Consider the following 57,671-nt stretch of genomic DNA (forward strand, 5'->3'; position numbering starts at 1 on the left):
CCTGCTCGGGCTCGGCAACACCGCTCGCGACCTGGTCGGACTGCTGCGGCCGTTCGATGCCGAGGTCATCGCCTACGACCCCTACTGCCCGCAGGAGACGGCCCGGGAACTCGGCGTACGTCTCGCCGACGCCGACACCGTGATGGCCGAGGCGGACGCGGTGATCGTGATGTGCGTGCTGACCGAGGAGACCCACCACCTGGTGGATGCCCGGCGGCTGTCCCTGATGAAGCCCTCCGGCGTGCTCCTCAACGTCGCCCGCGGGCCGATCGTGGACGAGGCGGCGCTGATCGACGCGCTGCGGGCGGGCCGCATCAGGGGCGCCGGACTGGACGTCTTCGAGAGCGAGCCGCCCGATCCGCGCAACCCGCTGCTGAGCATGGACAACGTCGTCCTCAGTCCGCACAGCCTGGCGTGGACCGACGAGATGTCCGCCGGGAACGGCGGGAGCGCGGTGCGGGCCGTTCTGGACGTGGCGAGCGGCCGACTGCCGCGCTTCGTCGTCAACCGGGACGTGTTCGGTCACGCGTACCTCTCCGAGCGGCTGGGCGCCCTCGCGGCGGACAGGGGCCGGCAGACGCCCACGGGGGTCCGCCCGTGAACTCCCCTCCGCCCCGGTCCGAGCCGGTCGGCTTCGTCGGGCTCGGCGCGATGGGCCTTCCGATGGCGGCCAACCTCGCCAAGGCGGGCTTCCGCGTCCTGGCCTGGAACCGGGGCAGCGCGCCACTGGACGCGGCGATCGCCACGGGCTGCCGTGCCGCGGCCAGTCCGGCCGAGGTGGCGGCCGGCGCCCGCACCGTCGTCACCATGCTCCCGGACCTGCCCCAGGTCCGGGACGTGTGGGCCGCCCCGGACGGACTGCTCGCGGGCCTGGAGTCGGCCGCGGCGGACCGGGCGATGGACACCCTCGTGGTGATGGGCACCGTCTCCCCCGTCGCCGTACGCGCCCTCGCCGAGGAGCTGCTTCCCCACGGCGTCCGGCTGGTCGACGCTCCCGTGAGCGGTGGAGTGACCGGCGCCCGCGACGCCACCTTGTCGATCATGGCCGGCGGAAGGGAGGACGTCGTGGAACGCGTCCGCCCGTATCTGGCCGCCATGGGCTCGACCGTACGCCGGATGGGCGACATCGGAGCCGGATCGCTCGCCAAGGCGTGCAACCAACTCGTCGTCGCCGGGACGCTGGTGGCCCTCGCCGAGGCCGTCGTGCTCGGCGAGCGCGGCGGACTCGACCCGGCGGCCCTCCTGGAGGTGCTGGCCGGCGGCCTCGCCTCCTCGGAGGTGCTCGCGCAGAAGCGCCACCACCTCGCCGACAGCGACTTCACGCCGTCCGGCCCCGCCCGCTACCTCCACAAGGACCTCGGCTTCGTCCTGGACAGCGCCACCGACGCGGGCGTCGAACTGCCGCTGTCCTCCACCGTCGCCCACCTGTACGCGGCCATCGACGACCGGGGGCTCGGCGGCCTGGACAACAGCGTTGTTGTCCGGCTCCTGCGTGAGGACAACGGCCCCTCCCACCCGCACCACACCTCGAAGGACTGAACAATGCAGACAGGAATCGTCGGCCTCGGACGCATGGGCGGCAACATGGCGGCGCGCTGGCGCGACCGCGGCCACGAGGTGATCGGCTACAGCCGCACCTCGCCGGACCGTGACGTGAACTCCCTGGAGGAACTGGTCGGCCGGCTCGCCGCCCCCCGCGTGGTCTGGCTGATGCTCCCGGCCGGTGACCCCACCCGCCGGGCGCTCCGGCAGCTGGCCGACCTGTTGTCCCCGGGCGATGTGGTCGTCGAGGGGGGCAACTCGCGCTTCAGCGACGACACCGAGCACGCCCGGATGCTCGCCGAGCACGGCGTCGGATACGTCGACTGCGGCGTCAGCGGCGGTATCTGGGGCCGAGAGAACGGCTACGCGGTGATGTGCGGTGGCGCGGACGAGCACGTCCGCCGCGTGTGGCCCCTGCTGGAATCGCTCGCCCCGGAGGAGGACGGCATCTGCCACGCCGGGCCGGTGGGCGCCGGCCACTACGCCAAGATGGTCCACAACGGCATCGAGTACGGCATGATGCAGGCCCTCGCCGAGGGCTACGAACTGCTGGAGGCCAGCGAGTACGTGCCCGACGTGCCGAAGGTGCTGGCGTCCTGGCGGCACGGCACCGTCGTCCGGTCCTGGCTGCTCGACCTCCTCGTCCGCGCTCTGGAGCAGGACTCGGGCCTGGGCGGTCTCTCCGGCCGGGTCGACGACTCGGGCGAGGGCCGCTGGACGGTCGAGGAAGCGGTACGGCTGGCGGTGTCCGCCCCCGCCATGACCGCCGCGCTCTTCGCCCGCTTCGCCTCCCGCAAGCCGGACGCCGCCCAGCTCAAGGCACTCGCCGCGATGCGGCAGCAGTTCGGCGGCCACGCCGTGCACGCCGTGCCGGCCGTTTCCGCGAGTTCGGCCTGACCCCGGGAAGGGCATCAGCGTTGTTCCCCCCTACGGCATTCGGTTCAGGAGGTCAGGTGTCAGTGGATACGGAGGTGGGCGTCGCCGGGCTCGGAGTCATGGGCTCCGCCATCGCTCGCCGATTGCTCGGGTGCGCACACGCGGTACGCGTCTACGACGTCCGGCCGGAGGCCGTCGCGGAACTCGCCCGGGACGGGGCCGCGACAGCACCGTCACCCGCCGTGCTCTCCGCATCGGGCGTGGTGATCCTCTCCCTCAACACCGCGGAGATCGTGGAGCAGGTCGTCTTCGGGCCGGACGGCGTCCTGAGCACCGCTCCCGACGGGGTGCTGGTGATCGACATGTCGAGCATCGACCCCGGACGCACCCGCGAGTTCGCCGAGCGTGCCGCGAGACTGGGCGCCGGCTGGGTCGACGCCCCACTGTCGGGCGGGGCACCCGGCGCCGAGCGCGGCGGACTGACCCTGATGCTCGGCGGCGAGAAGACCCACGTCGAACGCGCACTGCCCGTTCTCGGCGCCCTGGCCTCCCGTCTGACGCACCTGGGCCCGGCCGGTTCCGGCCAGCTGGTGAAGTCCGTCAACCAGGTGCTGGTCGGCTGCGGATTCGCCGCGCTCGCCGAGGCGGCCGCCCTGGTGCGGGCGGCCGGCCTTCCGCCCCGGCAGGTGCTCGACGCGCTCACCGGAGGCAGGGCCGACTCGGCACTGCTGCAGGAGTTCTTCGTCAAGTTCGCGGAGGCCGACCTCTCCCCCACCGGACGGGTCAGCAACATGGTCAAGGACCTCGACGCCGCCCGCGACCACGCCCGCTCGGCGGGCATACCGCTGCCGGTCACCAACGCCGTCGCCGAACTGCATCGCTGGCTCGGCGCGGCCGGCCACGGCGACGCCGACAACGCCGCGCTGATGCACTACTACGCTCCCCTGGAGGTACGGCCGTGAAGGCTCCCGCCCTGTTCGATCTCACCGGCCGCCGGGCCCTGGTGACCGGCTCCAGCAAAGGCATAGGAGCCGCCCTCGCCACCGGACTGGCCGAGGCGGGCGCCGAACTCGTCCTGAACGGCCGCGATCCCGGGGCACTGGACCGCGCCGGGCGGGAGCTGGCCGAGAGGACCGGGGCCAAGGTGCACACGGCCGCTTTCGACGTCACGGACGAGACGGCCGTACGACGGGCGGTCCGGGAGATCGAGGACGGTGTGGGCCCGCTGGACATCCTCGTCAACAACACCGGCGTGCAGCACCGCGAACCGATGCTGGAGGTCTCGGCGGAGAACTTCGAGCGGGTGCTGCACACCAACCTCACGAGCGCTTTCCTCGTCGGCCGCACGGTGGCCGCCGACATGGTCGCGCGGGGGCACGGAAAGATCGTCAACATCTGCTCCGTACAGACCTGGCTGGCCCGGCCCGGCATCGCCGCGTACGCGGCCTCCAAGGGCGGCCTGGCGATGCTGACTCGCAGCATGTGCGCCGAGTGGGCGGGAGCCGGGCTGACCGTCAACGCCCTCGCCCCCGGCTATGTGGTCACCGAGCTGACCCGGCCGCTGGTGGACGACCCGGACTTCGACTCCTGGATCCGGGGCCGCACCCCGGCCCGCCGCTGGGCCACGGTCGAGGATCTGGTCGGCACGCTGGTGTGGCTCGCGGCACCGGCGTCCGACTTCGTCAACGGTCAGGTGATCGCCGTCGACGGCGGGCTGACCGCGGTCGTCTGACCCACCACCCCCTGCACGCAACCGACGGAAGCAGCCGAAGCGTTCGGCAGAGAGCGGGACGAGAACATGGACTCAGCGACGATGCGGGCCGTGGTGGCGCACGGCGCGGGCGACCTGCGACTGGAGGAGCGCCCGGTACCGGTGCCCGGCCCGGGCGAGGTCGCGGTCGACATCCGGTACGGCGGCATCTGCGGCTCCGACCTGCACTACTGGCGCCACGGCGCGGTCGGGGAGTTCCGGCTTCGCGAACCGCTGGTGCTCGGCCACGAGATCGTGGGCCGGGTGCGCGAGGCGGGCCCCGGCACCCAGGCACCGCCGCCGGGGACACCGGTGGCCGTTCACCCGCTGGCGTCCTGCGGAAAGTGCCGGCGGTGCCTCGTCGGGCGACGCAACACCTGCCTGGACACCGGCTACCTGGGCAGCGCCGCCCGGAACCCCCATGTACAGGGCGGCTTCGCCGACGTCCTCGTCGTACCCGCCGAGCGAGTGCTTCCGCTGCCCGACGGCCTGGACCCGCGGCTGGCCGCGGTGGCCGAGCCGGCCGCGGTCGCCTGGCACGCCGTACGGCAGGCCGGCGAGGTGCGCGGCAAACGGGTGCTGGTCACCGGAGCGGGTCCCATCGGCTGCCTCGTGGTGGCGGCGCTGCGGGCCGCCGGCGCGGCCGAGATCACGGTGACCGATGTGCACGAGGCTCCGCTGGCCGTCGCCAAGCAGGTGGGTGCCACGTCGACCGTACGGGTCGGCGCCGGCGCCGAGGGGCTCGACGAACTCGCCGCGGACCTCGCCATCGAGTCCTCCGGCAGCCCGGCGGGACTGCGCACCTGTGTGTACGGAGTCGACCGGGGCGGCCTCGTCGTGGGCCTCGGCCTCCTGCCGCCCGGAGACACCCCGGTGGCCGCCAACGCGCTGATCACCCGGGAACTGCGGCTCGTCGGCTCCTTCCGCTTCGACGACGAGCTCACCGAGGTGCTCCGCGCGCTGGCCGACGGCCGCCTCCCGGTGGACCCGGTGGTCACCTCCGTACTCGCCGCGGCCGACACGCAGGAGGCGTTCGAGCTCGCGGCCGACCCGGCCCGCTCGTGCAAGGTGCTCCTGGACTTCGGCGAACGGAACACGGCCTGAGGCGGGATCCGGCTCTTGGCGCACTCGCCCCCCGATCCCCTCACCCCCGACGGAGTTCAGCATGTCCGGCTCACCCTCCCGCCACCCCCGCGTGGCGGTCAGTCGCACCGGCCTTCCGGGAGACGGCGTCGAGCACCTCGCCGCCCGCTTCGGCGTCACCGCCTGGCCGGGAACCGCACCGCCGACCCCCGCCGAGCTGGCCGGGCTGGTACGGGGCCGCGAGGGCCTGCTCGTTCTCGGCGGTGACCGTGTCGACGCCGCGCTGCTCGACGCGGCGGGGCCCGGCCTGCGGGTCGTGGCCCTCGCGTCGATGGGCTACGACGGCGTCGACGTGGCAGCCGCCGTGGAGCGGGGTGTCGTCGTCACCCACACTCCCGACGTGCTCGCGGACACCACCGCCGACGTGGCGATGGCGCTGATCCTCATGGCCCGGCGCCGCCTGCCCGCCGGCATGGACGCGCTGCGCCGCGGCGCATGGGGCGCCTTCCGGATGGACGCCTTCCTCGGCCTCGACGTGCACGGGGCCACCCTCGGGCTGATCGGCTACGGCCGGATCGCCCGCGCCGTCGCCCGCAGGGCCGCCGGTTTCGGTATGCGCGTGCGGCACCACCACCCACGGCGGACGGAGGACGACGAACTGTCCCGCTGGGTGCCGTTCGAGGAGTTGCTGCGCACCAGCGACGTGGTGTCCGTGCACACTCCGCTGACGGAGGAGACCAGGGGCATGATCGGCGCCGCCGAGCTCGCCCTGATGAAACCGACCGCGACCCTGGTCAACACCGGACGCGGCGGGGTGGTGGACGAGGACGCCCTGCTGGTGGCGCTGCGGCGCGGGGAGCTGCACTCGGCAGGTCTCGACGTGATGACCGACGAGCCGCGTACGGACCCTGCCGACCCGCTGTTCGCCGAGCCGCACCTGGTGGTACTGCCGCACGTCGGCTCGGCGACGGAGGCGACCCGCGCCGCCATGGTGGACCTCGCCGCCCGCAATGTCGCGGCGATCCTGGACGGCCACTGCGCCCCCACTCCGATCCCGGGGACGCCGGGCCTGCCCGCCCGACACCACGAAGGGGTCCGGCCTCGGGGCTGGTGAGCTCGCGACCCCGGCTGACGGCCCGGGCTGTGCTCCGCGGCCCCCCGCCCGGCCGGGTGTTCCGCGCCGGTGCCTCACCCCAGGTAGGCGGGGGCGACGGCGGACGCCATCAGGCGGCGGGACGTGCCGGTGCCGTCGGCGGGGACGGTCCACAGGTCCGAGCCGTAGTCGCCGGGGAGGGCGTAGACGAGGGTGGAGTCGTCGGCCCACAGCGCCTGGTCGTCGATGTTGCGCTGCTCGGCGGTCGCGGTCTCCTTCATGGTGCGCAGGTCGAGCACGTACAGGCGCCAGGGGGCGTCGGGTGAGGCCCCCTCGACGCGTTTCTTGTAGGCGATCCGGGTTCCGTCGGGAGAGAGGGAGGGGCATTCGACGTTGCGGTGCAGGGTGGTGAGGGTGCGTGCGGTGACGTCGCCCCGGACGAGGTAGGTCCGCCCGCCGGTCGCGAGCGTGGCGTAGAAGCGGGTGTCGTCGGCGAAGGTGACGCCCCAGATGTTGGTGTCCGCGGCGTGGTGAGGGTGGCCGTCCCTGATGATGCGGAAGGTCTCCAGGTTGTCGTCGATCGCCCAGGTGCGGGTGTCGACGATGGCGGTGCGGGTGGAGAATTTCGTGCCGGCGTAGGAGTCTCCGCTGACGAAGACCGTCCAGGCCACCAGGTGGCCGGAGGGCGAGACCCGCGCCCGGGTGGGGATGCCCGCTGCCGGGAAGCGGTGCAGCTCGCGCAGGTGCGCGTCGAGTACCACCGCCCGGTAGCTGTCCTCCAGCGCGCCGTGCACGGCCTGCAGGCAGATGCCGGTCCCGGCCGCCGCGTGGAAGCGCAGGCACTTGACGCCGGACGCGGTGCGCGGGCCCTGCGGGTGGTCGGCGGGCACGGTGGCGATCTCGTCGCGGTGCGGGCCCCAGGCCAGGTTGCGCACGAGCAGCCGGCGGCCGTCCGTCGGGCGCAGCGAGACGGTCCCGGCCCGCACGGTGGGGCCGTCCGCCTGCTGCTCGTCCCGCATGCCCGACCGGTGGGCGGCGTGCAGCACCGCGCCGGTGCCGACGGCCCCCAGCAGCACGACGGCGACCAGCAGGATCACGAGGCGGGTGGTTCTGGTCATGCGGGCACCTCATCGGCGGTACGGAGGACGAACGAGGCCACGACCGTGCCGACGGCCAGCGCGGCGGCGGTGACGGCCAGCGCGGTGTGGCCGCCCCACAGGTTCCAGGCCGCGCCGAAGGCGAGCGAGCAGACGAACCGGGCCAGCGCCTGGCCGGTGCCGACCAGCGCCTGTCCGGCGCCCTGGTGCCGTGCCGGGACGGCGCCCGCGGTGGCGGCGGCGAGGACCCCGTCGGTGGCGGCGTAGAACGTGCCGTGCAGTACGAGGACGGCGATGACGGCCGGGATCCCGTGCCAGGGGCTGAGCACCAGGCCGTAGCCGAGCAGCAGGACGCCGTGGCCGGCCAGGAAGAGCCGTCGCCGGTTGACACGGTCGGCGAGGGCGCCGAGCGGGACGGCGAGGAGCAGGAAGACCGCGGCGGTGCCCAGCGGCAGCAGCGGGAACAGGTGGACGGGCAGGGCTTCCTCGCGCTGGAGGAGCAGATACAGGAAGGAGTCGCTGACGGTGGTGAGCCCGAGCAGAGCGGCGCACAGGGTGAGCCGGCGCAGGTGCGGGCGGCGCAGCAGCGCGAGCGCCTGCCGCAGCGTCGGCCGGTCCGGCTCGGGCGGCCGTACGGCTGTGGTGGGGGCGATGCGGCGGGGTACGAAGAGGACCAGCACCAGGACCCCGAGCGCGGCGACGCAGCCGCTGACCGCGAAGACCGCGTCGTAGCCGTCGACGGTGGCCCGCAGCACGGCGAAGGCGACGAGCGGGCCGAGCAGTGCGCCGGTCGTGTCCATGGCGCGGTGCACCCCGAACGCCCGCCCCCGGTGCTCGGGTTCGGTGGCCAGCGAGATCATCGCGTCCCGGGGGGCCGTACGCAGGCCTTTGCCGGTCCGGTCGGCCGCGAGGACGGCGCCGATCACGGGGAGGGTGTGCGCGAGCAGCAGCATCGGCTTGCACACCGCCGACAGACCGTAGCCGAGGCCGGCGACGACCTTGTGCCGGCGGCCGCCCCGGTCGGCGAGGTGGCCGCCGGCCAGCCGGACCAGGGCTCCGACGCCGTTGTTGATGCCGTCGAGGAGCCCGAACCCGAGGGGTGACAGACCGAGGCCCGCGACCACGTAGAGCGGGAGGACGGCGGTGATCATCTCCGAGGAGACGTCCGTGATCAGGCTGACCGCGCCCAGGGCCAGCACGGTGCCGGGCACGGCGGCCGGCCGCCGCCCCGGACGGGAGTCCGGGACGACGGCGGCCGTGGTGCCGCGGGAGTCCGCGAGATACACCGGCGTCAGTTCCAGATGCCGGTGATGTCGGAGGCCGAGGCGGCGTTGCCCGCGTGGGCGCTCAGACCGGCGAGGTCCTCGAGGGTGCGCAGTACGTTGTAGTGGTTGTAGGTGGTGGAGCTGGAGCTGCCGGGGGCGACGTGCTGCCCGTAGAAGAGGGTGGGGATACGGTTCCCGGAGAGCTTGTTGTCCTCGTCGAAGGTGACGGCGAGGACGCTGTTGTGGGTCTTGGCCCAGGTGGCGTAGGCGCCCAGGTTGTTCTTGATCCAGGTGTCGCCCGTGGAGACCGAGCAGTCGTGCATGTCGCTGCACAGGTTCGGTACGACGAAGGACACCTTCGGCAGGGTCGTGTAGTCGGTCGGGAACTGCGCGAAGGTCTTCGCGGTGCTGGTCGGCACGTTGGAGAAGCCGAACCACGGGTTGTGCTTCTGTGCGTAGTTTCCGCTGCTGCAGGTCGTCGAGCCCTGGCTGGGCAGCGACTCGTTGTAGCTCGCCCAGGTCTTCCCGGCGGCGATCAGCTCCGAGGCGAGGTTCGGCTGGGAGATGGAGCCGACCGAGACGCAACTGTCGTCGGTACGGCCCTGGTTGGAGCCCGAGAACAGCATGTAGTAGTTCGGCTCGCTGGGGTGGGTGAGACCGTAGGACTGCGTGAGGTTGGCGCCACCCGCCTTGAGGGTGTTGTTGAGGTACGGGGCGCTGGAGCTGCCGATCACCTGCGAGTAGGCGTGGTTCTCCATCACCACGACCACCACGTGGTCGGGGGTCGGGAGGGTGGCGGCCTGGGCGGTGGTGGCCGTGGCGGCCCACACGCCGATCGAGGTGGCGGTGAGGGCGACGGCCCCGGCGAGGGCGGCGAGCGGGTGTCGGTTGCGCTTGGGAGCCTTTACGGCGGCCATGACTGTCCTCCGGACAGAAGCGACGGACGTACGGGGAGCGGCGCCGCAACCCTAGGAGTCCCAGGATGGACCTGCGTGAAGGGCAGACGAACGCTGGACCTCGCCGGGCAAAGGTCCCCCCATCCACAGGTCACGCACGGCAAAAGTCGCGCTCGCAGACGTCACACCGTCGCCGGCGCCGTGCTCTCGCGCCGCCGCTACCCCGATCGCGGCGGTGCCGTGCTCTCGCGCACCACCAGCCGCGTCGGCACGAGCGTCGTCCCCCGCTCCGTGTCGTGCTGCCGCATCTTCCGCAGCACGGCCTGTACGCACAGCCGGCCGACCTCGGCGAAGTCCTGGTGGACGGTGGTGAGCGGGGGCATGAAGGAGCTCGCCTCGGGGATGTCGTCGAAGCCGGTCACGCTGACGTCCTCGGGCACGCGCCGGCCGCGTTCATGCAGGGCGCGCAGCAGGCCGAGGGCCATCTGGTCGTTGGCGACGAAGACGGCGGTGCAGTCCTCACGGGCGGCGAGTTCGAGGCCGGCTCGGTAGCCGGACTCCGCGGACCAGTCGCCGCGGATGAGTGGCGGCGGGGTGCGGCCGGCCTCCGTCAGCACCGCCCGCCAGGCGTCGGCGCGGCGCTGTGCGGCGAAGGAGTCCTCGGGGCCGCCCAGATGCCACACCGTCTCGTGGCCGAGTCCGAGCAGGTGCTGGACGGCGGTACGGCTGCCGCCCGCCTGGTCGGTGTCGACGACCGTGTAGTGCTCGCCGGCGTCGGAGTCGACGACCAGGAGCTGGACGTACGGCGGCAGCATGATGGTCGCGGCGTCCAGGAGGTGCACCTCCATGATGACGATCACGGCGTCGACGGCCAGCTCCTCCAGCCGGGAGAACGCGCCGCGCACCTCGGCCTGGGTGGGGACGGCGACCGGCAGCAGGGTGACCGCGTAGCCCTCGGCGGCGGCGGAGTTGGCGATCGCCTCCAGGGTGCGGACGTTGCCCGTGGAGGAGAGCGAGAAGGTGATCACGCCGATGGTGCGGAACTCCCCGCGCTTGAGGGCACGGGCCGCGCTGTTGGGCCGGTAGCCCAGCTCCTTCATGGCCGTGAGCACCTGCTGGCGCGTCTCCTCGTTCACACCGGCGTAACCGTTGGACACCCGGGAGACGGTCTGTGAGGAGACCCCCGCGAGGCGGGCCACATCGGCCATGGAGGCGGTCGTCCGGCGTCTCGGCGTCTTCGCCGGGGTTCTCTCGGCCATGTCCACGGTGTCCCCACCTCTCTGTCTTCGCAGATGTCACGGTCCGTGCCAAAGGACCCTTGACCATCGTAATCAGGGCAGTGTAGACATGCCGCCATCCAATGTTTACGTAAACATAACAGTCCGCCAAGCCCCTTGCGTGGCCGATGTTTGCGTAAACATGATGGGGGCGGTGGGGCGTTCGAAATCTCCGCGCAACACCGGCTGTTCCCAAACTGCACGAGCGAGGAACGACATGACGACGCTGCAACCGCCGGCGGCCGCCGAGCCGCGGCCGGCACCACCTCCGGCGAGACGGGACCGCCGCTCCTGGACGGGGTGGGGTTTCATCGGTCCCTTCGTGGCCGTGTTCGCCCTGGTCTTCCTGGCCCCGATCGGCTACTCGATCTACCTGAGCCTCTTCCGCGACCAGCTCATCGGCGGCACCACCTTCGTCGGTCTGGACAACTACACCCAGGCGCTGAAGGACGACCAGTTCTGGGACTCCGTCGTCCGGGTGGCCCTGTTCCTCGTCGTGCAGGTGCCGATCATGCTGGGCATCGCCCTGCTGGTGGCCCTCGCGCTGGACAGCGGACGGCTCTACGGCAAGAGCTTCTTCCGCATCACGATCTTCCTGCCGTACGCGGTGCCCGCCGTGGTCGCCACCCTGATGTGGGGCTTCATGTACGGCACGAAGTACGGCCTGGTGGGGGACGTCAACGACGCGTTCGGCGTCACCCTGCCCGATCCGCTCTCCCCCGACCTGGTGCTGGCGTCCATCGGCAACATCGTGACGTGGGAGTTCGTCGGCTACAACATGCTGATCTTCTACTCGGCGCTGCGCGTCATCCCCAACTCCCTCTACGAGGCGGCGGAGATCGACGGCGCCGGACAGCTGCGGGTGATCACCGCGATCAAGCTCCCCGCCATCCGGGGCGCCCTGGTCATCGCGACGATCTTCTCCATCATCGGCAGCTTCCAGCTCTTCAACGAGCCGAACATCCTGCGCCCGCTGGCCCGCAACGCCATCACCACGGACTACACCCCGAACTTCTACACGTACTCGCTGTCCTTCAACGGCCAGCAGCACAACTACTCCGCGACGGTGGCCATCATCATGGGCCTCATCACGATGGTGATCGCCTACGTCGTGCAGCTGCGCGGCATGCGCAAGGGAGCGTGACCCGATGAGCACCCCTCTCACCACCACCTCCCCCACCGCTCCCGCCGAGACGGCCGGCGCCGGCAAGGGCGTGCCGCGCCTGCGCAGCTCCCGCAAGTACACCCCGGGACGGCCGAAGCGCAGCGTGCTGCTGACGGTGCTGACCTCCCTGGTCGTCCTCTACACCGTGGTGCCGCTGATCTGGCTGGCCATCAACGCCACCAAGACCCAGGCGGGCCTGGCCGATTCGAGCGGCCTGTGGTTCGCCCACGACTTCGCCCTGTGGGACAACGTCCGCGACACGTTCACCTACGCCGACGGCGTGTTCGGCCGCTGGCTGCTGAACACCCTGCTGTACGTGGTGCTCGGCGCCGGCGGAGCGACCCTGCTGGCGGTCCTGGGCGGTTACGCGCTGGCGAAGTTCGACTTCCCCGGCAAGCGCGCCGTCTTCGCCACGGTCATCGGCGCGGTGGCGGTCCCCGGTACGGCCCTCGCGGTGCCCACGTTCCTGATGTTCAGCAAGATGGGCCTGACCGACACCCCGTGGGCGGTCATCATCCCGTCGCTGGTGTCGCCGTTCGGCCTCTACCTGATGTGGGTCTTCGCCACCGAGGCCATCCCCACCGAGCTGCTGGAAGCCGCCCGGATCGACGGGGCCGGCGAGGCGCGCACCTTCTTCACGGTCGCCCTGCCGCTGCTCGCCCCCGGCATCGTCACCGTGCTGCTGTTCACCACGGTCGCCACCTGGAACAACTACTTCCTGCCGCTGATCATGCTCAAGGACCCGGACTGGTACCCCCTGACCCTGGGCCTGAGCGCGTGGAACTCCCAGGCGGAGACCATCGGCGGCGACGTGATCTTCAACCTGGTGATCACCGGTTCCCTGCTCACCATCCTGCCGCTGATCGCCGCGTTCCTGTTCCTGCAGAAGTACTGGCAGTCGGGTCTCGCCGCCGGAAGCGTCAAGGAGTGACCCAGCGGCCTCCGGCCGCCCCCAAGCCCCACGTTCCACCCAGCGTTTGCGCAACCCCCACCCTCACCTGTCCCACCCACGAAGAAGTGGAAGCACCTTCATGCGCAGAAAGACCGGCCGCCTGCTGCGCGGCCTCGCCCTCCTCTCCACCCTGGCCCTCGGCGCCACCGCCTGCGGCGGCTCGGACGACAGCTCCGACACCAAGGCGGTCTCCGCCGGGGACATCCAGGCGGCCCTGAAGAAGGGCGGCACGGTCACGGTCTGGGCCTGGGAGCCCACCCTGAAGACGGTCGCCGCCGACTTCCAGAAGAAGTACCCCAAGGTCAAGATCAACCTGGTCAGCGAGCGGTCCGGCGACAAGCACTACACCGCGCTGTCGAACGCCATTTCGGCCGGCAAGGGCGTGCCGGACGTCGCCCAGGTCGAGTACTTCGCGCTCGGTCAGTACGCCCTCACCAAGGGCCTCACCGACCTGGCCCCGTACGGCGCCGACAAGCTCGCCTCCAAGTACACGCCGGGTCCGTGGAACGCCGTGAACGACGGTGACAAGGTCTACGGCCTGCCGATGGACTCCGGTCCGATGGCGCTGTTCTACAACAAGAAGGTCTTCGACAAGTACAAGATCGCCGTCCCGACCACCTGGGACGAGTACCTCGAGGCGGCCCGCAAGCTGCACAAGGCCGACCCCAAGGCCTACATCGCCAACGACGCCGGCGACGCGGGCTTCACCACCAGCATGCTGTGGCAGGCCGGTTCGCGCCCCTACAAGGTCGACGGCACCAAGGTGAAGATCGACTTCGCCGACGCGGGCGCCCAGAAGTTCGAGGCCGTCTGGCAGAAGCTGATCGACGAGAAGCTTCTCGCGCCGATCAACGGCTGGACCGACGACTGGTACAAGGGCCTCGGCGACGGCACCATCGCCACCCTGGCCACCGGTGCCTGGATGCCCGCCAACTTCATCACCGGCGTGCCGAACGCCTCCGGTGACTGGCGCGCGGCCGCCCTGCCCGCCTGGGCCAAGGGCGACAAGGCGAGCGCGGAGAACGGCGGCAGCTCCCTGGCGCTGCCGGCGCTGGGCAAGAACAAGGAACTCGCCTACGCCTTCGTCGAGTACGCCAACGCCGGTGACGGTGTGGCCACCCGGGTGAAGGAGGGCGCCTTCCCGGCGACCAACGCGGAGCTGCAGTCCTCCGAGTTCCTCAGCAAGGAGTTCCCGTACTTCGGCGGCCAGAAGGCCAACGAGATCTTCGCCCAGTCCGCGGCCAACGTCGCCGACGACTGGTCGTACCTGCCCTTCCAGCCCTACGCCAACTCGATCTTCAACGACACGGTCGGCAAGGCCTACGTCTCCGGCACCACGCTGGCGGACGGTCTGAAGGCCTGGCAGGAGGCCTCGGTCAAGTACGGCGAGGAGCAGGGCTTCACCATCGAGAAGTAGTCCTCGAAGAAGCAGTAGCTGAAACGCCGGGCGGCGCGGCACCCGGGCCGCGCCGCCCCCGTGCACCACCCTTGGGAAGGACCGCCATGATCTCCACCCTCCAGTCCCGCATGCTGCGCGGGGCGGACGGTGACCCCGCCCCGCGTCTGGCCTACGGCGCCGACTACAACCCCGAGCAGTGGCCCCGGGACGTGTGGGAGGAGGACGTACGGCTGATGCGGGAGGCCGGTGTCACCGTCGTCTCCGTGGGGATCTTCTCCTGGGCGCGGATCCAGCCGGGCCCGGACACCTGGGACTTCGGCTGGCTCGACGAGGTCATGGACCTGCTGCACGCGGGCGGCATCGGCGTCGACCTGGCCACCGCCACCGCCTCGCCGCCGCCGTGGCTGACCGCGGCCCACCCCGAGATCCTGCCGGTCACCGCCAACGGTGAGACCGTGTGGCCGGGCGCCCGCCAGCACTGGCGGCCCACCTCGCCGGTCTTCCGGGAGCACGCCCTGCGCCTGGTCCGCGAGATCGCCGGCCGCTACAAGGACCACCCGGCCCTCGTCGCCTGGCACGTCTCCAACGAGCTGGGCTGCCACAACGTCTACGACTACTCCGACGACGCGGCCCGCGCCTTCCGCGTCTGGCTGCGCGCCCGCTACGGCACGCTCGACGCCCTCAACCACGCCTGGGGCACGGCCTTCTGGTCTCAGCGTTACAGCGACTGGGAGCAGATCCTGCCGCCGCGCCTGGCCGCATCCCACCCCAACCCCACGCAGCAGCTGGACTTCAAGCGCTTCTCGTCGGACGCGCTGAAGGACCATCTGATCGCGGAGCGCGAGATCCTCCGGGAGATCACCCCCGGCGTCCCGGTCACCACCAACTTCATGGTGATGGGCGGCACCAAGGGCATGGACTACCCGGACTGGGCGGACGAGATCGACTTCGTCGCCAACGACCACTACGTGCACCCCGGACCGCAGGACCGCGACGAGCTGTCGTTCTCCGCGAACCTCGTCAGCGGCATCGCGGGCGGCCGGCCGTGGTTCCTGATGGAGCACTCCACCAGCGCCGTGAACTGGCAGGCCGTGAACGTGGCCAAGCGGCCGGGCGACCTGGCCCGTGACTCGCTGCTGCACGTGGCGCACGGCGCGGACGCGGTGTGCTTCTTCCAGTGGCGGCAGTCGGCGGCCGGCGCCGAGAAGTACCACTCGGCGATGGTCCCGCACGCCGGCGCCGACAGTGACGTCTTCCGCGCGGTGGCCGGGCTCGGCGCCACCCTCGAGGCACTGGCGCCGGTGGCCGGTTCGGAGCGGGAGACCGCGGCCGTCGGCATCCTCTACGACTGGCAGTCGTGGTGGGCGAGCGAGCAGGACTCGCACCCCACCTCCCTGCTGGACTACCGGCAGGAGGCGCTCGACTGGTACTCGGCGCTCCTCGCCCTCGGTGTCCGCGCCGACCTCGTCACCACCCGCGCCGACCTCTCCCGCCACCAGGTCCTCATCGCGCCCGTGCTGCACGTCGTACCCGCCGAGCTCGCCAAGGAGCTGACGCGCTACGCCGAGCAGGGCGGCCACCTCATCACCACCTACTTCTCCGGGGTCGTCGACGAGAACGACCACGTCTGGCTCGGCGGCTACCCGGGCGCCCTGCGCGAGCTGCTCGGCATCCGCGTCGAGGAGTTCGGTCCGCTGCTCGCCGGGGAGAGCGTGGAGCTGGACGACGCCTCCACGGGCACTGTGTGGACCGACCGGATCACCGTCACGGACGCCGACACGCAGGTGCTGGCGCACTACCACTCCGGTGTGCACGCCGGCCGTCCGGCGATCACCCGGCGGACCACGGGCGCCGGTTCGGCCGCGTACGTCTCCACCCGTCTCGGCGTCGACGGGCTGCGCGCGCTGCTGCCCAGGCTGCTGGAGCCTGCCGGGGTGAGCAGTGAACTCCCGGAGGACGTACGGGGATCGGTGGAGCTGACCGTCCGGCGCGGGGCCGAGGGACGGTTCCTGTTCCTGGTGAACCGGACCGACGAGACCGTGCCGGTGGCCGGACTGGACGGAGACGTCCTCACCGGCGGTGACCGCACGGACGGCGCCCTGGTCCTCGAACCGCGCGCGGTCGCCGTACTGCGCCAGGCCCTGTAGAAGGACACGACACCCGCACCCCACGACTCCCCGGCACGGCCCTGACCCGTGCCGGGGGCCATCCCCTCCTGCCCATGTGGCGGCAGGGGCCCGATTCAGCGACCACCACCGCAGTTGGGAGCACAGATGGCACGCCGTACCCACAACAGACGGTCCCTCGGGGCCGCCGCGCTCACCGCCCTGGCCACCGGGGCCGCCCTGCTCACCGTTCCGGCGCAGGCGCAGGCCGACGCCGCCGTCACCGTGACGCCGGACCCGTCGTACCAGCAGGAGAAGTTCGAGGGCTGGGGCACCAGCCTGGTCTGGTTCGCCAACGCCACCGGCGACTACCCGCCCGCGATCCGGGAGAAGCTCGCGAAGCTGCTCTTCGGCGACGACGGCCTGGCGCTGAACATCGCCCGGTACAACATCGGCGGCGGCAACGCGCCGGACGTCAAGGACTACCTGCGCGCCGGCGGCGCGGTCGAGGGCTGGTGGAAGGCGCCGGAGGGCACCACCCGTACCGACACCGACTGGTGGAGCGCGGACGACCCGGCGGACTGGAACAAGGACGCCGACGCCACACAGCGGTGGTGGGTGGAGCGCATCAAGAACGACATCGACCACTGGGAGACGTTCAGCAACTCCCCGCCGTGGTTCATGACCGAGAGCGGATACGTCTCCGGCGGCTTCAACGCCAACGCCGACCAGCTGAAGGCCGAATCGGTCGACGACTTCGCCGCCTACCTGGCGGGCGCCACCAAGCGGCTGGAGAAGGCCGAGGGCATCAAGGTCGACACGATCGACCCGTTCAACGAGCCCAACACCGGCTACTGGAGCACGCGCCTGGGCTCGGACGGCCAGCCCGTCGGCGGCCGGCAGGAGGGCGCCCACATCGGTCCGGCGCTCCAGCAGAAGGTCCTCGCCGCGCTGGCGCCCGCGCTGAAGAAGGCGAAGGTCAAGGCGGAGATCTCGGCGATGGACGAAACCAACCCGAGCATCTTCTCGACCAACTGGAACTCCTACTCGCAGGCCTCCAAGGACCTCGTCGGCCAGATGAACGTCCACACCTACGGCACCGGACAGCGCACCACCGTGCGCGACCTCGCCAAGGCGGCCGACAAGCCGCTGTGGATGAGCGAGGTCGAGGGCGACTGGGGCGACGGGCAGAGCTTCACCGACATGCGTCCCGGGCTGGGGCTGGCCCAGCAGATCGTCAACGACCTGCGCGAACTGGAGCCCAAGGCCTGGGTGTTCTGGCAGCCGGTCGAGGACTACGACAACATGAAGCCGGGCGGCGAGTCGGCCAAGGGCGGCAACTGGGGCTCCATCCAGCTCCCGTTCAGCTGCACCTCCACGGACACGCTCCAGTCGTGCCCCATCCACACGAACACCAAGTTCGACACGGCCCGCAACTTCACGCACTTCATCAAGCCCGGCGACAAGCTGATCAAGGTGGACGACACCTCCAGCGCCGCCGCCGTGACCAAGAACGGCAAGGGCGCCTCGCTCGTCCACGTCAACTCCACGACCGCGGCCCGTACGGTCACCATCGACCTGTCGAAGTTCCGCACGATCAAGGGCAACGCGACCGTCACGCCGACCGTCACCAGTGCCGAGGGCAAGCTCCAGGAGCAGGCGCCGGTCAAGGTCGTCGACGGCAGGGCGACCTTCACCGTGCCCGCCCAGTCCGTGACCTCCTTCGCCGTCAAGGGCGTCTCGGGCGTCGCGAAGAACGCGGGACTCTTCAGCAAGGGCCACTCCTACACGCTGACCGGCGTGCAGAGCGGCAAGGCGGTGACCGTCGCGGCCAACGGCACGAACCTGGTCATCGGCTCGGCCAACGGCACCGTCGCCCAGGAGTGGCAGCTGGACGCCCGCTACGGCAGGACCGGCAACCGCCAGCGCTACGTGTTCGCCAACCCGGCCGAGGGCGAGCGGCTCGCCGTCCGCGACAACGTGCCCGTGGTGGAGCCCGACACCGGCGAGCGGGACCCGGCCACCGAGTGGATCATGTCGACCACCGGTGACGGCACGTGGACCCTGGTCAACGTGGCCACCGGGCGCCTCCTCGAAGTCGGCGGCCAGGCGACCAACGAGGGCGCGGCCGTCACGACGTGGCAGGCCAACTCCGGTTCGAACCAGCGCTGGAGGGTCACGGACGTGACCCCGTAGCGCAGCTGGGCCGGTTCCTCGCCCTGCGGCCCGGGAGCGCTCCCTGAGCGTCCCGGGCCGCAGGGCGTCGTCGCGACATCACCAGGGATCACGCGCGGGCGGAGTGCTGTGCGGGCACCGCTGCCGGGACGCGTTCGAGGACACCGCCCGCGAAGACGTCGTACAGCGGCAGGGTCTCGAGGTGGACATAGCCGATGTGACAGTCGCAGACGGCGAGCGGGCAGGGGCGGGGGCGCAGGGCGGCGCGGTAGGAGCCGTCGTAGAGGTTGCCGAGTTCGGCGCGGACGAAGTGGCAGCGGCGGACCGTGCCGTCGCCGTCCACCGAGATCACCGACTCGCCGGTGCGGCAGGGCAGTCCGGCGCTGGTGTGCGGGTGGCGGCTGTACGGGAACAGCGGGTCGAGCGCGGTCCAGTCGTCGGCCTCGGCGTCCGCGTAGGTGTGGCCCTCGGCCGCGTTGATCCACAGGTAGACGTGCTCGGGCAGGTCGGCACGGAGGCGGCGGGCCGCTTCGAGGTGCTCGGGGAGGCCGACGACGCCGACGCTGAAGCGGATGCCGCGGTCGGCCAGGTCGCGGCACTTGGTGAGGAAGCGGTCGTAGGGGGTCTGGCCCGGGTGGTACGTGCACCACAGGGCCAGGGTGTCGGGGTCGGCCTCGGTGAGCCAGTCCGTGCGGCAGCTGAGGTTGGTCTGGATGGCGACCCGGCGGATGTGCGGGAGGTGGGAGAGTTCGGCGAGCGTACGGCGGTACCAGGAGCGGACCAGACCCTCGCCCCAGGGGGTGAAGAGGATCGACAGGCGGTCGTCGGTCCGCTCGGCGGCCCACCGCGCGAAGCGTTCCAGGGCGGTGCGGTCGGCGCGCAGTTGGGCCGTCGAGTCGCGGCGCTTGGCGAACGGGCAGTAGGGGCAGTCGTAGTCGCAGGAGGCGAGCGGGCCCCGGTAGAGGAGGGTCAGGTCCATTGCGGGCCGGTCACTTCCTCTCGTAGGCGGCCATGGCGGCGCGAACGGCCGGGGAGAACAGGTCGGGGCCGATGGCGTCGGAGTGCGCGAGACCCTCGGGGGTGAGCCTGAGCACCGCGGAGTCGTCGCTCAGCCAGCCCCGGTCGGCGAGGCACCCGAGTTCCGGGCCGAAGTCGTCGGCGGGGGCGCTGCCGAACCGGGCCCGGTATTCGTCGACGGGGAGGCCCTCGGCCTGGAGGAGCGACTGGAGGAGATGGCGGCGGCGTGCCTCGTGGGGGTCCATGCGGTAGCCGACCTCCGCTCGGGTGAAGTCCTCCGTGCCGACGTAGTCGTCGACGATGGCGCGGATCTGGTGCATGTCGACGGCGTAGTCGAAGGAGTAGTGCAGGCCGGACGTGTAGGAGCGGGCGCCGCAGCCGAGGCCGATCATGCCGTCGGTCTGGCAGGCGTAGTCGTCGGCGCCCTGCGGCGGGGCGTCGGCGCGGCGGAACATGCGCATCGACTGCTGCGTGTAGCCGTGCGCGAGAAGGTGGTCGCGGCCGGCGCGGTACAGCCGCAGCCGTTGCTCGTCCCAGGCGGGGTCGGGGCCGACGCCGCGTCTGTCCAGGCCGGTCAGGGGGCGGACGTAGAGGGGGTAGAGGTAGAGCTCCTCGGGGCGCCAGGCGAGGGCCGCGTCCAGGGAGTGCCGCCAGGTCTGCTCGGTCTGGCCGTCGATTCCGTAGATCAGGTCGATGTTGAGGACCGGGACGCCTGCCTCCCGGATGCGGGCGAGGGCCGCCTCGACGTCGGCGCGGCGCTGCGGGCGGACGGCGGCGCGGGCCTCGGAGTCGACGAAGCTCTGGATGCCCAGGCTGAGGCGGGTGGTGCCGCGGGCGGCCAGGACGGCGAGCCGGTCGGCGGTGGCCGTGGCGGGTGAGGCCTCGACCGAGAGCGGGACCGCGCGCAGGTCGGCGCCCATGCGGTGCTCGGCGATGTCGCAGAGGCGCTCCAGCTCGGCTGCGGTGAGGAAGGTGGGGGTGCCGCCGCCGAAGGCGGCCGTGGCGAACCGGACCCGGTCCTTGTCCCCCAGCGCCTCGCGTACGGCGGTCGCCTGCCGTTCCAGGGCGTCCAGATAGGCGCCGGTCAGGCCGTCGGGGGCGCCGATGCGGGTGAAGAGGTTGCAGAAGCCGCAGCGGACCTCGCAGAACGGTATGTGCAGGTAGAGGGAGAGGGCGTCCTTGGGTTCGCTCGCCCAGAGGTCCTTCAGGGACGGGCGTCCAGGGAGGGGGCGGTAGGCGGTCTTGTGGGGGTAGGCGTAGACGTAGTGCTGGTAGGGGCTGGTGAGCTGGGCGGTGGTCATCGGGCGGCCTCGGCGGGGTGGTCCAGGAAGAAGTGGGCGTACGGCACGGTCCACACGGACTCGTGGCCGAGGCGGTGGCCGGTGTAGCCGTCGTCGCCGTAGGCGGTGCCGTGGTCGGAGCAGACGATCGCGAAACAGCGGCGTCGGCTGCTCGCGGCGGTGAAGAGCCGGCCGATGTGCCGGTCGACGTACTCCAGGGCGGCGGCGTGCGTCGCGCGGGTGTCCCCGGTCTCACGGGTCGCGCCGGGCAGGTGGAACCAGTTGGGCTGGTGCAGGGCGGAGACGTTCACGAAGAGGAACAGCCGCTGGTCCCGAGGGAGTTGGGCCACCACGTGTTCGGCGCGGGCGATCTGGTCCTCGAAGGAGTGGGGTGAGGTGACGCCGAACTCGGGTGTCCAGTGGGACTCGTGGAAGAGACCGGGCAGGACCGAGCCGAGCGGGCCCTGCTTGTTGAAGAAGCCCACTCCCCCCAAGCAGACGGTGTGGTAGCCGGCCTTCGCGAGGCCGGAGACCAGGTCCGGGGTGTCGTAGACGAAGGTGCCCTCGGCGGTGGTCTCGCTGCCCGCGAAGCTCGCCGCGAACAGGCGCGGGTGCGGTCCCGGGGTGGCCGGGGTCGGCAGGAATCCGGCGAAGATGGCCTGGTGGGAGGCGTAGGTGAAGCTTCCGGGGGCGTGACGCTCCTCCCAGCGGCCGCCGGGCAGGTGACGGGCGAGATTCGGGGTGCGGCCCGCTTGCGCCAGCTCGACGGCCACGTCGTGGCGGAGCGTGTCGAGGGTGACGAGGAGGATGTCGTGGCTGCCGACGACCTCCTTCATGTCGGGCTCAGGCATGGGGGGTTCCTGTTCTGTGCCGGTCGTGCAGTACGGCGCTCACCTGGGCGGCGTAGGTGTCCCGTCCCTCGGCGCCGCTGCCGGGCAGGCCGGTGAGGCGGGGCAGCAGGTCGCCGAAGGCGTTGACCTCGCCGACGGCGGCTCGGCGCCAGCCGACGGCCGGGAGCAGGTCGACGCCGACGCAGAGGGTGCGTGGGAAGCAGGCCGCCGCCCGCTCGCACACGCCGAGGACGTCGACCCAGCGGGCTCCCGCCGTCTCGACCGCCTCCCGTGCGGCTTCGAGGTCGCCGCGGCTGCCGCCGAGGTGGAGGTTGGTCAGGGGTGAGCGGCTGGTGCGGACCACCGCGTGGGTGGCCCGGCCGGCCACGACGACGACCCTCAGGTCGGCGGCGCGGCCCGCCTGGGAGGCCTTGGGCAGCCAGCGTTCGAGGTGCAGGCCGTCCGGGGCGAGCGCGTCGACGACGGCCGCGATGTCCTGCTCGCGGTCGTAGCGGCGCACTCTGAGGGAGTTGTACAGGCGGCCGTCCGAGGCGAGTTCCACCGAGGTGGTGGCCCTGATCCGGCCGCCGCCGTCCGACTCGACGGCGAGGACGCCCGACGCGGACGAACCGTGCGCGGGTTTGACGAACAGCCGGTGCATCCGGTGCTCGCGCATCAGCGCCCGTACGTCGTCCCAGCCGCGCACCGGGGCTGCCTGCGGGCCCGAGGTCGGTGAGGCGGGCACCGGGACCCCGGCGGCGTCGAGGACCGCGTGGCAGCGGCGTTTGTCGAACAGCACGGCGAGGTCGTCCGGGTCGTCGAGCCGGGTGCCGCCGCGCAGGCCGCGCAGGGCGGCGGTGAAGCGGGCGTACCAGCGGGCCGAGCCCTCGACCCGGGTGGGGTCGTCGGTGCCCCGCAGCAGACGGTCGACCTCGTCGTTCTCACCGGGCGAGTCCACGCGGACGATCTCGTCGGCCGCGAAGTCGGCTCCCCCGGCGCGCAGCACGTCCCTCCAGGCGACGATGCGCGGGGCGGGCAGGCCGGCCGCGCGCACCGCGTCGCCGAAGAGGGCGACGCGGCGGTTCTCCGGGTTGCCGACGACCGCGAAGCGCGGCTGAGGCTGCGGCACGGTCGCCGTACTCACTCGCCCACGGCGACGTAGCGCCAGACCGTGCCGTCGTCCTCGGTGTCCTCCTCGGCGTCGTCACGGTCGAGGTCCACCTCGACGCCCGCCGGCTCCAGGGTCTGCCGGATCCGGTCCTCGAGGGGCTTGGTCAGGTAGTGGTGGTGCAGGTCGAGCTTCTTGAGATGGGTGAGCGGCTGGCCGCCGAGCAGGGCGGCGGCACCCTCGTCGGTCAGGACGCCCATGGAGAGGTCCAGCACTTCCAGGCGGGCGACCACGGGGGCGGAGGCGACGGCCGCGGCGACGGCGTCCTGCATCTCGCTGTTGCGCAGGGCCAGGTGGCGCAGGTTCGGCAGCCGGGCGCCGGACAGGATCGGCTCCAGATCGGCGGCCTCGCTGTCGCCGCCGTAGTCGGGGGTGCCGAGCCACAGGTCGAGGTGTTCGAGGGCGGGCAGATCGCTGCCGCCGACCCCGCGCACCACCTCGGCGGGCAGGCCGCCGGTCTCGACGACGAGCCTGCGCAGCGCGCCGTGGCTCACGGCGGGAAAGCCCAGCCCGGATCCCCCGCGCACGCCGAGCTCCTCCAGCTCGGGGAAGGCGGTGAGGAGGGGGGTGACATCGGTCTGGTTGATCCAGGAGATCTCGCACTCCTCCATGACCATGTCGCCGATGAACAGGGCCCGCAGTGCGGGGAACCGGTTCCGGGCGGCCACCAGCGCCTCGACCACGGTGGTGGGCTCGGAGTCGTACGCCTCCTGCCAGGCGCCGACGATCAAGGCCTTGACGCGGGTGGTGTCGACGGCGGCGCAGAAGCGGGCGAAGGCTTCCGTCCAGTCCTCGGCGGCGTCGTACACGTCGCTGGTGACGCGCCAGGCAACCGACTCGGGGTCGGGCAGGCCGTCGGTCCGCGCCTCGGGGCCCGGGAAGGTGTGGGCCGGCAGCCGGTGGAGCGCGTCGAGGTGGTCACCGATGGTCATGCGGCTGCTCCTGAGGAGAAATGGTGTGCGGTCCGTGATGCCCGCAGTTCTACCAACAGGCACTGACAACGCCCTTCGCCGGGGGCCGCGTTCGGGAACCGACGCGCCTCAGGACTCGCCGGCGCGGGCCAGCACGTCCGTGACCTGTTCACGGACGGCCGCCCTGGCGGGGGCGGGCAGGGCGCCCAGGTCCGTGCGCTCCAGGGCGTGCAGGACCTGTTCGGCGTCCGTGTCGCACGGTGTGGACTCGCTGAGCACCTCGTAGCCGTCGCGCACGGCCACGCGCAGGTGCCCGGGGCCGTCGCCCTCGACGTGCACCGCGGCGGCGACGACGAGCGGCGGCGCCCCGCCCGCCTCGCCCTCCAGTTTGCGGTAGCCGCTGACCAGCGGGGTGCGCCAGCGCAGGGCGAGCAGGAGGTGACGCTTCGCCAGCAACTCGGTCAGGTCGGTGTCGTACACGCTGTCGGGCTCCAGGACGGTGGCCCGGGCGTCGAGGACGATGGCCGCGGGGAGCAGACAGCGCAGGGTGCTGCCGACGATGTTCCCGCCGACCGTGGCCGCACGGCGCACCGCTCCCGTTCCCACACCGGAGGCCGCCCGGTGCAGCACCTCGGGCACGGTGGCGTCGACGCGGTGCAGCAGCACGGCCCCGCCCAGTTCCTCGGGGCCGACCACACCCGCCTCCGGCACGTTGCGCAGGGACACCGCCTGCTCGGGGAAGCCGTCCCGTTGCCAGGCGGCCCACACGAGCGTGGCGCCGCCGATCGGTACCGCCCCCTCGGCCAGGCACTGCTGTGCTTCGGATATGGAGGCGGGCAGACGCACATGCACGACAACCGACCTGCCTTCCCGTGAAGTTCGTGGGGAGGACCGTGTCGCTCGCCCGCATGATCAGTGGCAGCACGGATTCTGCCCAGGCGCGCGGGGGCGCATACAGGGCTCATGGCTGCACTGTGCTTCCGGACCGCGGGAGGGAGCAGAGCACCGGCCAGGGCCGCGCCGAGGAAGACCCCTCACTTTTCCCCTGCATTCCCTCCCCCTCCCTCGTCTCCTCCTTCTCCCCTCTTCTCCCCCCCTCCCCCCTCTTCTCCTCGTTCTTCCCCTACTCCTCCTTCTCCTCCTTCTTCTTCTCCATAACGACGCACAAAATCGGCCAACACCGCTACTCTGTACCGGTATTCGCAGGGAGGCGGGGCGGCGCAATTCCTCGTCACTTTCGGGGGGAATCGAACATACTGTGGAACAGAAACGCTTGCCGACGCGTATCGGCCCTTATCAGGTGTCGGCGTTTCTCGGCCAGGGGGGCATGGGATCCGTCTATTTGGCCCGCAGTCGCGGCGGGCGGTCCGTGGCCGTCAAGGTCATCCGTCCCGAACTGGCCAGGGAACCGAGTTTCCGCAGCCGGTTCGCCCGGGAGATCAGCGCCGCCAAGGCCGTCAACGGGGCCTACACCGCCCCGGTCGTGGACGCCGACACCGACTGCGACCAGCCCTGGCTGGCCACCGTCTTCGTACCGGGCCCCTCGCTGTGGGAGGCCGTTCGCGTGGGCGGCGCGTTCACGTTCGACCGGGTGTGTCAGCTCGGCGCCGGTCTGGCCGAGGCGCTCGCGGACATCCACAAGACCGGCATCGTCCACCGGGATCTGAAACCGCAGAATGTGCTGATGAGTGCGGACGGTCCTCGGGTCATCGATTTCGGTATCGCACATGTGACCGACCTTCCACCCCTGACCGATCCGGACGCACTGCTGGGCACCCCGCGTTTCATGTCGCCCGAGCAGATCACGGGCGGTGCCCTGTCCCCTGCGAGTGATGTCTTCTCGCTGGGACTGGTTCTCGCATTCGCCGCGAGCGACCAGGGCCCTTTCGGCTCGGGAAGCAATGCGCAGCTCCTTTATCGCATTGTGCACACGGAGCCCGATGTGAGCGCTCTTCCCCAGGGATTACGGCTCCTTGTCGCCGCCTGTCTGGCCAAGCGGCCGGACCGGCGGCCCACTCCGGCCGAACTGCTCGACGCCCTCGGCACCCGCGAGGAACCCGCCCCGCCGACCGTGCCCCCGGCCCGGCGGTCGTACACGCCGACGGTGTGGGCCCCCCAGGGCCGACTCGGCACGGTGGACTTCGCGAGCAACGCGCAGGCACTCCTGGCGGACGGGCTGACCGACGCCCTGGTGATCGAGGCGGCCGGTCATGGCACCTGAACCCACCGGGTACTCGGCCCACTTCCTCCTCGACACCGACTGGAACGGTCTGGTGAACCGCTGGGCCACCGGAATCGGCGCGCCGGTCCACGACGCGTCCACGCACATCACGCTCAGCGTGCCGCCCCGCCCGGCGGGGGCCGACCACCTCCAGGTCCACCTCACCACGTCCCGCCGTTTCCTGGTGGCGTTCATGACCACCGGCCGCAGCCTGGCGCCGGGCGAGCTGGCACGCGCCGCCGCGGCCGCCAACGCCTGGAACATCCAGCAGTTGATCCCCACCCTCTCCGTCTGGAACGTGCGCGGCAGCGAACCGCACCTGGGCGGTGTCTGCACCCTGCCCCTGTCCTGTCGGATGACCCAGCGGGACTTCGATGCCACCGCATCGGGCTGGGTCGACCAAGCCGCCACCATGTTCGCCCGATGCCGCGAGGTCTTCAGCCTGTGACACCACCGTCGAGCCCGCCGCAGCACGCGCGTCGGGCACCGGCCGCAGCGGCCCGCCGCACCCTCGTCCACCGCGTCCTGCTCGGCACCACCCTGCTCGGCTCGGCCCTGACGCTCGTCGCCGCGATACCCTCCGGACCCCAGCGACCGGACCCCCCGGTGCCCGGCATCCCGGCGTCCACGCGTACCGCGGCGGGCCAGTGCCCCCAGGGCGACTTCACCTCGTCCGTGCTGTGCTGGGGCGAGGCCGTGGGGCGCGGCCGGAACTCCGTCATCGTGACGATCTCGGCACCGCAGAGCCTTCCGGAGAAGGACGGCCTCGCGGCCGTGTCGGCGGCCGTGCCGAAACTGCGCGACAAGCTCATCGTGATCGTGCCGGACGGGGTGCGCACCGGCTCCGGCGGCACGTTCCTGCTGGCGCTGGCCTCCCAGCGCATCGTCGGACAGCACAGTTCGGTCTCCCCGCTGACGGACGACACCCACCGCCAACTCCGCGACCTCGCCGGCTGCCCGCCCGACGGGTTCTGCGACGCCGTGCACGGCCGGCCGAGGAGCGGATATGACCTGGTGGAAGCCGGACTCGCGCAGGACGGCAACACCTCGCTGTTCACCGCCGGCCCCGCCGAGGTCACGACCGGGCCCTCGGCGGGGCAGGGGAGCGACGACAAGACGTCCGGGGCCCTGGGCTCGGAGGACTCTTCGGACAACCTGACACTCCTCCTCTTCGTGTGCGCCGTGCTCGTCTGCCTGCTGACGGCCTTGGTCGTCCTGGTCCGCCGCACCAACCGAACGGCCGGGCCGGCCCAGCCCGCCACCGCCGCGACGTCCGCCGAAGCCAGGACTGAGCCGCCCCCCGGCCCCCGGCACACCGCCGCAACCCGCCCGTCCGCGCAGCAGGCACCGCCCGCCACGCGGGCGGATCCCGGCCACGCGGCACCCGGCGAACCGGACGGCCACACGACAGCGGCTTCACCGGCCGCCACCCGACAGCGACCGGCGGACCGGCGCAGCCATCCCCACCTGTCGGCCACGGTCCGTACCGTGCTGCGACCCCAGGGCTATGTGGACATCAACGGCCTGCTGTACCGGGCGAGTTGGGGCGGCCGGGGCGAACCCCCCGCCCCGGGACAGCAGGTGGAGGTGGTCCAGGGCCGGACAGGTGAACTGACCGTGTTCGGCCTCGGCGCGACCGGCGGCGGTCCGCACGGCGACGACTCCGCACCGCTCGGATGACTTTGCTCGACAACCCCACGACGGCGAATGCACAGAGGTACTTCCATGCGTGACGAGGGTTCGCACAGTGTTCCGCTCTACTACAACGACATCGTTCCCGACGGCAACGCCCAACGGCAGCCCCTCGTGCTGTGCCTGGACACCTCCATGTCCATGGCGGACGCGCCGATCGACATGCTGAACAAGGCGCTGCAGGAATGGGTGGTCCAGCTGCGCTCCGACATCAACCTCACCAACAGCGTCGAGGTCGCCCTCGTCACCTTCGGCGGGCAGCGCGTGTGCACATGGAAGGGCACGACCGTGCTGGCCGATGCCGCGGACCCGAACGCCTTCGTCGCCGCGCACTCCTTCAGCGCCCCGCATCTGCAGGCCAGCGGTGTCACCCTGATGACGGAGGCACTGCGGACCGCCGTCGACCTGGTGACGGCGCGCAAGACGATGCTGCGCGAGGCCGGCCATCTCTACTACCGCCCGCAGATCTGCCTGATCACCGACGGCCAGCCGACGGACGGCCAGGGACACCTCACCGACGACTGGCGCCAGGTCGTGCCGCTCCTCGCCGACCAGCAGCAGAAGAAGAAGTTCCGGCTGTTCGCGATCGGCGTCGGAGGGATCAGCCCGCGCGGCGAGGAGGTCCTGCGGGCGATAGCCCCCAAGTACTACGCCCGCCTCCAGGGATTCCCCTTCCGCCAGGTGCTGCAGATGATGTCCGCGAGCGCCGGGGCGCAGGACAAGGGCGACGGCGAGGAGATCTACGAGAAGATCTTCGCCCGGTTCACCACCCAGCGGTCGGCGTGGAACGGGTGAGGGTACGACGATGACGTCCATCGCCCCTTGGCGGGTGCACGGGCTCAGTGTGACGGGCCATCGGCACCGCAGCGACAACATGCACTGTCAGGACGCCTTCCGCTGTCACGTCCTGGACGCCGACACCTTCCTGCTCGCCGTGGCCGACGGGGCCGGCAGCCGCCCGCTGTCCCGGCAGGGGGCGGAGACGGCGGTGGACCTGGCCGACAGGTTCTTCCTGCCGGCCACCGGCCTGCCCCGCAGACCCGAGGACGTGAAGCCCTTTCTGCGCCGCGGTTTCGCCGCGCTGCGGGCGGAGTTCCGCCACCGCACCCAACCGCACCCGGACGACTACGCCACCACGCTGACCGTCGTCGTCCACACCACGGGCTGGCTCGGATACCTCAGCGTCGGCGACGGATTCGCGGTACTGCGCTCGGGAACCGTCAAGGGCCAGCCCCAGTTCCACCTCCTGCCCCAGCCGGCGCCGGTCAGCGAGTACAGCAACGAGGCGTTCTTCGTCACCTCCACGGAGGCCACGGACCGGCTGGTGACGGAGTGTGTCGTCGACGACGGGGTGACCGGGATCCTGCTGTCCACCGACGGCCTCACCCAGGCTGCCGTGGAGTTCCCCGGCAACCTCAGGAAGTCCGCCAAGAACCACTTCGTGTCCAAGGTGCTCTCGGCGATGGAGCGATCCGACATCCCTCCCGAGCGAGAAGAGGAAGAACTGACCAAGCTGCTGGAATCGCGTCGGCTCGCCGCGGACAACGCCGACGACAAGACGCTCCTCAGGGCGGTCCGAGGCTGATGCGCGAGGTGTACATCGACGGGCACCGCACCCCGCTGGAGGACGAGCCGCTGGCCTCGGGCGGGCAGGCCGCCGTCTACGCGATCTCCGGGGAGCCCCGGCGCGTGGTGAAGATCTACCACGACCCCCCGGGCGAGGACCAGCAGCAGCGGCTGACCAGCATGATCCGGATGTCCCCGCTGCTCGACCGGGCCACCGACGGCCGTCAGGCCGCCGAACTCGCCTGGCCCGGCGCACTCGCCAGGGACGCCGACGGCACCATCGTCGGCTATGCCATGCAGCGGTTCGGCCAGCCCGACCACGTCCCGCTCGCGGCGCTGTTCGACCGGCGGACCCGGGCCACGTGGTTCAGCCCGGAGCTGGACTGGCGGTTCCTCCTGGGCGTCGCCTGGAACCTCGCCTACCTCACCGTCAGGCTGCACAGCGAGGACATCGTGGTGGGGGACTTCTCGGCACGCAACATCGTCGTGGACCGGGACGGCTTCGTGACGTTCCTGGACTGCGACTCCATGGCCTTCGAGGACCCCGACGACTCGAGGTACTTCCCGTCCGAGATGCACACCCCCGCCTACAGCGCCCCGGAACGCTTCACGCGGGGCACGGCCTCGCGGGCCAGCGACAGTTTCGCGCTGGCGGTCTGTGTGTTCCAGCTCCTGACCGGTGGCGTCCACCCCTTCGCCGGTCAGCCGAGGGACGCCCGCTCGGTCAGCGTCTCGATGCGCAGCCGGATCTCCGACGGGACCTCCTACGTCACCCAGCCGCAGCGCATCATCATGCCCAAGGGGACGGTGTCACCCGGAATCCTCCCGCCGGCCCTGTTCGAGCTGACACAACGTGCCTTCACGGCCTCCGCGGCCGATCCCGGGTCCCGGCCCACGGCGGTCGAGTGGTTCGAGGCCCTCGAGGCGACCCGCAGCTCGGTGGCATCCTGCAAGGCCCGTACCCATCACACCTACGCCCCCCACCTGGGATCCTGCCCCTGGTGCGAACGTCTCGCGCGGCAGGAACCGGACCTCTTCGCGTCGGTTCCCGTGCCACCGCCGCGCACGCCTGTCCCCCCGGCCCCGGCGAGGACCGGCCGCCCCGCCGCCCAGACCCGTCCCACTCCCACTCCCGCTCCCGCGACTCCACAGCCGTCGGGCGGAACGGCGGTGCTGCTCTTGCTGGTGGCACTTCTCGTGCTGGGTGTCCTGGTCCTCGCCGTCCTGTGACGCGGCGTACAGGAGGGTTCCCGAAAACCGGTTGCAGGCGCTTCCTCCTGCCCCTGACGCTGACCCCATGCGCTACCTCCTCCGCCCTGCGACCTTCGCCGACGCGCCCGCCGTCACCGGCCTGCTCAACGAGATCGACGTGATCGAGATCGGCCGGCCGGAGACGGACCTGCACACCGTCGAGACCGATCTGAAGGGTCCCCGGACCGATCTGGAGCGGGACTCCTGGCTCGTCTTCGACGGCGACCGGCTGGTGGTCTACGGACTGCTGTGGGACGAGTCGGGCGGCGAGCGCATCGACATCGACCACTACGTCCTGCCCGACCGGCAGGAGGCGGGACAGCTCGTCCTGGAGGCGATGGAGGCCCGGGCGCTGGAGCGGGCGCGGGAGAACGGTGCCGGGCGGGCCGTGGTGCATCTGCATCTGAACATCCGGCCCACGCTGGACACTTCGCTGATCCTGGCGCGCGGCTGGTCCGTCGTACGGCGGTATCACGTGCTGCGCCGGGCCGTGGACCGCGTCGAGGACCAGGCCCCGCCGCTGCCCGCCGGGGTGCGGCTGCGGTCCTGTGCCGGCGAGGCGGACCGGGTGCGTGTCCACGAGTTGTACCAGGCGTCCTTCGCCGAGCACTTCGACTTCCAGCCGAGCGGCTACGAGCAGTGGCTGCACACCGTGGACGCCGAGGGGCTCGACTGGTCGCTCGTGTGGATCGTCGGCACGGACGACCTCGGGGACGCCGGGTTCCTGATGGCCCGCGACGACCGCGAGGCGATGGGCTGGATCCGCAGCATCGGCGTGCTGCGGGAGGCCCGGGGGCGCGGGCTCGCCGGGCTCCTGCTGCGGCACGCCTTCGCGGCCTTCGCCGCCCGGGGCCGGGACACCGTCGGGCTCGGCGTGGACACCTCCAACGCGACCGGAGCGCCGGAGTTGTACGCACGCCACGGGATGACCCTCCACTACGCCGTGGACACCTGGGAGACCGTCCTGAGCTGAGCCGGCCGGTGCGGGTCGTCAGCCGCTCGACGACAGCCAGGGCACCGGGTCGGCGTAGTAGCCGTCGTAGATCACCTCGAAGTGCAGGTGGGGGCCGGTGGACAGGCCGGTGGAGCCGACCCGTCCGACCGGGGTGCCGGTCCGCACGCTCTGTCCGGCGGAGACGTCGATGCGGGACAGGTGACTGTACGTCGTCTGCAGCCGCTTGCCCTCGATCGTGCCGTGGTCGATGACGACCCGGTTGCCGTAGGCCTTGGTCATGGCCGCGAAGACGACGGTGCCCGCGCGGGCCGCGGAGACCTGGGCTCCCTGCGGGGCGCCGAAGTCCACGCCGGTGTGGAGTTTGGTGACGCCGGTGAGGGGGTGCTTGCGGGAGCCGTAGGGGGAGGTGATGGTGAGGGTGGTGACGGGCGGGGCCAGGATGGCGTCCGCCTGGGAGCCGCCGCTGCCGTCGCCGAGGTCCTCCCGGTCGAAGGCCGCGTACGTGGCGAACAGGGCCTTCACCTCGGTGAGGTAGGTCTTCGCGTCGCCGGGGACACGGCCCGCCTTCGCCACGGCGTCCGTGCCGACCGCGTAGGCGGCGAGGGTGAGGTCGACCAGGTCGCCGTTGACGGTCCCGTCGGTCCTGAGGTCGGTGACCTTTCGGGCGAGGGAGCAGTCCTGGCGGCCGAGCGCCATGATGGCGTCGGCCGGATCGCGGGGCGAGGAGCGGCCGTTGCCGTCGTCGTCCTTGCCCCAGGTGCGCCAGCCGGCGTCGGTGAATGCGGCGATGCCCTGTTCGCCGGAGGGGCCGCCGCTGTCGTTGTTCCAGCCGGTGAGCTGGTCGATCTGGGCGGCGAGGACGGACGCGGTGACGACCGTGCAGGCCTCGGCCGACTTGCGCAGCCAGGGGCCGTAGGTCTCGTTGACACCGCCCGTGCCGTCCTGCTGCGCGCTCGCTCCCGGTGTCCAGTCGTCGGGAAGCCCACCGGTCAGCGCGAGGGCCCCGGCCACGGCGGCGAGCGTGAGCAGTCCGGGCAGGACCAGGAGGGTGAAGGGTCCCGGTCCCCGCCGACGGGGGCTCGGCGCGGGTGGTTCCGGGGTGTTTGCGGGCTGCTGCGGAGGTGTCTCGACGGCGTGCTCGTCGCTCACGCGGCGCGGTCCTGACGGTAGGTCGACGAGCGCCGCGGAAAGGTGCAGTTGTTCACGAGCGGACGGTAGCCGGTGGTCCGCCGCACGTCACCGGACGCGAGGGCAGACCTCCTGCCCTCGCGGGCAACTCCCGTCCGGAGGCCTTCCGGGGAGGTTGGTAGAAAGTACGGCGCACGGGCCGGGACGAGCAGCTCCGGCCACCGTCCGCTCGCGGAGGTACCCGCCCATGACGCTGGGCCACATCTCGGAACTGCACGGCCTGCCGGTGTTCGTGTTCCCCCTGCCCGGGGAGAACGTCCCGGAGTTGCCGCAGCCGGAGTCCGTCGCCTGGAAGCTCGTCCGGCAGGAGAACGACCCGGAGGATTTCGACGACTGCTGGGACCGCTTCCTGGACACCGTGGACCCGGCGAGGGTGCGCGCCCTGGTCTTCGGGGCGGGTGCCTACGGCAGCGAGCTGGACGACGGCAGTCCCGACCGCACGGCCGAGCAGCTCGTCGAGGCCGCCGACCGGCTGACCGGTCTGCGGGCCCTCTACCTCGCCGACCTCACGTTCGAGGAGTCGGAGCTCTCCTGGATCGTCCAGGGCGACGTCAGTCCGATCCTCAACGCCTACCCCCGGCTGCGGGAGCTCGCGGTGCGCGGTTCCAACGGCGGCTTCGACGGCCAGGCGGGCCTGGATTTCAAGCCGGTCCGCCACGAGCATCTGCGGGTCCTGCGCTTCGAGAACGGGGGGCTGCCCGCCCAGGTGGTGCACGGACTCGCCGCCTCTGAGTTGCCCGCCCTGGAACACCTGGACATCTGGCTGGGTGAGGAGTGGTACGGCCGTTCCACCACGGTGGAAGACCTGGCGCCCGTTCTGGACGGTTCGGGGCTGCCCGCGCTGCGCCGGCTGGGCCTGCAGAACGCCGACATCCAGGACGAGATCGCCGCTGCCGTCGCCGCCGCGCCGGTCGTCGCACAGCTCACCGCCCTGCACCTGGGCCGCGGCATTCTCACCGACGAGGGTGCCGCGGCCCTGCTGGGCGGACAGCCGCTGGTGCACCTGCAGGAACTGGACGTGCACCACAACTTCCTGTCGGACGAGATGGCGGAACGTGTGCGGCGGACCCTCGAACCGCACGGGGTGAAGGTCGACGTGTCCGGAAAGCCGGAGCCGGACGAGGAGGAGCGACGGTACATCGCCGCCGGCGAGTGACCGCCGGCGGCGCCCGGCTCAGCCCACCTCGACCAGCAGGTCACCGCCCTCCACCTGCTGGATGCGGTTGATGGCGAGCCTGCTGACCCGCCCGGCCTTCGGCGCGGTGATCGTCGCCTCCATCTTCATCGCCTCGATGGTGGCCACGGTGGCGCCGGCCGCCACCTCGTCGCCCTCGGCGACGGCCAGGGTCACCACACCCGCGAAGGGAGCCGCGACATGGCCGGGGTTGGCGCGGTCGGCCTTCTCGGTCACCGGAATGTCGGAGGCCGCCGCCTTGTCACGGACCTGGATGGGCCTCAGCTGGCCGTTGAGCGTGGACATCACGGTACGCAGTCCGCGCTCGTCGGCCTCGCCGACCGCCTGGAGCTCGATCAGCAGGCGGACACCGGGTTCGAGGTCGACGGAGTACTCCTTGCCCGGGCGCAGACCGTAGAAGAAGTCCTTGCTGTCCAGGACGCTGGTGTCGCCGTACGCCTGGCGGTGGGTCTCGAAGTCGCGGGTCGGGCCGGGGAAGAGGAGCCGGTTGAGGGTGGTGCGGCGGGACTTCTCCAGGCCCTCCCGGTCCTCGGTGCCGAGGTCCTTGACGGGCTTGGCCTCGGTGCGGCCCTCGAGGGCCTTGCTGCGGAAGGGCTCCGGCCAGCCACCGGGCGGGGTGCCCAGTTCGCCGCGCAGGAAGCCGATGACGGAGTCGGGGATGTCGTAGCGGTTGGGCGCCGCCTCGAAGTCCTCCGGGGAGACTCCGGCGCCGACCAGGTGCAGGGCGAGGTCGCCGACCACCTTGGAGGAGGGGGTGACCTTGACCAGGTGACCGAGGATGCGGTCGGCGGCGGCGTACATCGCCTCGATGTCCTCGAAGCGGTCCCCGAGGCCGAGCGCGACGGCCTGGGTGCGCAGGTTCGACAGCTGGCCGCCGGGGATCTCGTGGTGGTAGACGCGTCCGGTCGGGGAGGCGAGGCCCGCCTCGAACGGGGCGTAGATCCTGCGGACGCTCTCCCAGTACGGCTCCAGGTCGCCGACGGCCTGGAGGTCGAGGCCGGTGGGCCGCTCGGAGTGGTCGGTCGCGGCGACGATCGCCGACAGGGAGGGCTGGGACGTCGTACCGGCCATGGAGGCCACCGCGCCGTCGACGGCGTCCGCGCCGGCCTGGATGGCGGCGAGGTAGGTGGCGAGCTGGCCACCGGCCGTGTCGTGGGTGTGCAGGTGCACCGGCAGGTCGAACTCGCTGCGCAGGGCCGAGACCAGCTTGGCGGCGGCCGGGGCACGCAGCAGGCCCGCCATGTCCTTGACGGCCAGGACGTGGGCGCCGGCCTCGACGATCTGCTCGGCCAGGCGCAGGTAGTAGTCCAGCGTGTAGAGGCGCTCGTTCGGGTCGGACAGGTCGGAGGTGTAGCAGAGGGCCACCTCGGCGATCGCCGTGCCCGTCTCCCGTACGGCGTCGATGGCGGGGCGCATCTGGCCGACGTCGTTGAGGGCGTCGAAGATGCGGAAGATGTCGATGCCGGTGGCCGCCGCCTCCTGCACGAAGGCGTCCGTGACCTCGGTGGGGTACGGGGTGTAGCCGACGGTGTTGCGGCCGCGCAGCAGCATCTGGAGGCAGATGTTGGGGACGGCCTCGCGCAGGGCTGCCAGCCGCTCCCACGGGTCCTCGGCGAGGAAGCGCAGGGCGACGTCGTAGGTGGCGCCGCCCCAGCACTCCAGGGAGAGCAGCTCGGGCAGGGTTCGGGCGACCAGCGGGGCGGAGGCGAGGAGGTCCTTGGTGCGCACCCGGGTGGCGAGCAGGGACTGGTGGGCGTCGCGGAAGGTGGTGTCGGTGACGCCGATGGTCGGCGACTCGCGCAGCCAGCGGGCGAAACCGTCGGGGCCGAGCTGGACCAGTCGCTGCCGGGAACCGGCCGGCGGCTCGCCGGCGGGCGTCGGGGGCAGCTTGGTGGTCGGTTCGATCAGCTCGGGGCGCTCGCCGTGCGGTTTGTTGACGGTGACGTCGGCGAGATAGGTGAGCAGCTTGGTGCCGCGGTCGGCGGACGTGCGGGCGGTGAGCAGGTGCGGGCGCTGCTCGATGAACGAGGTGGTGACCCGCCCGGCCTGGAAGTCGGGGTCGTCCAGGACGGCCTGGAGGAACGGGATGTTGGTGGCCACGCCGCGGATGCGGAACTCGGCGACGGCACGCCGGGCCCGTCCGATGGCGGCTGGGAAGTCCCGGCCCCGGCAGGTGAGTTTGACCAGCATCGAGTCGAAGTGCGCGCTGATCTCCGTACCCGCGTGGGTGGTTCCGCCGTCGAGGCGGATGCCGGAGCCGCCCGGGGAGCGGTAGGCGCTGATCCGGCCGGTGTCCGGGCGGAAGCCGTTGGCGGGGTCCTCGGTGGTGATGCGGCACTGCAGGGCCGCGCCGCGCAGCGTGACGGTCTCCTGGGAGAGGCCCAGGTCGGCGAGGGTCTCGCCGGAGGCGATGCGCAGCTGGGCCTGGACGAGGTCGACGTCGGTGACCTCCTCGGTGACCGTGTGTTCGACCTGGATGCGCGGGTTCATCTCGATGAAGACGTGGTTGCCGTCGCGGTCGAGGAGGAACTCGACGGTGCCGGCGTTGCGGTAGCCGATCTGCCGGGCGAAGCGGACGGCGTCGGCGCAGATGCGGTCGCGCAGTGCCGGGTCCAGGTTGGGCGCGGGGGCCAGCTCGATGACCTTCTGGTGGCGGCGCTGTACCGAACAGTCGCGTTCGAAGAGGTGGATGACGTTGCCCTCGCCGTCGGCGAGGATCTGCACCTCGATGTGACGGGGGTCGACGACGGCCTTCTCGAGGAAGACGGTCGGGTCGCCGAACGCGGACGCCGCCTCGCGCGAGGCCGCCTCGATGGACTCGCGCAGCGTGGCCGGGTCCTCGACCCGGCGCATGCCGCGCCCGCCGCCGCCCGCGACCGCCTTGACGAAGACGGGGAAGCCGATCTCCTCGGCGGCCAGGACCAGTTCGTCGACGTCGTTGGAGGGCGCGGACGAGCCGAGCACGGGGACACCCGCCGCGCGGGCCGCCGCGACCGCGCTCGCCTTGTTGCCCGTCAGTTCGAGGGTGCGGGCGTCGGGGCCGACGAAGGTGATGCCCGCCTCCGCGCAGGCGCGGGACAGTTCGGGGTTCTCGGAGAGGAAGCCGTACCCCGGGTAGACGGCGTCGGCGCCCGCCCGGCGCGCGGCGCCGACGATCTCCTCCACGGAGAGGTAGGCGCGCACCGGGTGCCCCGGTTCGCCGATCTCGTACGCCTCGTCGGCTTTCAGCCGGTGCAGCGAGTTGCGGTCCTCGTGCGGGAAGACGGCGACCGTGCGCGCGCCCAGCTCATAGCCGGCACGAAACGCACGGATCGCGATCTCGCCGCGGTTGGCGACCAGCACCTTGCGGAACATCCTGGACCCCTTCAGCCTGACGGTGACGGGACCCATGGTGGCGGTGAGTGACGTTCTTTACCATGTGAGCCGGGCCACTCACCGGGGTGTCTCGCTCGATGGGATGGCTTTCGCCGTTCGAGGTCGGCGAGGTCGATCAGGTTGTCGGCGGCGCTCGCCCGGGTCGTGGAGATCGTCGTGGACCGCTGCCGCGCGGCGGGCGTGCCGGGCCGGGCGCCGCTGTCCGTGGTTCTCCCGCCCGGGGCCGGTCCCGATGTTCTGCCCGTTCTGTTCTTCCGGGCTGGCGACCCGGCACCGCCGGTCTCAGGACCAGGCGATCTCGCCATGGCGGTCGATGAAGCGTCCGGTGCCGGCACCGGGCCCCTCGGTGGCGAGGGCGACGATCGCGTCCGTGCCCTCGGTGAGGGTCTGGGAGCCGCTGTGACCGTTCATGTCGGTCGCGGTGTAGCCGGGGTCGGCGGCGTTGACGCGAATGCCCTTGAGCCCTTTGGCGTACTGCGTGGTCAACATCGTCAGCGCCGCCTTCGAGGAGGCGTACAGCGGCACGACGACGTGCGACTCGGGCCGGCCGGGGTCGTGGGTGAAGGCGAGGGAGCCCATGCCGCTGCTGACGTTGATGATCACAGGGTCGTCCGAGCGGCGCAGCAGTGGCAGGAACGCGGTGGTGGTGCGGACGACGCCGATGACATTGACGTCGAGGACGGCGCGGGCGTCGGCGGCGGTGAGGTCGCCGGGATCACCGAAGGGACCCTGTACCCCCGCGTTGTTGATCAGGACGTCGATCCTGCCCTCGTGCTCGGCGACGTCCTCGGCGGCGGCGGCCACCGACGCGTCGTCGGTCACGTCGACGGGGACGAAGCGTGCACCCAGCGCGGCGGCTGCCTCCTCACCCCGCTCACGGTCGCGGGCTCCCAGAAGAACGGTGTGACCGCACGCGATGAGGCGGCGGGCGGTCTCGCGGCCGATGCCCTTGTTGGCTCCGGTGATGAAAGTGATCGTCATGCCTTCGATGGTTGCCTTGTCGAGGGAGCCGGACCAGGGACACTTCGACGGTGGGAAGACCAGTACCACCCTTGCGCCCCCGCATGTGATCGGGGATGCAGGAGGATGGAGAGCATGGCGACGACACCCCCCGGGGCCGGACTGGGCACGATGATCCGCACGTGGCGGCACCGGCTGCCCCCGTCGGCCGCCGGGCTGCCGGTCGTCCGCAAGCGCCGGGCGGTCGGGCTGCGGCGCGAGGAACTGGCCGACCTGGCCGGAGTGTCGGTCGACTACGTCGTGCGCCTGGAGCAGGGGCGGGCCACGACACCCTCGGCGTCGGTGGTGGCGTCCCTGGCGCGCGCCCTCCAGTTGTCCACCGCCGAGCGGGACCACCTCTACCGGCTGGCCCGGATCGTGCCGCCGGCGGATGGCACGATCTGCGACCATGTCCCGCCCGGCATGCAACGGGTGCTCGTCCGCCTCGGAGACGTACCGGTTGCCGTGTTCGCGGCGGACTGGCAACTGGTGTCGTGGAACCAAGGGTGGGCGGCCCTGCTGGGCGACCCCTTGGCCGCGCCGCCGCGGATGCGCAACTTCGCCCGCGACAGGTTCCCGGTGGACGTCGATCACACCCGCCTCGCGCTGTGGCCGGTCACCGAGACGGATCCCGACGCCACCGACGCCGCCGTCGTCTCCGACCTGCGCCGCGCCACCGGCCGCTTCCCCCGGGACAGCCGCCTGGCCGCGCTGGTCCGCGACCTGAACGCGGGCAACGAGAGGTTCGCCGAGCTGTGGGCGACGGGAGAGGTGGCCGTGAACCGCGACGTCCACAAGACGGTCGACCACCCGTCGGTGGGCCCGGTCACGGTGGACTGCGATGTCCTGACCGACGGCGACACCGAGCTCAAGATTGTCATCATGACCGCCGCGCCGGGCAGTGAGGACGAGACCAAACTCCAGCTCACCACCGTCGTCGGCCCACCGGCCGGCACGCGCAACTGATCCGCGCGCGTCGGCCGACCGGCGGCTCACGGTTTTCGTGACGCACCAAACCCTTCGACACGCATCGACGGGTGATCAGGATGGCCCGCTGGCGGACTGCCCCGGACAGCTGTCCTGGCGGCCGGACAGGTCGCCTGCGGATCCACTCCATCGTGCCTGGTGAGGGTGGTGGTGTGGACGGGGACGGCAGCCTGGTGGGAGGGATGGCCGGCGCAACAGGCTCGGAGCACGCCCTCGGCTGGGGCGGGTTCTGTGGGGTCTGCTCGCGACGGACGATTTCGGCCGCGAGCGGGGCCGGGAGCCAGTCGCCGAAGTCGCTGAGCGGGCGTCCTGTCAGTTCCTGGCAGCGTGCAGCCAGTTCCTCCGTGCCGATGCGCTCGTCGGTGTCGGCGGTCAGGCAGCGCACCAGCAGCGAGTGGAACTGGTCGTCGTACCCGTCGAGCCGGGGCGGGCGATGGGCCGTGTTCGCGATCTGCTCGGCCGGCTCCGCCGGATCACCACCACGTCGCTCACCGCGGCGACGGCGCCCCGGCTCCCCCGCACTGGTGGTGGGCGCTCACGGCACGGCTCGAATCCTCAACGCCGCGCTGGGCGGAGGACCTTGACCATCGGCCCCATCTTGTTCGGTGTGTCGGACATTGTTCGAGAGCTCTTGACGCGGCCATGTACACCGTTTGACACTCTCGCAACATCACGTCACACGGCTGAAACGGCGGTCTCCCATGACGCATAGAAAACGCTTCCGCGCCCATGCGAGACGCGGAGCGGGAAAACTGGCCGCCCTGACCGCCGTGTCCCTGCTCGTCGGGCTCGCCGGCGCCGCGACTCCCGTCCAGGCGACGGAGGCCGCGGACGTCACGGACGGACTCGCCCTCTGGTACAAGCTCGACGGCGCCTCCGGCACGACGGTGACCGACGCCTCCGGCCACGGCCTCGACGGCACGGTCAACGGCACCGCCGACGGGTCCGCGTCCGGTCAGGGGCTCGCCTTCAACGGCTCGGACACCTACATCAAGGTGCCGAACGACGTGATGAAGGGCCTGACGTCGATCAGCGTCGCGTTCGACGTGAAGATCGACGCCGCCCAGTCCACGCCGTACTTCCTCTACGGCTTCGGCAACTCCAGCGGCAGCAACGGCAACGGCTACCTGTTCGCCACCGGCAACTCCTTCCGCACCTCGATCGCGACCGGCAACTGGTCTACCGAGCAGACCACCAGGCCCGCCGACTCCCACAACCTCAGCCGCTCGGTGTGGAAGCACGTCACCTACACTCAGACGGGCAATACCGGCGTCCTGTACGAGGACGGCGTCGAGGTCGCCCGCAACACCTCGGTGACCATCACCCCGGGCGCGATCGGCTCCGGCACGACCACGGCCAACTACATCGGCAAGTCCGTCTACTCGGGCGACAGACTGTTCAAGGGCAGCATGCGCGACTTCCGTGTGTACGACCGCGCGCTCGACGCCGACGAGGTCGAGCAGCTCGCGCTCCCCGTCGCCACCCAGGGTGTCGAGGACGACAGGAGCGCCCTCACCCTCGGCGACACCAGCGCCGTCACCGAGGACCTGGACCTGCCGAAGACCGGCACGGCCGGCGGTTCCACGATCACCTGGGCCAGCGACGACACCGCCGTGGTCTCGGACTCCGGCAAGGTGACCCGCCCCGCCGCCGGCGAGCCCGACGGCCACGCCACGCTCACGGCGACCCTCAAGAAGGGCACGGTCACCGCCACCCGGACCTTCGACGTCACGGTCCTCGCGGCGTTCGACGACAAGACCGCCACCGAGCAGGCCGCCGAGTCGCTCACCGTCCACAACCTGGACGACGTACGCGGCAACCTCGCCCTCCCGGCGACCGGCGACCACGGCACCGACGTCACCTGGTCGTCCGCTCGAGAGGACGTCGTCTCCGCCGACGGAGTGGTCCACCGCCCCGCGCACGGCGCCGGTGACACGACCGTGGAGCTGACCGCGACCGTGACCAAGGGCGAGGCGAAGGCGACCCGCGTGTTCACCGCGAAGGTCCCCGAACTTGCCGAGAAGGAAGCCCTCAAGGGCTACATGTTCAGCTACTTCACCGGCGAGGGCACCGCGAACGGCGAACAGCTCTACGCCGCGCTCAGCAAGGGCAACGACCCGCTGCACTGGCGTGAGCTGAACGACGGTCAGCCCGTCCTGACTTCCACGCTCGGTGAGCAGGGCCTGCGTGACCCGTTCATCATCCGCTCCCCCGAGGGCGACAAGTTCTACCAGATCGCCACCGACCTCAGGATCTACGGCAACGGCGACTGGGACGCCGCCCAGCGCACCGGCAGCAAGTCCATCATGGTCTGGGAGTCCACCGACCTCGTCCACTGGACGAACCAGCGCCTGGTCAAGGTCTCCCCCGACAGTGCCGGCAACACCTGGGCGCCCGAGGCGTACTACGACAAGAACCTCGGCGAGTACGTGGTCTTCTGGGCGTCGAAGCTGTACGACAACGAGGCGCACTCCGGCGACACGTACAACCGGATGATGTACGCCACCACCCGCGACTTCTACACCTTCAGCGAGCCGAAGGTCTGGATCGACCGCGGCTACTCGGTCATCGACTCCACGGTGGTCCAGCACGACGGCACCTACTTCCGTCTCTCGAAGGACGAGCGGAACAATTCCTCCTCCACGCCCAACAGCAAGTTCATCTTCGAGGAGAAGAGCGACTCGCTGCTGGACCTCTCCTGGGACGCGGTCGCCGAGGGCATCGGCAAGGGCGCGATGAGCGCGGCCGAGGGCCCGCTGGTGTTCAAGTCGAACACCGAGGAGAAGTGGTACGCGTTCCTCGACGAGTTCGGCGGCCGCGGCTACATCCCGTTCGAGACGACCGACCTCGCATCGGGCAACTGGACCCCCGCCGCCGAGTACGACCTCCCGGCCAGGCCCCGCCACGGCACGGTCCTGCCGGTCACCCAGGCCGAGTACGACCGGCTGCTGCGCGCCTACCAGCCGGACCAGCTCGTCGAGAGCGTCGACGACGTGTCGGTGAAGACACGGATCGGCGAGGCCCCGGTACTGCCCGCGACCGTGATCGCCCAGTACGCCGACGGGGTCACCCGTCCGGTGGCCGTGAGCTGGGACGACGTCCCGGAGTCGGCGTACGCGCAGGCCGGCGCCTTCACGGTGACGGGGACTCTGCCGGACGGCGCCGCGCTGCCGGTGCGGGCCGAGGTGACGGTCTCCGAGGAGGGCGCCGACGTGCCCGCCGACCTGCTCCTGCACTACGGCTTCGACGAGACCTCCGGCAACATCGCCGTCGACTCCAGCGGCCGCGGCTACCACGGCACCTACGTCCGCACGCCCGCCTTCGGCACCGGCGTGAGCGGGGGATCGTTCCGCATGTCCGGCGGGAGCGACTCGCCCTATGTGAAGATCCCGAACGGTGTGCTGAAGGGCGCCGACAGCGTGACCGTCTCGACATACGCGAAGTGGAAGGGCGGGGACAACTGGCAGTGGCTGTTCGGGCTGGGTCCGGACAGTGACAAGTACCTGTTCGCCAGCCCCTCCAACGGCTCCTCGAAGCTCTACTCGGCCATCACCAAGGCGAGTTGGTCGGCGGAGTCGAAGCTGACGGCGGGCGCGCAGCTCACCGCGGGCGCATGGCGGCACGTGACCGTCACGCTCGACGGGTCGACCGGCACGATGGTCCTGTACGTGGACGGCGTCGAGGCGGCCCGGGCGACCGGCGTCACCATCAAGCCGTCGGAGCTGTACGACGCCGACAAGGACTACAGCGGTTACATCGGCCGCTCCCTGTACTCCGCCGACCCGTACTTCGGCGGCGAGGTCGACGACTTCCGGATCTACGGGCGCGCCCTGTCGGCCGCCGAGGTGCTGGAGCTCAGCGGCAACACGACGGGGATCGCGCGGGTGACGCACCCGTCGCTGAAGGTCGACGCGCTCGTCGACGACACGGACAGCCGGATCACCCTTCCCCTGAAGGAGGGCACCGATCTCACCGCGCTGGCGCCGGAGTTCACCCTGGCCCACGGCGCGGCGATCAGCCCCGCCTCCGGCAGCGTGCACGACTTCACCGAGCCCGTGACGTACGAGGTGACCGGCTCCGACGGCCACAAGCGCACCTGGACGGTCTCGGCGCTGGTCATGAAGAGTCCGGTGCTGCCGGGTCTCAACGCCGACCCGAACATCGTCCGCTTCGGCGACACCTTCTACATGTACCCGACCACCGACGGCTTCGAGGGGTGGAGCGGTACGCAATTCAAGGCGTACTCGTCGACCGACCTGGTGCACTGGACCGACCACGGCGTCATCCTCGACCTGGGGCCGGACGTGAGCTGGGCCGACAGCAGGGCATGGGCGCCGACGATCGCCGAGAGGAACGGGAAGTACTACTTCTACTTCTGCGCCGACGCGAACATCGGCGTCGCCGTCTCCGACTCGCCCACCGGCCCCTTCAAGGATGCTCTGGGCCAACCCCTGCTCAAGGCCGGACAGTTGCCCGGCCAGATGATCGACCCGGCCGTCTTCACCGACGACGACGGCCAGTCCTACCTGTACTTCGGCAACGGCCGGGCCTACGTCGTCCCGCTGAACGACGACATGACCTCGATCGACGCGTCGAAGGTCGAGGACATCACCCCCAGCGGCTACAACGAGGGCACCTTCGTCGTGAAGCGGCAGGGCACCTACTACTTCATGTGGTCGGAGAACGACACCCGGGACGCGGACTACCGCGTCGCCTATGCCACCGGCCCCTCCCCCACCGGTCCGTGGACCAAGCGTGGAGTGATCCTGGAGAAGGACACCTCGCTGGGCATCCTGGGCACCGGCCACCACTCGGTCGTCCAGGTGCCGGGGACGGACGACTGGTACATCGCCTACCACCGCTTCGCGATCCCCGGCGGTGACGGCACCCACCGCGAGACGACCGTCGACAAGCTCGAGTTCGACGCCGACGGACTGATCAAGAAGGTCGTGCCCACCCTCACCAGCGTCGACCCGGTCACGATCGTGCACGCCGGGCCGGACGCCGAGGGCACGGAGGGCGCGGCGATCGCCCTGAACGGCACGCTTTCCGGGGCGGGCGGTCCGAAGTGGACCGTCCAGAGCGGCGCACCCTGCAAGGTCGCGGACCCGACGGCCGCCCGGACGACCGTCACCTGCACCGACGACGGCACGTTCACCTTCACCCTGACCGGCGGGCGCAGCACCGACACGGCCGTCGTCACCGTGACGAACGCGGCGCCCTCGATCACCTCCGCCACCTCTCCCCCGGCCCCGGTGTCGGTCGGCAAGCCGGTGGTCGTCACCGTCCGGTTCGCCGACCCGGGCGCCGGCGACACGCACACCTGCGTGATCGACTGGAAGGACGGCGGCCGGCCGGCCACGGGCAAGGTCACGGCGTCCGGCTGCCGCGCCGAGCACGTGTACGCCTCGGCGGGTCTGCGCCGCCCGGCCGTCACGGTCACCGACGACGACGGAGGCAGGGCCGCCACGACGCTGCCCGAAGTGGTCGTGTACGACCGGGCGGCCGGGCCGGTGGCGGGCGCGGGCATCTCCGCGTCCCCCGGCAAGCCGTCCTTCTCCCTCTCGGCCGGGTACCTGCCGGGGGCCTCGGCCCCGGCCGGCGTGGTCACCTTCGACCTGCGGTCGCCTCGTGTGAAGTTCCGGTCCGGCCACCTCGACTGGCTCGTGGTGACCGGCAACAGGGCGGTCGTCGAAGGCTCCGGCACGGTCGGCGGCAAGAGCGGCTACCGCTTCCGGGTCACCGTCACGGACGGCCCCGACACCTTCCACATGAGGATATGGAAGACGTCCGACGGGAAGGTCGTCCACGACACCGGCCTCATGACGAGGGTCGCCGGCGTCATCACGGTCGGACTGCGGCACCGCTAGAGAACCGGCCTGGCGTCCGCACGCTCGGCCACCCGGTCAGGCCATGGGCCCCCTGCCACCGCAGGGGGCCCATGGGAGCCGAGCGCAACGCGCGCGAGGAGGATCCCGCGGCGACGCCGGTCAGGTGACGGCCAGCAGGGCTTCCAGGGCCGTCGCGGTGTGCGGGTGCCGGGTGAGGAGCACCACGGGGGAGGCGGTGGCTTCCCCGGCGGACCAGGTCCCCTCGTAGCCCAGCAGGTCCGCGAGCGCGTCGCAGGTCGTGGGGTGGGCGGACAGAAGCGCCACACCGGTGCCCGACGTCGACGCGAGAACCGCCCGGGGCGCCTCCGCCGGAAGTCGCCACGGCGGTGTCCAGGCGTCCAGCTCCGCCAGGCGGGCCGGGAAAAGGCGGCCGGCCTCGCGGACGATCAGCGGGGCGAGCTCGGTGCCGCCGGCGCGCAAGGTGGTGATGAGGGTCGGAAGCCAGGGCAGCAGGACCCGGTCGGGCAGACGGGCGAACGCGTTCGACACCGCCTCCACGACGACGTCGGCCAGACCCGGCACCGGCTCCAGGGCGTGCACGAACCCGCTGAGGTAGCGCGGGTAGGCGGGCACCACCAGCGGGTTGGCGAGGAGGCCGGCGCAGCGCTCCCGCAGGGCGGCCCGGGACAGGGTGCCCAGGTGGGTCTGGGCCGCCCACAGAAGGGCGGTGCGGGCGGGCTCGGCCGGATGGGACTGGGCGAGGGCCAGTTCGAGCTGGGTGCGGTCGCAGCCGAGCGAGAGGGCCAGGCTCTCCATGCTGAACAGGAAGCCCAGCATCGCCGCGACCTGGCGGACGGTCGCGTCGTCGTCGGTGAACGCCGTCGGCAGTTGGGTGCAGTAGTGCGCGTAGCCGGTCTTGACGAAGGACTCGATCCAGGGCGGCAGGACGGGTTCGCTGGTGCGGTAGTACGCCAGCAGGCGGCGGACGCGGCGCAGCACCTCGGGCGCGCCGTCGACGCTGCGCTCGCCCGCCAGGACCTCCAGGGCACGGGTGCCCAGTTCGTCCGCGAGGCGGCGGCTGCGCAGGTGGAGGATCGCGTCCTCCACCGTCTCCAGGACGGTCGCGGCGGTGGCCTGGGGCGCGTACGCGGCGCGCCGCAGCCGCTGCTCCAGGACCTGCTCGATGCTGACGCCCTCGTAGCCGAGTTCGATGAGCGCCCGCTGGTGGGTGCCGAGGGCCAGGTCCCAGGACTCCTGAATGGGGCGCTCGCCGAGGCCGCGGTCGCCCATGATGGGCCGGGCGGCCCCCTGGGGCAGCAGTCGGCGCAGCATCCACAGCACGTCGGAGCAGTGGGCCAGTTCGGGTCGGCCGGCGATGTCCAGCAGGGCCCGCTGCACCCCGCGCTGCTGGAGTTTCAGGTTCAGCGGGGCGAGCCGGTCGTGGACGTCGCGGGCCAGGGGCGGCAGCGCGTCGTAGCCGACCTGGCCGACGCGGTCGCCGCCCATCATGATCTCCACCAGCCGGCGCACATCGCGCCGGCCCGGTACGGCGTCCTTCTCGATGCAGGTGACGGCCGCGTCCTGGAAGTCGTAGGGCGTCGGCTTGGCGCGGTCGCGCATTCCGGCCAGCAGGATCGACGTCTCGAAGACGGCGATGGCGTCGGCGGTGGAGGCGAGGTAGCCGTTGCGCCGGGCGGCACGCACGATGTCCACCGACCAGCCGAGCAGTTCGGCCTCGTCGAGGGAGTCGAGGGCGGGCGGCCGCTGAAGGAAGCCGGTGAGCCTGTCGGCGGGCGGGGCCGTGGCGGCGGGCGCCGGGGCGGGCAGGCTCTTCTTCGCCCTGGTGCCCGCCTGGCCCGCCAGCCGGTACGGGCGTACACGGGTGCGTCTGAGGTTCTTGGCCCACTCCGTCGCGGCGATGGACACCGAGCCGGCGGCCAGGCCGAACTGTGCCTCGATCGCGGCGTGGCTGGACGGGATCAGGCCGTGCCGCCATTTGGTGCCGCTCGGCGGGCTGATGGTGAAGGTGCCGGCACCGTGCACGCCGAACTCCTCGACCCGGCTGGCCGCGTGGAAGGCTCCGCAGACGTAGAGGCAGTCGGCGGGGTCGGTGCCGGTGGAGGCGAGGTGCTCGCGCATCCTCGTCCACATGTACCGCTCACGGTCCTCGTCGACCCGGACCTTGTGGGGGTCGCCGGGGGCGAGGCGCCGGAAGAGGCTGCCGATGAGCAGCATCACCTGGCGGTAGGTGTCGTGGTCGCTGTCGCCGAGCGGCAGTTCGACGTACTGGTGCCACCACTCCGACCAGTGGCGGACCCGGCCGTGGCGCAGGAGGTGTTCCTCCAGCTCGGCGAAGCGCGGGCGCAGGTCGCCGATCTCCACGCCGACGGCGTCGCCGTGCAGGGCGCTCTGCTCGTCGGCGGCCGGTGCGTCGGGGTCCGCCTCGCCGGTCTCGCCCGCCGTCTCCCGCCGGGTCTCCCACTGGAAGACGTGGTCGGAGGAGCGGTCGACGAGGACCAGTTCGACTCCGGGGGTGTCCAGGGCGTAGGCGATGGCCTGGTACTCGGCGGAGGCCTCCGTGATCGGGGCGACGACCGACAGGGGCGACCAGTCGGCCGGGAAGCCCTCGATCTCGCTCGCGAACGACTGGACGGCCACCGGGAGGCGGCAGTTGCGCAGTTCGGTGAGGAGGGGTGCCATGTCCTCGCACAGTTCCAGGTAGACCACCTTCGGCTGCTTCTCGCGCAGCCGGCGGGCCATGGCGATCGCCGAGGCCGGTGAGTGGTGGCAGACCGGGAAGATCTCCAGCGGCTCGCGGACCGCGCGCTCGACGTCGTCCACGATGCCGCGCAGGATGCCCTCGAGGGCGCCCGGTCCGTCGGCGAACTCCGCCGCGGCCCCGTGTAGTTGGCCGCGCAGGGCCCCGAACGTGCCGCTGCTCGTGTCGCCGCTCACGACAGGGTCGCGATCGCGTCGCGGCCGCCTTCGAGGAACTCCGGCCAGGAGCCCCCTTCTTCCTTGCTGCGCGGCTCGACGACGCCGTGCAGGTACTTGTTGAGGATGGCGAGGTCCTCGGGTTCGCGCCGGGCCAGGGAGCCGACGAGGGAGGAGGCGAGGGTGTGGGCAGTCAGGGCGCGCTCACCGAAGAAGTTGCTGTGCAGGATGGCGTCCTCGAGGACGCCGATCTGTTCGGCGGTGGACAGGGCGGACTCCAGTTTCTCGTCGTCGCTGCCGGCGGCGGCCGCCGAGGCGCGCAGGTCGGCGAAGCTCTGCAGCAGCACGTCCAGCAGGGTGGGCGGGACGTCGAGTTCGATCCGGTGGCGGCGCAGGAGTTCCTCGGTGCGGAAGCGGACGATCTCCGCCTCGCTCTTCTTGTTGGTGATCACCGGGATGCGGACGAAGTTGAAGCGGCGCTTGAGCGCGGAGGACAGGTCGTTGACGCCCCGGTCCCGGCTGTTGGCGGTGGCGATGACGGAGAAGCCGGGCTTGGCGAAGACGATGTTGTCGCCACCGGCGCCGTCCAGTTCGGGGACGGAGATGTACTTCTCCGACAGGATGGAGATCAGCGCGTCCTGGACGTCGCTGGTGGAACGGGTGAGTTCCTCGAAGCGGCCGATGGTGCCGGCCTCCATCGCGGTCATGATCGGCGAGGGGATCATCGACTCCCGCGACTGGCCCTTGGCGATCACCATGGACACGTTCCACGAGTACTTGACGTGGTCCTCGGTGGTGCCGGCCGTGCCCTGCACGACCTGGGTGGAGTTGCGGCAGATCGCCGCGGCCAGCAGCTCGGCGAGCCAGCTCTTGCCGGTGCCGGGGTCGCCGATGAGCAGCAGGCCGCGGTCCGAGGCGAGGGTGACGACGGAGCGCTCGACGAAGCTGCGGTCCCCGAACCACTTCTGGGCGATCTCCCGGTCCAGGCCGTCGGCACGCTCCGAGCCGAGGATGAACAGGCGGACCATCTTCGGGGACAGCCGCCAGGAGAACGGCTTGGGGTTGTCGTCGATCGACTCCAGCCAGTCCAGTTCCTCGGCGTACTTGAGCTCGGCGGGGGCGCGCAACAGGTCGGTCATCGAAGTGCCTTTCTCAGATCTCGTCACAGCTGGGGGTCAGGTGAGGAACGTCTTGAGCTCGTGGACGAGCTTGCGGATGTGGCCGGAGATCACCGGTGTGCCCTGGTCCTTGAAGCGCTCCCGGAACCAGGGGTTGACGCTGCCGCGCCCGGAACTGGTCACCGAGCCGACGGGGATGAACTTGACCCCGGAGCGGTGGAGGGCGGCCATGCTGTCGAACAGGGGCTGGTGGTGCCATTCGTAGAAGTCGGAGATCCACACCACGACGGTGTTGCGCGGTTCGGCGATCTTCGGCTGGGCCAGGGCCATGGCGACCGTGCCGTCGGTGCCGCCGCCGAGCTGGGTGCGCAGCAGGGTCTCGAAGGGGTCGTGCACCCACGGGGTGAGGTCGAGTGCCTGTGTGTCGTAGGCGATGAGGTGGACGTCCACCTTCGGCAGGCCGGCGAAGATCGACGCCAGGATGGTGCAGTTGACCATGGAGTCGACCATCGAGCCCGACTGGTCCACCACCACGATGAGCCGCTGGGGTGTCGTCCTGCGGGCGGTGTGCCGGTAGTAGAGGCGGTCGACGTAGAGCCGTTCCTCTTCCGGGCTGTAGTTGGTGAGGTTCTTCCAGATGGTGCGGTCGAGGTCGAGGTTGCGGAAGACCCGCTTGGGCGGGATCGAGCGGTCGATGGCGCCGACCGTCGCCTTCTCGACCTGGGTGCGCAGGACTTCGGCGACCTCGTCGACGAAGCGGCGGATCAGCGCCTTGGCGTTGGCCAGGGCCACGCCCGAGAGGTTGTTCTTGTCGCGCAGCAGCTGCTCGATGAGCGACATGCTGGGGGTGAGGCGCGCGGCGAGCGCGGGGTCGGCGAGCACCTCGCGCAGCCGCATGCGCTTGACGAGGTCGGCCTCCAGGGCCCCGAGTTCCGGTCCGATCGCCGGGATCAGGTTGCTCAGGTCCGGGGTGGCGCCCCGGCCGCCGGAGCCGGTCGGGCTGACGCCCGCGCCGCGCCCGCCGCGCAGATCGCCGGGTGAGCAGCCCAGCGCGCGCTCCAGCCAGCCGGCGTCGGACTGCCAGCGGGACAGCTGCCCGGCGCTGACCGCGCCGTTGCCGGTGGCGAAGACGTTGAGCAGCACCTTGGAGACCAGTGCCGCGCGCCGCACCTGCGCCGCTGGGTCGCGGACGTCCGCGTCGCCGTCGTCGTCTTCCGGGGCATCGGCCTCGGACAGCATCAGCCCGTCGAACTCCTCGGCCAGTTCCGGATGGCGCTGCACGATCGAGTCCACGGAGGCCTGCGGGTCCAGCAGGGCGGGTGGCAGGCCGATGTCCTCGACGACGGCGAGGCTCGCCGACTCCAGGGCGGCCTGCTCCTCGGGGTCGAAGAGGCGGGCGAGCAGCCGCCAGTACAGAACCTGTCGGCGGTTGTCGTGAGGCGTCGCCTCGGGCACGTGGTCACTCATTTCCGCAGCAGCCTCCCGGCTCGCTCCCGCAGGACGGTCACGGCGTCGGTGGCGGCCTTCTCCGCCTTGACGCCCGCCTTGTCGGTGGTGCCGCCGGCCCACGCGCCCGCGTGCAGGGCGACGGTCTTCTTGCGCACGGTGGTCTCGACGGCCAGCGGCTGGAGCCGGAACCCGCCGCCGTCCCACCGCAGCAGGGCGATGCAGGCGCCGGAGGCCGCGACGGCCTCGGGGGTGAGGGGGCCGGCGACCGGGACGCGGTCGGTGTCCACGGCGAGGTCGTCCCCGGCGACGGTGAGGACGAGGGTGTCGCCGTCCTGCCGGGTCGTGTAGCGCTCCAGGAAGACCGGTTCGGCGAGGCGCACGGGGTGGCGGTCCAGGGGTGCGGCGGGCGCGGCGGTGGCGGCCGGCAGGGCGACGCGGGCGGTGGCGAAGGGGTCCGCCGGTTCGCCCGGGCGGGCCCGCGTGTCGTCCCAGACGAGGTCGCCCTGGTCGGTGAGGGGCATGGCGTCCAGATGCATGGCCCGGCCCTCGCCGAGGGCCGCGAGCAGCGACAGGTGCGGCCGCAGCAGCTGCCAGACGCCGGCCGCTACGACGGTGTCCGGCTTGGGGACCGAGACGCTCGCGCGGACCAGGCGGGACGGGGTGCCGTCGGCGGGTTCGAACACCGCGTGGACCTGGGCCTGCGCGGCGGTGGCGTGTTCGTGCAGGTCGACGCCGAGCGGCAGCAGCCGGCCGGTGGCGGTGCCGGTGGCTGCGAGGGCGGCGGCGCCGGGCTGGGTGAGCAGCAGGGCGCGCGCCCACAGGTCGCCCCAGCGGCGGGCCGGGATCCGCTCCAGGGCGGATCCGGGGCAGGAGGCGGCGAGTTCGGCGGCGAACCCGTCCAGCAGGGTGGCCAGGCGGCGCAGTTCGGGCCGGGGCAGCATCGCGGAGACGATCTGGGCGGCGCCGCCGACGAGGTCGTGGTCGATGCCGGCCCAGCCGGCACGGGCCAGATCCGCCAGCCAACTGCGGGCGGCCGCGAGAAGGTTGGCCTGCTGGGGGTCGCCGGGGACCGGGTGCGTGTCCTCGCCGCGCGTGCGGCCGGTCGACTCGTCGGCGCGGGCGACGAGCGCGTCGTGGACGGCGCCGAGGAGGGCGGTGCGGGCGGCGGCCAGGGCGAGGAAGTGGTCCTCGCTCGCGGTTCCCGCAGCAGCCTTCTCGGCGGCCTCGGCGACCCGGGCGGCGAGCGGGCTGCCGGCGACGGCCCGGGCGAGCTCCGCCAGGTCACCGGCCTGGTCGGACCGGGGACGCAGGAGGCCTGCGACGAGGCACCGGTCCACGGCGTCGGCCGCGGCGAGGGCCTCGTCGAGCCCCTCCACGGGTGCAGTGAGCGCGCCGGTGTGCTCCGCGTCGTCGGCGGCGGGCACCCCCGTCGCCGCTCCACGGGTCGGCGGGAACCACTGCATCTCGGGCAACGGGGCGGTGACCGGGGCCTGTTCGAGATAGGCGAGGTGGCGCAGGAACCGGCTGAAGACGGGGGCGGCGGCGGCCTTGCCGTCGGCCTGCGGAGGGCGGGCGCCGGTCATCGCGGCGGTGAGGGCGGCGGCGTCCGGCTCGCCGCCCGTCGTCTCGACCCGCAGATACCGGGCGACGCGCTCGGCTCCGTACTGCAGCACCGCCTCGGTGACCAGGGCGCGGATGTGGTTGCAGAACGAGCCGCGGGCGCCGCCGCAGGGCCGGTTGTTGTTGGTGCTGCACGCGAAGGCGTAGGTGCCGGCCGCGACCGACGAGACATACACCCGCTCGATGTCCGAGCCGCTGGAGACGACCCCTTGCAGGCGTCCGTCGGCCAGTTCGACGAAAGGGACCTTGGCGAGCTTGCGCGGCCGGGCGGGCGGCACCACCCGCGCCGTGCTCGCCCTTTCCCAGTTCTCCCAGTCCGACAACGCGCCATCTCCTTTGCGGCACACGGCTGCACACGCCGAATCGGCGCAGCACAAGGGGGTCCGCCGCACCGGATCGGCGCGACACCAAAGAACCTACCGGGGACCACTGACAGTGCGTCCGACCTGCGAGGACAGTGCTCTCCGGACCCTCGCGGCAGTGCCGTGCGGCACGCGGCGGCGGCGTGCGTCCGTATTCCGGTCCATGCCGACCCGCAAACGCTCCGCTCTCCTAGAATCCGGGTGATCACACCGGGGGGCGGGCAGGGGGTGTGGCGAGCGGAAGGGCCGGGATTGAGCGGGGAACAGGCGGCGTTCGGGGCGCTGCTGCGGGAGTTGCGGCTGGCCGCGTCGCAGACCATCGAGGGCCTGGCGGAGGCGTCGGGCGTGAGTGTGCGGGGCATCGGGGATCTGGAGCGGGGGCGGCGGGCGGCTCCGCAGCGCCGTACGGTCGCGGCGCTCGCGGACGGTCTGGGGGTGGACGAGGCGCTGCGGGAGCGGCTGCTGGAGGCCGCCCGGGCGGGGCGTGCCCAGGGCTACAGCCCTGTCGGTGTACGGGCGTTCCCGCGTGGCATCGACGACTTCGTGGGCCGGGAGACGGAGCTGACGCGGCTGGCGACCCTTGCCGAGGACGGCGCGGGGTCCGCCGCCCAGCCGGTGGTGGTGGCGGTGTCCGGGCCGCCGGGGGCGGGCAAGACGACGCTCGCGCTGCACGCCGCGCGGAGCCTCGCAGGCCGTTTTCCCGACGGACAGTTGGTCCTGGACCTGTGCGGTACGGACGAGGAGGCGCCCGGCCCCGCCGAGCTGGTGCTGAACGTGCTCAAGGCCCTTCAGGTTCCCGACCGTGATCTTGTCGGGGCCGGGGCGCAGGGGCATGTCCCTCTCTACCGGCGGTTGTTGGCCGAGCGGCGCTGTCTGCTGGTGCTGGACAACGCGCGCGACGAGGCCCAGGTGCGCCCCCTGTTGCCGGCCTCGGGTGCGAGCATGGTGGTGGTGACGAGCCGGCGCATGCTGACCGGACTGGACAGCGTGCACAGGCTGCCGCTCGGGGAGCTGAGCCCCGCGGAGGCCGCCGAGTTCCTCACCTCCCTCGTCGGGGCCGGGCGCGCCGCTGCCGACCCGGACGCCCTCGCGGATGTCGCCCGGCGTTGCGGGCATCTGCCGCTCGCGTTGCGCGTGGCGGGCAACTGGCTGGCCACCCGCACCGGTTGGACCGTGCGCCGACTGGCCGACCGGCTGGCCGCCGAGGACCGGCGCCTGGACGCGCTGACCGCCGGGGACCTCCGCGTCGCCGCGGCCTTCGACCTGTCGTACCGTCAGCTCACCCCGGCCGCCTCCCGGTTGTTCCGGCGGCTCGCCCTGGTGCCGGGGCCGGACACCGCTGCCGCCGGGGCCGCCCGGCTGACCGGGCAGCCGCTGTTCGACGCCGAGGACGCCCTGGAGGAGCTGGTGGAGACCGGGCTGCTGGGGGCGGACGGCGACCGGTACCGGCTCCATGACCTGCTGCGGCTGTACGCCCGTGCCCGGCTGGACGCCGAGGAGAGCGCCCAGGACGTCGTGGCGGCCCGCACGGCCCTGTACGTCTGGCTGCTGGAGACCACCGTCGTGGCCGGCCGCTGGTTCGAACCGGACCACGGGGCGCCACCGCCCACCTGGCAGGGCACGGTCGATCTGTCGAGCGCGGACCGGGCCCGGGCATGGCTGCAGGCCGAAGGCGCGAACTGGTTGGCCGCCCTGCGCGCGGCGGCGGCCGCCGGGGAGCACGCGACCGTGGTGGAGGTGGCGGAGGCGCTGCACTGGTTCTCCGACCAGTGGATCTTCTGGGGGCACTGGCCCGAGGTCTTCGGCACGGCCGCGCGCTCCGCGCAGGCGCTGGGCGATCCGGTGTGGGAGGCGACGCAGCTGAACTACCACGCGTGGGCGCTGCTCACCTGCGAGGACCGCCCCCAGGACAGTCTCGAGCGTTCCGCCGAAGCGCTCGGCGCGGCGCGGCGCGCCTCCGACATCCAGCAGCAGGCCTGGTCCCACAACTACCGCGCCCTGGCTCTGCGCCGGCTCGGCGACTACGTCCCGGCCGCCGAACACCTGGACCTGGCGGCTCCTTTGTTCGAGGCCGCCGGTGATCTGCACGGCAGCCTCCAGGCGCTGCACGGACGCGGCCTGGTCCTGATGGACTCGGGCCGACTCGAGGAAGCCCTTGTGGCCTACCGGCACCAGTTGACCTTCATGGACAGGGTCCACGATCGGGTCGAGCGGCACATCGCCGATTTCGCCCGGGCCGGAATGCACTCGGGCATGGGCTTCTGCTACGCCGAGATGGAACGGTGGACGGAAGCGATCGATCACCAGAACATCGCCGTGGCGATCTGGCGGAAGAACGGCAACACCGCCTTGGAGAGCCGCCAGCTCACCCGCCTCGGCACCGCCCTGCTGTCCGCCGGGCGCCGGGACGAGGCCAGGGAGGCCTTCGCCCGCTGTGTCGGTCTGGGGCGGGACGCGGATCCCCAGTCCGTCGCCGTTGCCCGCGACGCCCTCGCCCGCCTCGACGCCTCTTAGAGCTCCGAACAAAAGTGGACTCCACTTTTGTTCGGAGCTCTTGGGGTTCGCCCGGCGGGCGAGGATCCCCTCGCCGTGCCGTCCATCCTCGTTCCTGCGGCCCCCCGTGTCTTGTCCCTCAGCGCACCGCGCCGATCCGTCAGCGCACAGCGGACGGCCGCGTCCTTCGACCGCCTTTCTGCCTGCTTCCTGCCTGGAGCCGGCCCCGGCCCCCTGCTTGGCTGAGGGCGGCGGGGAGAACGGGCCGCCGCCGCTCGGAGTTCTCCGCCGGTGTCCCAGGTGGAGAGGAGAACCAGGTGAGCCTGGTACTGACGACGGATGCGGTTCCCGAGGGGGACCGACTCACGTACTGGTGCGACGCACTGGGCGGAGCATGCGGACCGATGGCTGTCACGGCCCACGGCGACGGCCCCTTCCGGGGCCGGATCTCCACCGAACGGCTGGGGTACTTGCGCGTCACCACCCTCGAGGCCGACGCGCACCGCGTCAGCCGCACGCCCGCGCACCTCGCCCGCGCGGGCACGGACCAGGTGGCCGTCTGCCTCCAGACGTCGGGCACGGCCACCCTGGTCCAGGACGGCCGGCGCACCTTCGTGGGCGAGGGCGACCTCGTGGTCCACGACACGGCACGGCCGTACTCCCTGGACTACCCGGGGCGCTTCACCAGCCGGATCCTGTATCTGCCGCGGCGCGTGACGGGCCTGCCCGAGGAGAAGCTGCGACGGGTCACCGGCACCGCGATCGCCGGCACGGAAGGGATCGGCGCGCTGCTGGCGTCCTTCCTGACCGGGCTCACGGCCTCGGTCATCCCCTGTTCCCCCGCAGTGGCGACCAGGCTGGCCGCCAGTGTCGTGGACCTGTTCGCCACGCTCGTCGACGAGCGGACGTCGGCCGAGGGGGCGTACGCCGTCGAGCGGCCCGGCCATCTCGTACCCCGGATCCGGGACCACATCGACCGGCACCTCGCGGATCCCGGGCTGTCCCCGGTGAACATCGCCGCGGCGCACCACATCTCCGTGCGCTACCTGCACCGGCTGTTCGAGGAGGAGGGGATCACCGTGGGCCGGCTGATCCAGCGGCGCCGGCTGGAGGAGTGCGCCCGGGAACTGACCCGGCGGGACACGACGGCTCCGGCCGTTTCGGCGGTGGCCCAGCGATGGGGCTTCGCCAATCCCGCCCACTTCAGCCGGGTCTTCCGCGCGGCCTACGGGCGTTCACCGCGCGAGTGGGTGCGTTCAGGTTCGTTCGTCTGAGGTCACTCCGGCCGGGGCCGCCGCCGCGAGGTCACTCGGGGGTACGGCCCCGGCCGGACGTCCATGCGTACAGCAGCGCCACCCCGGCGACCGCGGCCGCCGCCGTACCGATCGCGCGGGCGTTGCCGCGGGAGCGCCAGGACAGGACCGAGCCGGCCGACTGGGCGGACAGCGCCGAGCCGGCGCTGAGCCAGGAACCCACGGAGGCGAAGGACGCGGCGGAGCCGACGGACCCCACGGAGAGGAAGCTGCCGACCGAGGCGACGGACAGGGAGCTGCCGACGGAACCGATGGAGAGGAAGGAGTCGACCGAGCCGATCGACAGCGCCGAGTTCCTCGACCACAGCGAGCGCCAGGAGCCTTCGGCGCCGTCAGCCTTCGTCGGGCGTCTCGTCACCGATCTCGCCACAGCTCTCGTCATGATCCGATCATAGGCCCGGGCCGGTCAGGACGGCGGCCAGTCGCGATAGGCGATCCGGGCCAGGTCGAGGACCTCGCCGACGGTGCCCCACTCGTCGCGGCCGAGCCGGGCCAGGGGCCGCAGCCGCCGGATGTCGGGGTGGCCGTCGACGACGACGTCCTCCCGTACGGCGGCGTGCACCACCTGACCGAGGACGAGCGTGGAGTTGCCGACGCCGAGGGTGGAGTGCAGCCGGCATTCCAGGGCCACGGGTGAGGCGGCCACGCGGGGCGGCTTCACCCGCAGCGAGGGTTCCCGCTCGATGCCGACCGCGTCGAACTCGCCCTCGTGGGCGGGGAAGTCGGTGCCGCTGGCGTTGATCTGCTCGAGGAGCGGCTCGGGCGCGAGGTTCACGACGAACTCGCCGGTGGCCTCGATGTTGCGCAGGGAGTCCTTGCGGCCGACGGAGGTGAACTGGACGATCGGCGGGTCGGTGGAGGCGACGGTGAAGAAGGAGTGCGGAGCGAGGTTGGCGGTCGTGCCGTCGGCCGCCAGGGTCGACACCCAGGCGATCGGCCGGGGCACGACGACGGCGGTCAGGAGGCGGTAGAAGGCTCCCGCGCCCAGGGACTCGGGGTCGTGGTCAACGCGCATGTCAGCCAGTTCTACCCGACGAAGGTGCGGGAGGCTCAGCCCACCTCCCACAGGAACCGGTGGGTGTGGATGGCGAAGTAGGGGAAGGACTGGACGCCGCTCACGCCCTCGGTCTGGCGCACGGTGTCGTTGACGAAGTCGAGCAGGTCCTTCGCGGTGCGGCTGACCACCTCGGCGAACAGGTCGAAGCCGCCGGAGGTGAGCACGGAGTACACCACCTCGGGGT

44 protein-coding genes and 1 pseudogene (2 of these 45 only partly in view) are annotated in these 57,671 nt (G+C 71.7%); 24 read left to right on the forward strand and 21 right to left on the reverse strand.

Going from position 1 to position 57,671, the window contains the following annotated elements:
- The 7 genes from ACIBVL_RS06415 to ACIBVL_RS06445 all read left to right on the forward strand — a co-directional run.
- Positions 1-601, forward strand: partial view of an NAD(P)-dependent oxidoreductase gene (locus tag ACIBVL_RS06415; RefSeq protein WP_399092752.1) — the 3' portion only. It extends 488 nt beyond the left edge of the window; 601 of the gene's 1,089 nt are visible here — the last part of the coding sequence; the start codon falls outside the window, past its left edge; the stop codon is at positions 599-601.
- Entirely contained in the window at positions 598-1,539 is a 942-nt protein-coding gene (locus ACIBVL_RS06420) for an NAD(P)-dependent oxidoreductase (protein ID WP_399092755.1), read from the forward strand. The genes ACIBVL_RS06415 and ACIBVL_RS06420 overlap by 4 nt, the downstream gene beginning before the upstream one ends.
- Before the next feature lie 3 nt (positions 1,540-1,542).
- The gene (gene gnd / locus ACIBVL_RS06425; protein ID WP_399092758.1) at positions 1,543-2,439 is read left to right on the forward strand and encodes a phosphogluconate dehydrogenase (NAD(+)-dependent, decarboxylating); all 897 of its coding nucleotides are present in this window, start codon (positions 1,543-1,545) and stop codon (positions 2,437-2,439) included.
- A gap of 56 nt (positions 2,440-2,495) precedes the next feature.
- Positions 2,496-3,380 carry an NAD(P)-dependent oxidoreductase gene (locus ACIBVL_RS06430; protein ID WP_399092761.1) on the forward strand — a complete coding sequence of 295 codons (885 nt, stop codon included), beginning with the start codon at positions 2,496-2,498 and terminating at the stop codon, positions 3,378-3,380.
- A complete protein-coding gene (locus ACIBVL_RS06435; RefSeq protein ID WP_399092764.1) occupies positions 3,377-4,150 on the forward strand; it encodes an SDR family oxidoreductase in 774 nt (257 codons plus the stop codon). The genes ACIBVL_RS06430 and ACIBVL_RS06435 overlap by 4 nt, the downstream gene beginning before the upstream one ends.
- A gap of 66 nt (positions 4,151-4,216) precedes the next feature.
- Positions 4,217-5,272 carry an L-idonate 5-dehydrogenase gene (locus ACIBVL_RS06440; RefSeq protein WP_399092767.1) on the forward strand — a complete coding sequence of 352 codons (1,056 nt, stop codon included), beginning with the start codon at positions 4,217-4,219 and terminating at the stop codon, positions 5,270-5,272.
- Positions 5,273-5,333: 61 nt separating this feature from the next.
- Positions 5,334-6,365, forward strand: coding sequence for a 2-hydroxyacid dehydrogenase (locus tag ACIBVL_RS06445; protein WP_399092770.1), 1,032 nt, complete (start codon positions 5,334-5,336; stop codon positions 6,363-6,365).
- A 74-nt stretch (positions 6,366-6,439) separates the two neighbouring features.
- Here the strand turns inward: ACIBVL_RS06445 and ACIBVL_RS06450 are convergent, their stop codons facing one another.
- The 4 genes from ACIBVL_RS06450 to ACIBVL_RS06465 form a co-directional block, all read right to left on the reverse strand.
- The gene (locus ACIBVL_RS06450; protein ID WP_399092773.1) at positions 6,440-7,462 is read right to left on the reverse strand and encodes a TolB family protein; all 1,023 of its coding nucleotides are present in this window, start codon (positions 7,460-7,462) and stop codon (positions 6,440-6,442) included.
- The gene (locus tag ACIBVL_RS06455) at positions 7,459-8,727 is read right to left on the reverse strand and encodes an MFS transporter (protein WP_399092776.1); all 1,269 of its coding nucleotides are present in this window, start codon (positions 8,725-8,727) and stop codon (positions 7,459-7,461) included. Before ACIBVL_RS06455 ends, ACIBVL_RS06450 begins: the two co-directional genes overlap by 4 nt.
- A gap of 5 nt (positions 8,728-8,732) precedes the next feature.
- The gene (locus ACIBVL_RS06460; RefSeq protein WP_399092779.1) at positions 8,733-9,623 is read right to left on the reverse strand and encodes an alkaline phosphatase family protein; all 891 of its coding nucleotides are present in this window, start codon (positions 9,621-9,623) and stop codon (positions 8,733-8,735) included.
- 197 nt (positions 9,624-9,820) lie between these two features.
- Positions 9,821-10,861, reverse strand: coding sequence for a LacI family DNA-binding transcriptional regulator (locus ACIBVL_RS06465; RefSeq protein ID WP_399092782.1), 1,041 nt, complete (start codon positions 10,859-10,861; stop codon positions 9,821-9,823).
- A 235-nt stretch (positions 10,862-11,096) separates the two neighbouring features.
- Here ACIBVL_RS06465 and ACIBVL_RS06470 point away from each other — a divergent pair, with 235 nt between their 5' ends.
- The 5 genes from ACIBVL_RS06470 (at position 11,097) to ACIBVL_RS06490 (ending at position 18,696) form a co-directional block, all read left to right on the forward strand.
- Positions 11,097-12,023: a carbohydrate ABC transporter permease gene (locus ACIBVL_RS06470; protein WP_399092786.1), complete on the forward strand. Its 927-nt coding sequence runs from the start codon at positions 11,097-11,099 to the stop codon at positions 12,021-12,023.
- A 4-nt stretch (positions 12,024-12,027) separates the two neighbouring features.
- The gene (locus tag ACIBVL_RS06475) at positions 12,028-12,975 is read left to right on the forward strand and encodes a carbohydrate ABC transporter permease (RefSeq protein WP_399092789.1); all 948 of its coding nucleotides are present in this window, start codon (positions 12,028-12,030) and stop codon (positions 12,973-12,975) included.
- A 100-nt stretch (positions 12,976-13,075) separates the two neighbouring features.
- Positions 13,076-14,413 (forward strand): ABC transporter substrate-binding protein, encoded by a 1,338-nt coding sequence (locus ACIBVL_RS06480; RefSeq protein WP_399092792.1) that lies wholly within the window; start codon positions 13,076-13,078, stop codon positions 14,411-14,413.
- A gap of 86 nt (positions 14,414-14,499) precedes the next feature.
- Positions 14,500-16,542, forward strand: coding sequence for a beta-galactosidase (locus tag ACIBVL_RS06485; protein ID WP_399092795.1), 2,043 nt, complete (start codon positions 14,500-14,502; stop codon positions 16,540-16,542).
- Between the two features lie 126 nt (positions 16,543-16,668).
- The gene (locus ACIBVL_RS06490) at positions 16,669-18,696 is read left to right on the forward strand and encodes a glycoside hydrolase (protein WP_399092798.1); all 2,028 of its coding nucleotides are present in this window, start codon (positions 16,669-16,671) and stop codon (positions 18,694-18,696) included.
- 88 nt (positions 18,697-18,784) lie between these two features.
- Here the strand turns inward: ACIBVL_RS06490 and ACIBVL_RS06495 are convergent, their stop codons facing one another.
- The 6 genes from ACIBVL_RS06495 to ACIBVL_RS06520 form a co-directional block, all read right to left on the reverse strand.
- A complete protein-coding gene (locus ACIBVL_RS06495) occupies positions 18,785-19,654 on the reverse strand; it encodes an STM4011 family radical SAM protein (protein ID WP_399092800.1) in 870 nt (289 codons plus the stop codon).
- Between the two features lie 10 nt (positions 19,655-19,664).
- Positions 19,665-20,993, reverse strand: coding sequence for an STM4012 family radical SAM protein (locus ACIBVL_RS06500; protein WP_399092803.1), 1,329 nt, complete (start codon positions 20,991-20,993; stop codon positions 19,665-19,667).
- Positions 20,990-21,808: an STM4013/SEN3800 family hydrolase gene (locus tag ACIBVL_RS06505; RefSeq protein WP_399094782.1), complete on the reverse strand. Its 819-nt coding sequence runs from the start codon at positions 21,806-21,808 to the stop codon at positions 20,990-20,992. Before ACIBVL_RS06505 ends, ACIBVL_RS06500 begins: the two co-directional genes overlap by 4 nt.
- A 7-nt stretch (positions 21,809-21,815) precedes the next feature.
- Complete coding sequence (locus tag ACIBVL_RS06510) at positions 21,816-22,931, reverse strand: STM4014 family protein (RefSeq protein WP_399092806.1); 1,116 nt, start codon at positions 22,929-22,931, stop codon at positions 21,816-21,818.
- 11 nt (positions 22,932-22,942) lie between these two features.
- The gene (locus ACIBVL_RS06515; protein WP_399092809.1) at positions 22,943-23,902 is read right to left on the reverse strand and encodes an STM4015 family protein; all 960 of its coding nucleotides are present in this window, start codon (positions 23,900-23,902) and stop codon (positions 22,943-22,945) included.
- A gap of 108 nt (positions 23,903-24,010) precedes the next feature.
- Positions 24,011-24,733 carry an FAD binding domain-containing protein gene (locus tag ACIBVL_RS06520; protein ID WP_399092812.1) on the reverse strand — a complete coding sequence of 241 codons (723 nt, stop codon included), beginning with the start codon at positions 24,731-24,733 and terminating at the stop codon, positions 24,011-24,013.
- Between the two features lie 448 nt (positions 24,734-25,181).
- Between ACIBVL_RS06520 and ACIBVL_RS06525 the strand changes: the two genes are divergently transcribed.
- The 7 genes from ACIBVL_RS06525 to ACIBVL_RS06555 all read left to right on the forward strand — a co-directional run bounded on the left by ACIBVL_RS06525 (position 25,182) and on the right by ACIBVL_RS06555 (position 31,584).
- Positions 25,182-26,102, forward strand: a complete 921-nt coding sequence (locus tag ACIBVL_RS06525) for a serine/threonine-protein kinase (protein ID WP_399094785.1) — start codon at positions 25,182-25,184, stop codon at positions 26,100-26,102.
- Positions 26,092-26,550: a hypothetical protein gene (locus ACIBVL_RS06530; protein WP_399092815.1), complete on the forward strand. Its 459-nt coding sequence runs from the start codon at positions 26,092-26,094 to the stop codon at positions 26,548-26,550. Before ACIBVL_RS06525 ends, ACIBVL_RS06530 begins: the two co-directional genes overlap by 11 nt.
- Positions 26,547-27,782, forward strand: coding sequence for a hypothetical protein (locus tag ACIBVL_RS06535; protein WP_399092818.1), 1,236 nt, complete (start codon positions 26,547-26,549; stop codon positions 27,780-27,782). The genes ACIBVL_RS06530 and ACIBVL_RS06535 overlap by 4 nt, the downstream gene beginning before the upstream one ends.
- A 45-nt stretch (positions 27,783-27,827) precedes the next feature.
- Positions 27,828-28,589 (forward strand): VWA domain-containing protein, encoded by a 762-nt coding sequence (locus tag ACIBVL_RS06540; RefSeq protein ID WP_399092821.1) that lies wholly within the window; start codon positions 27,828-27,830, stop codon positions 28,587-28,589.
- 10 nt (positions 28,590-28,599) lie between these two features.
- On the forward strand, positions 28,600-29,379 hold the full coding sequence (locus ACIBVL_RS06545) for a protein phosphatase 2C domain-containing protein (RefSeq protein WP_399092824.1): 780 nt from the start codon (positions 28,600-28,602) through the stop codon (positions 29,377-29,379).
- Positions 29,379-30,590, forward strand: coding sequence for a protein kinase (locus ACIBVL_RS06550; protein WP_399092827.1), 1,212 nt, complete (start codon positions 29,379-29,381; stop codon positions 30,588-30,590). The genes ACIBVL_RS06545 and ACIBVL_RS06550 overlap by 1 nt, the downstream gene beginning before the upstream one ends.
- Positions 30,591-30,657: 67 nt before the next feature.
- Complete coding sequence (locus ACIBVL_RS06555; protein WP_399092830.1) at positions 30,658-31,584, forward strand: GNAT family N-acetyltransferase; 927 nt, start codon at positions 30,658-30,660, stop codon at positions 31,582-31,584.
- Between the two features lie 18 nt (positions 31,585-31,602).
- Here the strand turns inward: ACIBVL_RS06555 and ACIBVL_RS06560 are convergent, their stop codons facing one another.
- Entirely contained in the window at positions 31,603-32,715 is a 1,113-nt protein-coding gene (locus ACIBVL_RS06560; RefSeq protein WP_399092833.1) for a peptidoglycan DD-metalloendopeptidase family protein, read from the reverse strand.
- 226 nt (positions 32,716-32,941) lie between these two features.
- Between ACIBVL_RS06560 and ACIBVL_RS06565 the strand changes: the two genes are divergently transcribed.
- Positions 32,942-33,910, forward strand: a complete 969-nt coding sequence (locus tag ACIBVL_RS06565; protein ID WP_399092836.1) for an STM4015 family protein — start codon at positions 32,942-32,944, stop codon at positions 33,908-33,910.
- An 18-nt stretch (positions 33,911-33,928) separates the two neighbouring features.
- Here ACIBVL_RS06565 and ACIBVL_RS06570 read toward each other — a convergent pair whose 3' ends face one another.
- On the reverse strand, positions 33,929-37,303 hold the full coding sequence (locus ACIBVL_RS06570) for a pyruvate carboxylase (protein ID WP_399092839.1): 3,375 nt from the start codon (positions 37,301-37,303) through the stop codon (positions 33,929-33,931).
- Positions 37,304-37,606: 303 nt separating this feature from the next.
- Entirely contained in the window at positions 37,607-38,305 is a 699-nt protein-coding gene (locus tag ACIBVL_RS06575; protein ID WP_399092842.1) for an SDR family NAD(P)-dependent oxidoreductase, read from the reverse strand.
- A gap of 105 nt (positions 38,306-38,410) precedes the next feature.
- On the opposite strand from ACIBVL_RS06575, the gene ACIBVL_RS06580 reads away from it, so the two are divergent.
- Positions 38,411-39,289, forward strand: a complete 879-nt coding sequence (locus ACIBVL_RS06580; protein ID WP_399092844.1) for a helix-turn-helix transcriptional regulator — start codon at positions 38,411-38,413, stop codon at positions 39,287-39,289.
- Between the two features lie 722 nt (positions 39,290-40,011).
- The gene (locus tag ACIBVL_RS06585) at positions 40,012-45,180 is read left to right on the forward strand and encodes a family 43 glycosylhydrolase (RefSeq protein ID WP_399092847.1); all 5,169 of its coding nucleotides are present in this window, start codon (positions 40,012-40,014) and stop codon (positions 45,178-45,180) included.
- Between the two features lie 120 nt (positions 45,181-45,300).
- Here the strand turns inward: ACIBVL_RS06585 and ACIBVL_RS06590 are convergent, their stop codons facing one another.
- From ACIBVL_RS06590 to ACIBVL_RS06610, 5 genes and pseudogenes are all read right to left on the reverse strand, one after another.
- The gene (locus ACIBVL_RS06590) at positions 45,301-48,096 is read right to left on the reverse strand and encodes a hypothetical protein (RefSeq protein ID WP_399092850.1); all 2,796 of its coding nucleotides are present in this window, start codon (positions 48,094-48,096) and stop codon (positions 45,301-45,303) included.
- Positions 48,093-49,214: an AAA family ATPase gene (locus ACIBVL_RS06595; protein ID WP_399092853.1), complete on the reverse strand. Its 1,122-nt coding sequence runs from the start codon at positions 49,212-49,214 to the stop codon at positions 48,093-48,095. The genes ACIBVL_RS06590 and ACIBVL_RS06595 overlap by 4 nt, the downstream gene beginning before the upstream one ends.
- 36 nt (positions 49,215-49,250) lie before the next feature.
- Complete coding sequence (locus ACIBVL_RS06600; protein WP_399092856.1) at positions 49,251-50,660, reverse strand: VWA domain-containing protein; 1,410 nt, start codon at positions 50,658-50,660, stop codon at positions 49,251-49,253.
- A complete protein-coding gene (locus ACIBVL_RS06605; protein ID WP_399094788.1) occupies positions 50,657-52,066 on the reverse strand; it encodes a hypothetical protein in 1,410 nt (469 codons plus the stop codon). Before ACIBVL_RS06605 ends, ACIBVL_RS06600 begins: the two co-directional genes overlap by 4 nt.
- A gap of 6 nt (positions 52,067-52,072) precedes the next feature.
- Positions 52,073-52,585: pseudogene (locus ACIBVL_RS06610) on the reverse strand (hypothetical protein); the annotation flags it as partial.
- A 291-nt stretch (positions 52,586-52,876) separates the two neighbouring features.
- On the opposite strand from ACIBVL_RS06610, the gene ACIBVL_RS06615 reads away from it, so the two are divergent.
- Together ACIBVL_RS06615 and ACIBVL_RS06620 are read left to right on the forward strand one after the other, a co-directional pair.
- Positions 52,877-55,138, forward strand: coding sequence for an ATP-binding protein (locus tag ACIBVL_RS06615; RefSeq protein WP_399092859.1), 2,262 nt, complete (start codon positions 52,877-52,879; stop codon positions 55,136-55,138).
- A gap of 296 nt (positions 55,139-55,434) precedes the next feature.
- Positions 55,435-56,391: a helix-turn-helix domain-containing protein gene (locus ACIBVL_RS06620; protein WP_399092862.1), complete on the forward strand. Its 957-nt coding sequence runs from the start codon at positions 55,435-55,437 to the stop codon at positions 56,389-56,391.
- A gap of 31 nt (positions 56,392-56,422) precedes the next feature.
- On the opposite strand, the gene ACIBVL_RS06625 is transcribed toward ACIBVL_RS06620, so the two are convergent.
- The 3 genes in view from ACIBVL_RS06625 to ACIBVL_RS06635 are tightly spaced (at most 35 nt apart) and all read right to left on the reverse strand, a layout consistent with a single transcriptional unit that may run on beyond the window.
- Entirely contained in the window at positions 56,423-56,812 is a 390-nt protein-coding gene (locus tag ACIBVL_RS06625; protein WP_399092865.1) for a hypothetical protein, read from the reverse strand.
- Between the two features lie 24 nt (positions 56,813-56,836).
- Positions 56,837-57,445, reverse strand: coding sequence for a flavin reductase family protein (locus tag ACIBVL_RS06630; protein ID WP_399092868.1), 609 nt, complete (start codon positions 57,443-57,445; stop codon positions 56,837-56,839).
- 35 nt (positions 57,446-57,480) lie between these two features.
- Positions 57,481-57,671: the 3' end of an Lrp/AsnC family transcriptional regulator gene (locus ACIBVL_RS06635; RefSeq protein WP_399092871.1), read on the reverse strand. Its footprint extends 250 nt past the window's final position; 191 of the gene's 441 nt are visible here — the last part of the coding sequence; its start codon lies off the right edge, out of view; it ends in the stop codon at positions 57,481-57,483.

Source organism: Streptomyces sp. NPDC049687 (assembly GCF_044465285.1).
Taxonomy (GTDB): domain Bacteria; phylum Actinomycetota; class Actinomycetes; order Streptomycetales; family Streptomycetaceae; genus Streptomyces.

Excerpts from the sequence above, each read along its gene's own strand:
- gnd (WP_399092758.1), top strand. The coding sequence starts at position 1,543 with ATGCAGACAGGAATCGTCGGCCTCGGACGCATGGGCGGCAACATGGCG.
- ACIBVL_RS06440 (WP_399092767.1), top strand. The coding sequence starts at position 4,217 with ATGGACTCAGCGACGATGCGGGCCGTGGTGGCGCACGGCGCGGGCGAC.
- ACIBVL_RS06445 (WP_399092770.1), top strand. The coding sequence starts at position 5,334 with ATGTCCGGCTCACCCTCCCGCCACCCCCGCGTGGCGGTCAGTCGCACC.
- ACIBVL_RS06450 (WP_399092773.1), bottom strand. The coding sequence starts at position 7,462 with ATGACCAGAACCACCCGCCTCGTGATCCTGCTGGTCGCCGTCGTGCTG.
- ACIBVL_RS06460 (WP_399092779.1), bottom strand. The coding sequence starts at position 9,623 with ATGGCCGCCGTAAAGGCTCCCAAGCGCAACCGACACCCGCTCGCCGCC.
- ACIBVL_RS06465 (WP_399092782.1), bottom strand. The coding sequence starts at position 10,861 with ATGGCCGAGAGAACCCCGGCGAAGACGCCGAGACGCCGGACGACCGCC.
- ACIBVL_RS06470 (WP_399092786.1), top strand. The coding sequence starts at position 11,097 with ATGACGACGCTGCAACCGCCGGCGGCCGCCGAGCCGCGGCCGGCACCA.
- ACIBVL_RS06475 (WP_399092789.1), top strand. The coding sequence starts at position 12,028 with ATGAGCACCCCTCTCACCACCACCTCCCCCACCGCTCCCGCCGAGACG.
- ACIBVL_RS06480 (WP_399092792.1), top strand. The coding sequence starts at position 13,076 with ATGCGCAGAAAGACCGGCCGCCTGCTGCGCGGCCTCGCCCTCCTCTCC.
- ACIBVL_RS06485 (WP_399092795.1), top strand. The coding sequence starts at position 14,500 with ATGATCTCCACCCTCCAGTCCCGCATGCTGCGCGGGGCGGACGGTGAC.
- ACIBVL_RS06490 (WP_399092798.1), top strand. The coding sequence starts at position 16,669 with ATGGCACGCCGTACCCACAACAGACGGTCCCTCGGGGCCGCCGCGCTC.
- ACIBVL_RS06495 (WP_399092800.1), bottom strand. The coding sequence starts at position 19,654 with ATGGACCTGACCCTCCTCTACCGGGGCCCGCTCGCCTCCTGCGACTAC.
- ACIBVL_RS06500 (WP_399092803.1), bottom strand. The coding sequence starts at position 20,993 with ATGACCACCGCCCAGCTCACCAGCCCCTACCAGCACTACGTCTACGCC.
- ACIBVL_RS06505 (WP_399094782.1), bottom strand. The coding sequence starts at position 21,808 with ATGAAGGAGGTCGTCGGCAGCCACGACATCCTCCTCGTCACCCTCGAC.
- ACIBVL_RS06515 (WP_399092809.1), bottom strand. The coding sequence starts at position 23,902 with ATGACCATCGGTGACCACCTCGACGCGCTCCACCGGCTGCCGGCCCAC.
- ACIBVL_RS06530 (WP_399092815.1), top strand. The coding sequence starts at position 26,092 with ATGGCACCTGAACCCACCGGGTACTCGGCCCACTTCCTCCTCGACACC.
- ACIBVL_RS06540 (WP_399092821.1), top strand. The coding sequence starts at position 27,828 with ATGCGTGACGAGGGTTCGCACAGTGTTCCGCTCTACTACAACGACATC.
- ACIBVL_RS06545 (WP_399092824.1), top strand. The coding sequence starts at position 28,600 with ATGACGTCCATCGCCCCTTGGCGGGTGCACGGGCTCAGTGTGACGGGC.
- ACIBVL_RS06550 (WP_399092827.1), top strand. The coding sequence starts at position 29,379 with ATGCGCGAGGTGTACATCGACGGGCACCGCACCCCGCTGGAGGACGAG.
- ACIBVL_RS06555 (WP_399092830.1), top strand. The coding sequence starts at position 30,658 with ATGCGCTACCTCCTCCGCCCTGCGACCTTCGCCGACGCGCCCGCCGTC.
- ACIBVL_RS06565 (WP_399092836.1), top strand. The coding sequence starts at position 32,942 with ATGACGCTGGGCCACATCTCGGAACTGCACGGCCTGCCGGTGTTCGTG.
- ACIBVL_RS06570 (WP_399092839.1), bottom strand. The coding sequence starts at position 37,303 with ATGTTCCGCAAGGTGCTGGTCGCCAACCGCGGCGAGATCGCGATCCGT.
- ACIBVL_RS06575 (WP_399092842.1), bottom strand. The coding sequence starts at position 38,305 with ATGACGATCACTTTCATCACCGGAGCCAACAAGGGCATCGGCCGCGAG.
- ACIBVL_RS06580 (WP_399092844.1), top strand. The coding sequence starts at position 38,411 with ATGGAGAGCATGGCGACGACACCCCCCGGGGCCGGACTGGGCACGATG.
- ACIBVL_RS06585 (WP_399092847.1), top strand. The coding sequence starts at position 40,012 with ATGACGCATAGAAAACGCTTCCGCGCCCATGCGAGACGCGGAGCGGGA.
- ACIBVL_RS06595 (WP_399092853.1), bottom strand. The coding sequence starts at position 49,214 with ATGACCGACCTGTTGCGCGCCCCCGCCGAGCTCAAGTACGCCGAGGAA.
- ACIBVL_RS06600 (WP_399092856.1), bottom strand. The coding sequence starts at position 50,660 with ATGAGTGACCACGTGCCCGAGGCGACGCCTCACGACAACCGCCGACAG.
- ACIBVL_RS06625 (WP_399092865.1), bottom strand. The coding sequence starts at position 56,812 with ATGACGAGAGCTGTGGCGAGATCGGTGACGAGACGCCCGACGAAGGCT.
- ACIBVL_RS06630 (WP_399092868.1), bottom strand. The coding sequence starts at position 57,445 with ATGCGCGTTGACCACGACCCCGAGTCCCTGGGCGCGGGAGCCTTCTAC.